The organism is Photobacterium obscurum (assembly GCF_026191635.1).
In the GTDB taxonomy this organism is placed as follows: domain Bacteria; phylum Pseudomonadota; class Gammaproteobacteria; order Enterobacterales; family Vibrionaceae; genus Photobacterium; species Photobacterium obscurum.
Genome location: NZ_JAKRRW010000024.1, coordinates 1 through 57671 on the forward strand (window position 1 = coordinate 1; position 57671 = coordinate 57671).

The following is a 57671-nucleotide window of genomic DNA, read 5'->3' on the forward strand; positions in this document are numbered from 1 at the left end:
AATAAAGGCTCCCAATAGAAGCCTTTATTTGTTTATTGCTATGCTTGAAAGACCTGTTGTTACATTGTTTCAAACAAAAGGGCAGACATTGCTTATTACTGCAGTTTAAACTTACTGACCAGTGAGTTCAGTTGTGCGTTGGCAGCCGACAGGCTTTGAGTACTGTCTACTGTCGCTTGTCCGTTCTGGGTCAACTCGGACACCATCTCGCGGATGTTATTCATATTACGGCTAACTTCTTCGGTTACCGAACTTTGCTCCTCAGAAGCGGTTGCTATTTGAGTGCTGAGATCATTGATTTCGACAATGGAATCAGTCACTGCATCCAGGCTGTTTGATACACGCCCTGCGTTTTCTGCTGTACGTTCGCAACTTGATTTTGTCACTTCCATTGCAGTAACCGCACCGGAGGCATCTTGACGCAATTTAGCTAAGATCTCATTGATTTCAGCTGTGCTGGTCTGGGTACGTGCTGCAAGCGATCTTACTTCATCGGCAACCACGGCAAAGCCTCGGCCTTGCTCTCCCGCTCGTGCTGCTTCAATGGCTGCGTTCAAGGCTAACAGATTGGTCTGATCTGCAATTTCACCAATTACACCAAGCACACTGACAATCTGCTGAGTATTTTCGTTCATTGTATTAATACTTGATGAAGCGGTATCTACTTCATCTACCAGAACCGTCATACTTCCAGATGCCTGAAGCATCTCATCTTTAGCCATTAACGCTTCGTCGTTGGCTTTCTGGGTATTCGCAGCAGTGTCGGTGGCGCTCTGTGCAACCGTATCCGCTGTAGCGCTCATTTCAGTAATCGCTGCTACAACTTGCTCCGTTTCAGAGGCGTGCTTGATCAATGCTTGGTTATTTTGCTCTGATTGCTCATTAAGCTGCTTGATACCGTCAGTGATATGATCGGAAGCTTGTGAAATCTCCAGAATCATGGATTGCAGGTATATGATAAAGTTATTCACCGACTGACCGATATCGCCCAGCTCATCATTCGAGGCAATGTCAATCCGAGAGGTTAAGTCTGCTTCTCCTGTCGATAAGGTATCAATGCGCTCTTTAAGAACGACTAAGCCTTTGATAATTGCGCTAAGTGCCCATACGGCCACCAGCAAAGAGATAACCAGTAATACCGCAACAATAGTCATGCTCGTATATACTTTCTCGGTAAAGATCTCTTCTGTCGCGTTGGTTAAGCCTTCCTGAATGCTCGTGACATCGCTCTCATAGGTACCGGTAGCAATAGTCCAGCCCCATTCAGGGAAAATATTTCGGGCATAGACCAGTTTGTTTTCCGTTTTCTTGGTCGTAGGATTTTCGTAGGCTATTTTGACATAAGCTTCGGACTTCCCTTTTATGCTGTTGGCAATTTTGGATGTTGTTGAAGGAATGACTGTGCCGATAATTTCTGCTTTTGGGTGAGCCAAAATTTTTCCGTTACTGTCCTGGACCCAAAAGTAGCCATTTTGACCGTATTTAGATGAACTGATTGTTTTAAGAGCCGCTTCAATTTCATCTTTCTTAAGTGCGCTGGTGTATTCCCCCGTCGCAATGACTAAGTTCAAAGGTTTGAAGTAAACTGATGCTGTTAATTTTTCTTCGACTTTTTGAGTTACCGGGTTTAAAAAGTGGTAATTGGTAAACCCGATAGTATTGCTCTTGGCGGCATTGACAATATTCCGAGCGTAGTATTTGCCATTGGTGTCTTTCTTGTCATAAGCACTCGTGCCAATAATACTAGCGTTGGCACCATTGGCCTTGTTTATCACCGTATCGGCATCATATGCGAAGATATAACGGCCATTGTCCCAGCGGTACTCGTTGATAAATGCGTATACATTCATTTCCGCATCGACAGTAGAATCATTGTTGTTATAGATGCGCTCTATTGTGTCTCGAAACGTAGCGATATCAGCCGCCAGCTCAGCCTTAATGTTTTCCTGCTTCGTATTCTCATAATAATAGGATATCGAGCGAGTAACAGTATCAACCTGTCCGTTTAAGTTGTCGTTTAATAAGTATGTAACCTTTTGATTAACATTGTCTTTTTCTGTTTCAATTACTGAGTTTTCTGTATTGATAAGACTTGTAATGAAAAAGCCACTCATAATAAGCATTGGTATGCATACCAGTGCCGTTAGCTTAGTTTTAATTGTAAGTTTGATTTTTCTAACCCTCTAATCTACAACGTTATTTTATGTACTTTGTTCTGATTCTCGTGCGGAATCTTGAAGAGGTCATATTATATATGTCTTTGTGATAATATTTTGCTGCAATACATTACATTTTGATACATTGTTGCCCTGTCACATGTTAGGCATTCCATAAACGTCATGAATGTCAATAAGATAGTGAGAAACTATTAACCGCAAAAAAGTTATGGTTAATGTGATTTTTGTGATCTTGATCTTAAGCTCTGTTGTTGCACTATATAGCGGGGAATGGGGCAAAGTATCACTATCAACGATGCCGATTCGATATGAGCATTCACGTATTCATATCTAGCGAACTCCTTCCATCACAGAACACGCCGAAATAGTTGATTCTCTGCTTATGAACAATCTTATTGGTATGGCTTGTGGCACGAAATTCAGTCAACTGCTATTTCTTAGATTGATGTATCAGATTTGCTCTCCTAGAGCTTGATGACCGAGGAGAATCACATTGAAAGTTAAAACACTGAGAGGCCCTGAGGTTGACTTACCATCAGAAGTGCTGGATGGGCTGAAATTGCAGCTAAGTGGGTCAGCTATTTTTGCTAGTGATGCTGAATACGAAGAATCCCGCACAGTATGGAATGGGATGATAAACCACAAGCCTGCGTTCTTAGTTCGGTGTATCGGTGTGAGTGATGTGATTACGTGTGTACAGTTCGCACGCAAACATGATTTGCTGCTTTGTATTAAAGGTGGAGGGCATAATATCGCCGGTTTGGCTACTGCCGACGGAGCCATGATGCTTGATATGTCATTGATGCGTGGTGTGTGGGTAGACCCACAGGAAAAGGTTGCTCATGCCCAGGCAGGCTGTTTACTTGGTGATGTGGATAGTGAAACACAAGTGCATAATTTAGCAGCTGTACTGGGTTTTGTCTCGCGTACCGGTATTGCGGGCCTGACCTTGGGTGGTGGTTTTGGTTATCTGACAAGACGTTGGGGATGGGCATCGGATAACGTGGTGGGAATGGACGTTGTGACTGCCGAGGGAAAATTGGTCCATGCCAGTGAAAAGGAGAACGCCGATCTGTTTTGGGGGCTAAGGGGAGGGGGCGGAAATTTCGGTATCGTGACTCGTTTCGATTATAGACTTTACCCTATGGGATCTGAGATTGTCGGAGGGCCTGTGGCATGGCCTGCCAGCGAGGCTCCCAGGGTGCTGAAGTTATATCGTGAGCTCACGGAAAATGCGCCACCGGAACTGACTCTGGCAATATTAATGCGCCCGGCTCCGCCTGCTCCTTGGCTGTCTAAGGAGCATCATGGCAAGCCTGTTGTGATCATGATTGCCTGCTATAGTGGGGACCCTGAACTGGGGGTGGAGATTGTTGCTCCTATCAAATCACTAGGCAATCCTATTGGCGATGTTATGACCCGTAGGCCTTATACGCAGCTACAGTCTCTGCTCGATGCTACTCAGCCGAAGGGGCGCCGCTACTATTGGAAGAGTGAATACCTACCTGCAGTGGAAGATGGTTTATGTCAGAAAGTTATGAAGCATGCCAGCAACATTCCATCGCCTCATTCGGCTGTTATCTTGTTCCACATAGCGGGAGCTCTCAACGGACTTAAAGATGAGCATTCTCCGGTAGGTAATCGCGATGCACGCTATGTGCTTAACCTAGCGGGTTCTTGGGAGAATGAAGACGAGGATCAGGTGAACATTGATTGGGCACGATGTGCCTGGGGGGACATGAAGTCTTTCTCTACAGGGGGGACCTATATTAATTTTTTGGTTGAAGATGAAGGCCCTGAACGGATAGAAGCAGCTTTAGGCAAAGGGCTAAAACGCCTTTCTGAGATCAAGGCCAAATGGGACCCTGATAATGTCTTTCGCATTAACCGCAATATAAAGGCGGCAAAGTAGCGGGGGTAAATAAAGTGAAGATGGTAGTTTCTTCAGTAAGCCAGCGCTATTACTATCTCGAAATCAGCTTGTCGCTCTTTCTGTGACTAAACTAATAGTTAATACGAGAGAAGAAGGGTTGCATGTGCTATGGGACTACCAACCACCGCAGAGCAAGCGGATTTTGACCAGCGATTTCTGGCCTCTTATGCCGATTATGCCACTACGTTTACCCATCCGGCCCTATCGACCACTGAGCTCAAGCGGATCATTAAAAAGCATCAGCTGTTCCGGAACGGCAAGCCGATTAGTCATAAACAGTTTTCCGCCCTGCTTCTCCGGCACCATTTACTTTCTCGGGAGGCCTGGCGCAACAAGATCACTGAGGCACTGTTTGAATCTATGTCAAATGCCGGAATGAAACCGGCTACAATTACCCGAATGCTGGCGGATGTTCTTCATATCTCGTATACGCATGCTCAAAGAAAGATCCGCAAACTCCGGCTGCTTGCCCGGCACCGCGGGGATACGCGATAGCACGGAATTATGATGAATAACCCGCTTTACGTAGACGATAAGCGAGTCTCATCTCTCTGGCCACTATCGAACATGGTTAATTCCCACTCTCTAGAATCGGTATCATGTCGCAGGATATAAATACCGTCATCTGAACCACGAACTTTGAAATAGCGATGATCAGGTGACAACCAGCGATCAAGAATTTCACTGACATCAATCGGTTTCTCACGCAGATAAAAACGCTGTGGTGACTCTTCACCACGATAACCTGCATAACATTCGACCTTAACAACAATGTTAGCCATGTTTAAGCACTTCTTGTTGCAGCTCCTGCGGGAGGGGAGCATAGTGGTCGAACTCCATGGAGAAGAGGGCTCGTCCTTGGGTGGCTGAACGCAGCTGGGTCGCATATCCGAACATCTCCCGCAACGGCACTTGTCCCCGGATCACTTCGATACCGCCCGCACGGGGTGTCATCCCCTCTATTTCACCGCGTCTGGCGCTCAACTGACCCAATACGTCGCCGGTGAATTCCACTGGTGTGGTCACCTCCAGCTGACATATCGGCTCCAGCAGAATAGGTTCAGCCTGAGATACGGCGGCGATAAAAGCCTTGGCTCCTGCAGCCAAGAAGGCCTGCTCGCTAGAATCGACCTCATGAAAGGAACCGTTCTGGAGGGTTACGCTGACATCTGTGATGGTATACCCACCCAGCACACCGCAGCGGGCTGCTTCTTCGACACCTTTTATGATCGCGGGAATAAATTCACTAGGAATAGCCCCGTCTCTTATCTGGCTTTCAACGGTGATACCGCTGCCCGATTTTCCCGGCTCTATATCCAGCACCACATGACCGTATTGACCGTGACCACCGGTCTGTTTGACATGGCGTGCCTCGAGTTTAAAGACCGATTGACTGATGGTTTCCATATAATTGACTCGGGGGTTGCCGGTCTTGACCTGAATATGCTGCTCCCGCTGGAGACGATCGACGATAACCTGGAGATGCAGTTCCCCCATGCCTGCTAAGATCGTCTGACCGGTATCCTCATCAGTGTACGTCTTGAAAGTAGGATCCTCTTCTGCCAAATGGTGTAGAGCCAGACTGATCTGTTTTTCGTCCTCAGGGGTTCTGGGTTCTAAGGCGATATTAATCACTGGCTCGGGAAACTGGATTGTTTCCAGCAAGATGGGATCATTTTCGTCACAGAGGGTATCGCCTGTATGGGCGGTTTTCATACCTAGCACGGCATCGATATCACCGGCCGAGACCTGATCCATCGCTTCGCGGTGGTCGGCATACATACGGACTAGACGGCCGAGGCGCTCGTTCTTGACTTGTGTGGCGTTGTACACCCGGTCCCCCGTTTTCATTTTTCCCGAGTATACCCGTACGTAGGCCAGGTGGCCGGCGTAGGGATCAGAAACTACCTTGAATACCAGTGCGGCGAGTGGCGCCTCTGGGTTTGGTGTTCGTTCTGCTGGCGCCTGAGTTCGGGGATCAGGCCCGGTGACAGGCCCGATATCCAATGGTGATGGGAGGTAGTCCACGACGGCATCGAGTAACGGCTGGATCCCTTTGTTACGTAATGCGGCGCCGCACAGGACCGGAAAAAGTTGATTGTTAATGGTAGCCTTGCGCAGGGCAGTCGTCAGTGCTTCTAAATCCAGAACCTCACCGTCGAGGTAGCGCTCAAGCAAGGTGTCATCGGTATCTACTACCCGTTCCAGCAGCTGGGCACGCGCTTGCTCAGCCCGTTCTCTCAGGGATGGCGGAACTTCCCCTACGTCGGGGCTAGCCCCCAATTGATCTGGCCAGCGTATTGCCTGCATCCGTAACAGGTCGATCACTCCCTCGAATTCCGCCTCCGCCCCGATAGGCAGTTGCAGGACAACGCTCCGGGCTCCCAGTCGCTGTTCGATCGTTTCTACGGCGAAATCAAAATCTGCTCCCATTCGGTCCATTTTGTTGATAAAACAGATGCGTGGTACATGGTAGCGATCGGCTTGGCGCCACACGGTTTCACTCTGCGGCTCCACGCCATGGACCGCATCAAAGACGACAATCCCGCCATCAAGCACCCTCAGTGCCCGTTGTACCTCGGCAGTGAAATCGATGTGGCCAGGGGTGTCGATCAGGTTGATCTGATGTTCTCGCCAGCTGGCAGTGATGACAGCAGATACGATCGTGATGCCTCGCTCTTTCTCTTGGACCATCCAGTCGGTTACTGTCGTGCCGTCGTCCACCGAGCCGAGCCGATGGGTTCTTCCCGTGTAGTAAAGTACCCGCTCTGTGGTTGTGGTCTTACCGGCATCGATATGGGCTATGATCCCAATATTGCGCAAGACCTCAAGTCCTGGAGCTTTTTTCACCATCGACGTCCCCCCCTCCGAATCCGCTCAATGCAACCGAGCGTAGAGACGTTGCTCTCAGGCCGGTCCTGTACAAAGGATAGTGCAGTTCGTGAACAACTTCGTCCGAAGGGAGTGTGAGGGGAGCTGACTAAGTTAATATAGAGGAAGAGGTGAAAGTTGATGACAGGGGGCACAACCTTAGAGGGGAAGGGCACTCACCCTATAGCAGCGTATAGAGTGAGTGTATTTTGTTAGCCAAATAGATAGGTATATAGGTAACCGGCACCTATCGCCATACCAAGGATAACGGTAAGGAAGGCAGCAATCATCTGGTTCTTGAAGATAGATTTCAGAAGGATCACTTCGGTTAGACTTGCACCCGCGCTACCGATGATCAGTGCCATTACCGAGCCAAGTGCCATTCCTTTCTGTACCAGTGCTGCACTTAGTGGGATCACTGCCTCTGCACGAATGTAGAGAGGAATACCAATAACAGCCGCAACAGGGATTGCATACCAGTTACCGGCTCCAGCATATTTCGCAATCATATCTGTTGGGATAAAGCCGTAGATGAATGAGCCAAGCAAGATACCAGCAAGCAAGTAAGGAAAAACTTGTTTGAAATCCTTCCAGGTAGCACGCCAAACGCGCATCCAACGGCTCTCTTCTTTGACGGTTAGAACGGCTTCGCCATTGGCATTAACATCAACAGATGCCTTTGAGTCACAGCATGATGTCGCTGCAGGCACTGGTTTTGAAGTGCAGCATGATGCGGCGGCTACCGGTGCGGGTTTAGTGTCACCACAAGAACTACCACAGCTAGATCCTGTTTCAGCTGTCTCATAGGCTTCTTTACGTACATATCTCTCGAAACCCAGTTTTTCTAATACGAAGCCAGCTGTTACCGAAACTACCATCGCAACAAGGAAGTAGAACACGGCGACTTTTACGCCGAAGGTCACTACAAACAGGCCAATAATAACCGGGTTAAGCAGGGGACTACCAAACAGGAATACCATCATCGGACCAAAACCGGCGCGAGCTCGAAGCAAGCCCTTCAAGAAAGGGATCGTAGAGCAGGAGCAAAATGGTGTAATGGCACCTAGTAGTGCAGCAATAAAGTACCCCTTGCCTTTACGTGAGCTCAGGATCGACTGGATCTTCTCAGGGGTCAGGAACTCCTGAAGAATACCCACAAGATAGCTAACGACAAGAAAGAGAATGGTTAGTTCTGCAGCTAAGAAAACAAACATATCTGCAGCTTCTTTTATCATATTTACAATTTCAGGACTCATAGTAGATGCCTCGTTGAAGCCTTATATTTCGACATGTTTGGAAATATATGATTGTGGTTAATTTCTGTCAATACGTTATTTCTAGAATAATCGAAATATTTAAAGGGGGTTAAACTAACTATTTGATTAATTGAGTAATAAAGATTTGATCTTGGATGGGGGTTTTAGGGTGGGAGCAATCGAGTTAAGCCGCTGGCGTGAGGTTTAGGGGGCGCGAAGCGCCATACTTTAACTTAATGAAGCCTACTTTTGATGTTTTGATTAGGGCGAGTGATAGATTTAAAGGTTACGTATTGGGTGTCACTTTCAGTTTACGAAGTTATGAGGTAATTTGACTATGTATAAAAGAGTGTCTGATTTAACATTCTTCATCAATACAGCACTCATCTTGTAGGAAGCCTATCACCGATTGTAATTTTTCAAATTCTGCAACACAGAATAATGTGCGGCCTTCGCGGCGCTGGGAAATAAGGCCTGCTGAAACCAAGCTTGAAATATGGTGTGAGAGTGTAGAACCCGGGATCCCCAGCTTTTCTTGTAAGCCGCCTACGGCAATGCCCTGATAGCCAGCACGAACGACGCTTTTATAAATCATCAATCGAGTAGGATGTCCTAGTTCTTTCAATGCTTTAGCAATAATCTCAATGTCCATAGCTCTGCCTTGTTTTAAATCACACTTCGATATTACTGGAAATATGTTAGCCACATCAATGATTATTCTGACATCTCGATGATTCTGGAATAATGGATTTTTCATCACAAATGCGAATTTTCTCTGATACGACGAAATAAAAGCGCTTAAAGGCCTCATTTTTACCTGTGTATATACCGTTACGACTGATGACCATAAATACTCCCGTTAAATCATACAGGTGCAGCCTTATTTTGCCTCCAACATAAGATGTTATGCTACAGTTTTAAATGAGCGTTGATTCACATGTGGTGCACAGTTGGTTCTGCTTTATCAACTATCGCTTTTAACGTAGGCATCGTTCTTTGAAGGCTTATAGCTATGCCTTTTTGTTATGTTGCACTGAACTATGCCTACTTTCAGGGAGTAAATAAGAGAGGGGATTAGCGATGTTAAAAAAGCTTGTTGCCACTATCGGTGTTTTGTTGGTTTTAATTATTGCCAGTTTTGCTTGGTGGCCATCCGACTCTAAGGTGGAAGAAGGCACGAAGGCAATCGGCGTTCCGCTAACGGTTGCCCGTTATTACTGGCCGGGAACGTACTGGGTAGAAATCGCTGATAAAAAAGGCTGGTTTAAAGAGGCAGGGCTTAACATTGAGCTTATCGATTCTAATCCTGACTATTGGAAGTCCTTGCAGGATACCGTTGATGGAAAAATAGATGTCAGCAACTTCACCCTGTTTGATCTAATGCGTTTTAATGCAGGGGGGGCGGATCTTGTGATGGTCATGAATAGTGATAACTCTACAGGCTCCGAAGCTATTGTCGTGGGGCCTGCCATTGCAACACTTGCGGACCTGAAAGGAAAAAGTATCGGAGTTGATACTGGGACCTATTTGGAATACATCCTGGATGTTGTACTACGACGGTATGGGTTAATGCCCAGTGATGTTAGTAAAATCAAGCTCGCCGGTGAGATGGCTGCAGAAGAATTCGAGAAAGGGAAATTGGATGCGATTGTCACTTGGGAGCCTGTTGCATCTGAGGCGATAGAAAAAAGGAATGGTCGGAAGCTGTTTGATACTTCTGCTATTCCAGGCATATCTCCCGGTGGTCATACGTTCCGTCGTAGTTTTATTAAAGAAAGGCCTGCTGATGTCCAAGCCTATATCAACGTGTGGCACAAAACGACGCAATATATCAAGGACAGTCCAGACGAGGCATTTGGCATCATTGCTGAGATTTACAATGTTACCCCAGCCGAGGCAAAGGCGTTTGCACGCTTAGCTCGAATACTGGATACCCGGGAAAACCTTACTTCCTTCTCTTACGGCGCTGGTTTTGAATCGTTGCACGGGACAGCCCGGCAGATAAACAAATTTCTTATAGCGCAGGGCGTGACAAATGAGCAGCTGGATAGCATGGAATTTATTGACGCAACCTTCATCCGGGCTCTCACGCATTCCTTACAGCAGGAAGCACTATGAAATTTGCATCCAAAATTACATTATCGATTGTAATTTTGTCGCTGATTGCTGTGCCAGTGCTGGTTTTTGTTACGTTTCATTCCGCCAGAACGGTGCTTAAAAAAAGTATTGCCCAAAATTATCTGGAAATTGCCCAGCATCAAATGATTAGCATTGACCGGGCCCTCTATGTCGCTTATCGGGATATCCAGATGATTGCTGAGGATGAAGCGTTGCAAGATTTGATGGAGACTCGGAAAAAAAACGAAGGAGGAATCCCACAACGGATCTTCAATGAGTGGGAAGAGCGTGCCTTCCTTACCGGTCCATGGGACCAGTTAACGTTGATTGACAGTGAGGGGTTAATCCTTATGTCAACAGATAACGAGATCGTAGGAAAACAGATAGAGGAATTCCAGACAAGCAGTACCGCTTATTACCATAGCATGAAGGGTCAGATGTATTATTCGGACTTAGTGCAGCCCGTGAAGAGCGGCAGGCCGACAGTGTTGTTTGCCGCACCGATCAGAAGTAAGTGGGGGCAGAGCTATGTTAAAGGTGTGGTTATTGGTCACTTTGCCTGGCCCGTAGTCACACAGATGTTGGATGAAATTGCTCCTCCGGCCATGGCACACCTTTTCAACAGTGAGGGCATGATCATTGCCAGCCCGTCAGCTTACGCCGATAAAACTTTGCGACCCGGTCACATTGGTTATGAACAGGTAAACAAAGTCTCTGAGGCCATGTTATCAGTCTCTTCCTTGCAGAATGGGTTGTTCGGTTATAGAGGGAGCGACTGGAAGCTGTTGCTGGAGGTTCCTCTTGCTAATGCGCTTGCACCGGTCAACCTGCTGGCAAGAAAGGTCGCCGCTTTTGCTGTGCTTGTTATGTTAGTTTTGGTTGCTGTCCTCTACTTTGTCGGCAGGTTGCTCGCCCGACCGGTGGAGAAGTTGACTAAAACAATGGAGAAAGTTTCACTCGGTAATCTGACAGTACAAGCCGATGTGATAACAAAAGATGAACTGGGAGAATTAGCTTCATCATTTAATAAGATGACTGAAACACTGCAGAAAACGACGGTTTCGAGAGATTATGTTGACAATATTCTGAAGACGATGCCTGGTTCTCTCATTGTTATAAACCCTGATGCAGTTATTGTGTCGGTGAATCAGGCCAGCTTAGACCTTTTGGGCTACGAGGAAAAAGAGCTGATTGGTCAGCCGAGCGCGATCGTTTTTGATGAAGAATCCTTTTTTCAGGAAATGGGTATTGATGGCCTAATTCGAAAGGGCTCCATTGCCAACGTTGAGAAAACTTATCTTTGCAAGGATGGTACTAGGATACCTGTGCTGTTCTCCGGTTCGGTGATGAGTGATGGTGAAGGGAAAGTTCAGAATATTATTTGTGTCGCGACAGATATCAGAGAACGCAGGGCGCATGAAGAAAAACTACGTAGAACGAGTCGAGCCCTGAGTGCCATCCATGCCAGTAATATGCATTTAACACAATCTGTGGATGAACAGCAGTTGTTTGAGGGCGTCTGTCGGACCATAGTGGAAAAGGCCGGATATCGATTTGTCTGGGTAGGCTTGATACAACAAGATAAGGGTAAAGGGATAGAGCCAGTTGCCTGGGCCGGTGAGGAGCAAGGTTACATCAGTGCGCTGAAACAATGCTGGCAGGTTGATGGCCAGGCATCTTGCTCGGTGGCTACGGCGCTCGAAACTGGTACCCAATGCTTAGAAATGGATATTAGGAGTGAGTCAGATAGCTTTCTTTGGCGGCAGGAGGCCATCAAACGTGGTTATAGTGCTGTGATCCGGTTTCCTCTTGTACTGGAAGAAGTGACGTTCGGGGTTCTTTCAATATATAGCGCGGAGATAAACGCCTTTGAGCCGGAAGAGATATCGTTGCTGCAGGAACTTGCTGATGATATTGCCTATGGCGTTATGGCATTACGAACACAGCAAAAACATCAAAAGGCCGAGGAAAAAATTATTCACCAAGCTTTTCATGATTCTCTGACAGAGCTGCCAAACCGGACAAAGGCTATGCAGTTGCTGGATCATGCCATCATGCAGATTCGCCAGCAGGGAGGCGCTGCGGCTGTCTTGTTTGTCAATCTGGACAATTTTAAACTGGTCAACGATACACTCGGTCACGCAGCTGGTGATGAATTACTTCGTGAAGTGGCTGCACGCGTGAAGCGTGTTATACGGGCCAATGATGTAGTGGCACGACAAGGAGGAGATGAGTTCGTTGTCTTGCTTACACGATATGCGTCGATGGGGATTGAGACCACATTGAGTCAGGAAGTGGTTATTGTTGCACAAAGGATTCTGGAAGAAATGCAAGCACCCATTTTGGTTATGGGGCAGGAGGCTTATATCTCGGCCAGTATTGGCATCAGTCTATTTCCTGATGATGCAGAACAAGCCGCAGAGGTGATACAAAATGCAAATAGCGCCATGTATCAGGCCAAGGAGCTGGGGCGAGGAAACTACCAATTTTTCTCAAGGGAGATTTCGGAACGCCAGAAAGAAAAAATGTCGTTGGCAACAATGTTGCACAAGGCAATCGATCGGCAGGAGTTTCTACTTCATTATCAGCCTGTCGTTGATTTAGCTACCGGAAAAATGATAGGTGTTGAAGCACTTATTCGCTGGGAGCAAGAAAATGGTAATTTGATACCACCTGCAGATTTCCTACCGGTAGCGGAGGATACCGGCTTGATATTGCCTATAGGTGAATGGGTTATTGAGGAAGCCTGTCACCAGGCAAAAGCGTGGGCAGACAAGGGGATTTCATTGCAAATGGCTATAAATCTTTCGCCTCGGCAGATGTGGCACGGTGATATTGGTTGTGAGGCCCTGAAAATTATCAATAAAACCGGTGTATCAAAGGATTTATTGGAATTTGAAGTCACTGAATCTTCTATGGTTAAGGAAACTGAACGAACTGAGAAAGCTCTGGAGTATTTTAAGGCCAAGGGCATAAAAATCGCGCTAGATGATTTTGGTACAGGTTATTCTTCATTGGATCGACTGAAACACTTGCCTTTTCATAAACTTAAAATCGATAAGTCATTTGTCGATGGTATTCCTAATAATGAAGATGATATGGCCATCGTATCTGCAACTGTCAAGATGGCACAAAGCCTAGGGCTTTCATCTTTGGCTGAGGGAATTGAAACGGCTGAGCAGTGGCGCTTTCTCAAAAAATTAGGGTGTGACTTTGGGCAGGGATATTATTTCTCGAAGCCTGTGCCGGCAGCCGAAATAGAACATTTGTGTCAACAAACACAGCACCGGATGGCAGAAACGGTACTAGATACAGAGTACGGCGATGACTGATGAAACCATAACCACTCAACTACAATCGTTAATTCATCGAATAGGTGGAGACAAGGTAAAAAAACAAAGAGGGTTGCCTTCGATTGTAATTGTGAACTTAAATGAATTTACGGTTTGATCAAACTACCCTTGACGTTGTACTAGATAGCTATTCTCCACTTCTCAGGCGCACAGCCCCAGCTTCCCATTCTATATTCCAACGGATTACCGACGTTTGTGCAATAAAGAAAAAGCGATGATGCTCTCACTAGAATGTCAGTGGGGGACTTGTGAACGATTACCATTGAAACCTTCAAATCAAATATCCCATCGATATTGCTGAACAAAGTCATCACCAGTTGTTTTCGACACAAAACATTTAAATGAATTTAAAATCCACGGATAAATGCATAAATTCTTATAAAACAGTACCTTGTTGATTTTGCTGTGTGTGACTCTCTAGTTTAATTCATTACTGTACGAAACATTTTTTTGACTTGGCGCTGAGATAGTGTAGATTTATTTTTAATTGAACGTTCAATTAAAAAAATTGAGTGATAGTTATGCCAAAGGTAGGGATGTCAGAAATACGTCGGCCGCAACTAGTTGATGCGAGGATAGACGTTATTGATGGGGCTGGATTATCGGGAGAGAGTGTGGCCTTGAACAGCCGAAAGGCTGGCGTATCCCCAAGTATCATTAATCATTATTTTGGTGGCATGAAGCAGCCTTTGCATAAAAAAATGGATAAAAAGGAAAAGTCATGAAGACGAATACAGCCATATGTGTTTTTTATAAGACACATTAGGTTTATATACCCAAGCTACCTCAAGATGCAGAGTTCAGTGAGAATTCATTGGCTTTTAGGCAAGGCAGCCATTTGAGTGAATAGTGGTTCTATTTAGAGAATGGCTAACACAGAATAAAAGCCAATGAAACTCGCCCCTTGGGAGCTCCTCTGGAAAATCACTTCTTCACAAAATGTGTTTGAAAGGGAATGCCATTCCTACACACATTTTATTCGGATTGAGTTTCCAGAGGAAGCTCTGAGTCTCGCATCTTGAGGTAGCTTGGGTATAGGTTTAAGGCCAGCCTAAGCCACTTCGGTTAAATGGCCTGTTATTACCGAGTTCAATTTATCAGGGTTTAAATATCGCATACACGATATTTAGGTCTTGAGGGCTTTTTGTTGCCTTTTAAAAAATGTACTTGGTTATTTTAAAACATAATACAAGGAATCAGAGTATGTTTTATTTCAAGATTAAGCAGGGGGCTCAATAATGACCACTTGGCTTATTATCGGTATTTTATTTACTTTTTTCGCGATTGCTTTCGTGATTTACCGTTGGGGTAATGTGCAATGTATTGGCGTCACCCCTGTACGCACTTTCACCTTTATCGCCATTTTGCTTACCTCCGGGTTGGACGTGGGATTGATTATGTTCCCGCTTACCGAGTTTGCCGGGTACGCAGATCTGGCCTCAAGCCCTGAATACAGCTTTAGTAATCCTTTAGCCATCGAATTTGGCTTTTGGGCATTTCTGATCTGGGCATTTTATTTCTTAACTTGTTTTTATTTTTGTGTCCTAGAGCCGAGGGTGAAGTTTTTTGAGATCCCACTGATTAAGTTCATCAACAATCTCATTATTATCGGTACTTGTGCCTTTACCTCATACTTGTTACTGAGTAATTTACCTTGGTATCTGCCAGAACTAGGTGACGGAGAAACGATCGTTAGTAGTTTTTACTTGATTGTCTTTGTGGTGATTGCCGCTGCAGTTTATTCAAGCACGAGTATTCGTTATGTGCGCATACTAAGTTTAGCCAGTACTTGGCTCTTCTTGGGCTTAATTGCTTTAATGTGGGCAGGCGCATTTTTATCAGAGGAAGCAGAGATAAGTGAGTTTGTGACCACCTTTGCTTTGATTGGTGATTACTTTGGCAATCTGCATCATTTTGTTTTACCAATGAATGATTACCATGAATTTTACTTATTCTGGTGGTTTTCTTGGAGCATAATGATTGGCCAATTTACCTCACGGTTTGTGGGTGGTATGAAAACCTATCAAGTGCTGATTGCAATGATGGTGTTTCCATCAGTCCCCATCGCGGTCTGGTTTACCGTTCTTTATTATTACAGCGTGAACGAAATAGCCACCACTGGCTTTTACAACCTAGCTATGGTGTTGGTCGGTATCACTTTTGTAGTTAATTCATTGGACTCACTGATCCGACTCTATACCGATAATTTAAATTTAACGGTGCAACGTTTCGGTAAGGCTCAATACATCATTGGTAACATAGTGTTAATGAGTGGACTAACCTTGTTGTTCAAACTGGACTTCTTGCAGATACAGTGGGTCGGCGCGTTGGCTATCACTCTAATCTTAGGCTGCTTCGGTTATATTTTAGCGAAACAGTATAAGAAAGTAGCTGTCATTGAATGTTCGCCGAAAGAAAACAAAATAGATTTTAGCAAAATTGAATTAGCGAACTAAATCGGTTTGCCGCTAGAGTGATAGCGGCAATTCGTTCGATCGAAACAGCACCTAATTGATCTCTACATTCGAAAATGCAGGTAAGCCTTAGCCTTTATACATAGGGCTTAGGATTACCTGCAGGTTACCGAATAGGGTTACTTTGTATCTGCCATCCAGTGGTGAGAATAATTAAGGTACACACCCTAGCAAGACTCATTCTGAAAATTGACAGACCCCAAGGAATTATAAAAAAATGGGAAACACATTTAGTTGTCAAAAAGAGTTACCGATAATGCCGGTGCCAAACTTAAATAAAACATGTCGTAAACTCATAGAATGGGCTGAGCCGTTATTAACTGAAGAAGAGCGAACCAGAACCGGAAAGGTGATAGAGCAGTTTCTGCAACCTGGCGGAGAGGGAGAAGTATTACAAAATGAGCTGATTGAATGGGCTAACCGGCACGGTCACGCTAACTGGTCCGCGCCCGTCTGGCAAGCTCTTTATCTGGAATCCCGTGCTCCTCTGGTGATTAACAGCAACGTGTTTTATTACCTGAAAAGCAAGCTTGATGAAAATGCCTGTTCACAGGCAAATATCGCCGCTGCGCTTATTGTCAGCGTTTATAATTTTATTTCTTTGATTGATAAAAAAGAGCTCACGGTTGACCTGCAAAAAGGTATGCCGCTTTGCATGAATCAGTACAGCAACCTTTTTTCTTCTACAAGAATAGCGCAGCAGGGGACGGATGAGTTCAAAGTTTCATCGTCTAGAAAGCATATTGTGGTAATGCATAATATGCGTATATACAAGATTAATATTCTTGATGAAAAAGGATGTATCAGATCGCCATCAGAGATTGAGTCCGATCTTGGTTGCATTCTTTCTATTTCAGGAAAAGGGCAAAACGTAGGCGTGCTAACCACAATGCCGCGAGATACCTGGGCAGAAAACAGGGCTGCTTTGCTGCAACTATCGGCGAATAATAGAGAAGCGATGACAGCAATCGAAGAAGCAGCTTTTGCCTTGTGCCTGGATGAAAATAGCCCGGAAGAGATAACCGAGGTATCAAAACAGTTACTTTATGGGGATGGCAAGGATCGCTTTTTCGATAAGTCGCTGCAATTTATCGTCTTCAAAAATGGTAAGACCGGGGTCAACTTCGAGCATACAGGGGTGGACGGCTCAGTTATGCTGCGCCTGATTGGATATATCTATGACACGGTTGATAAGGTTTCTTTTGGTGAGAGGGCTGTTTCTGCAGAGATAAATAGATCACAGGCCTCAAGAGCTGAAGAAATTGAGTTTGACCTAGATGGTGCGCTGACGCAGACGATTTGTGCAGCAGCGGATGCGTTTTGTCAACACACGGCCAATACCCAAACCAGGGTCTTGAATTTTACTCTGTTTGGTAAAGATCAGATCAAGCAATTTGGCGTGAGTCCCGATGCGTTCGTTCAGGTGGCGTTACAATTGGCTGAACATCAGCTTTATGGAAAGTGCTACAGTGCCTATGAAGCTGTGATGACCAGAACGTTTCTCGACGGGCGTATCGACGTTTTGTATACAGTTTCGCCCGAGTCGATGGCGTTTATTCAAAATATACGCGACCCCGATTGCAGCGAGCAGGCTAAGATCGATTCACTCATTCAGGCAACACGAAAGCATGTCGAAAGGGCAAAAGAGTGCAGGCTTGGTCATGGGGTTTATACCCATTTACTCGCGCTTAAATACCGCTATAAAGCGGTTGGCCGTGAGAACGGTATTGATACGCTTCCAGAAATATTTACCGATAAAGGATACCAGACCCTGACTCATAGTGTGGTTTGTACCAGCACCACGTCAGAATACGGTGTTGAGCTGGCGGGTTATGGTCCGATTGTCGATGACGGTTATGGAATCCGGTACTTCACGCGAAATGATTCCATCTGCTTTAATATGACAAGTCGAACCGACATGCAGGATAAACTCGAGCAGATGCGAATCTATATCGAGCAATCACTGGTTGAAATGGCAGATTTGATGCGAAGTTGATATAGCCAAACCACCTCAAGATACGAGATGTGTGTAGGAATGGTCACCTCCCTTCTATCATCGCATAAAAGACTACAGTCCTCATAGCCTAGCTATTGACACATAAAGATCTGCATAAATGGTCAAAGTGAGCAACGGATCACACCTTCCCAGATATTCGCTAACTACGTTTAATGAATCGTTAGTTTTCGTATTCAATTCTTGTAAGGACAAGACAATGGCTTATCTAATTGTATGCTGTGATGGTACCTGGAATGACCCCGGCAATAATGATGATGGTGCTCCTGCCCCTACCAATGTGCGACAGTTGTTTAACTTTCTTAAATCAATTCCACGCGTTCAGGAGACAAGATACCAGTCCGGTGTTGGCACTGGTGGGGTTATAGACAAAGTAGTTGGTGGTATTTTGGGTTTTGGCCTTAGTGAGGATATTCGAGATTGTTATCAATGGCTGGCAGATAAATACCAAGCCGGTGACGAGATCCTACTGTTTGGCTTTAGCCGTGGTGCCTATACCGCCAGAAGCCTTGCCGGAATGATCACCCGATTAGGTATCGTTGATTTTAACCGTGTTGCAGCGTCAGACAGAGAAAAGGTTGTTAAACACGTCTACAAAGAGGGATATAGGGAAAAAGAATCGAAAGCATTCCTTGAAACGCACTTTGATATCAGCTTTCATGACAATTCAGATAATGTCCTATTTTTAGGTGTTTGGGATACCGTGGGAGCACTGGGTATTCCCAACGACAAGGCGCTCTTGGATCTGTTTGATAACCCCAAGAACTATGAATTTCATGACGTTACACTCAATCATAATGTTAAGCATGCCCGTCATGCAGTGGCGATTGACGAAGAACGTGGCAGTTTCTCGCCTACCTTGTGGGAGGATGAACCAGATCACCCTCATTCTGATCTGAAGCAACTCTGGTTCGCCGGTGTTCATAGTGATATCGGTGGGGGGTATAAAGAGAATGGCTTATCTGATTGCGCGTTGGAATGGATGAAAGATGAGATCAACAGCGTTACAGAATTACAGTGGGAGCAGTCGCTGGTTGATCAAGTGGAACCGAACCCAAAGGATGAACTGCATGAGTCTCACCTTGGTCTGATGAAAGTACTGGTTACAGCCCCCCGCGCTATTCCTGATCTTGATACGAATGAAGATGCGTTCCATCAGTCTGTTATAGATCGCCGGAATGACCCCCCCCCGTGCTCAAGGCCCTTATCGGCCAACAAGGAAAATTTCGCAGGAACAATCGATAACCGTTGATATCTATGCCAAGCATCAGTGGTATTGGACGGGCATCTATCTTGAAGCGAACAAGAAATACCAATTTAACGCCGAAGGAGCATGGGTTGATAAAGGGATACCCTGTGGGCCTGAAGGTACTCGCGATGGCCAGTTTTACGCGGGCGAACTCTTGCATGTCGCGGGCTCGTTAGCCGGAAAAGTCGAAACAATCTATAAGAAACTGTTCGATAAGCAAGATGCCAACTTCTTTGGCACTAAGCGCGTCGAAACTTCTCCTTGGTTCTGCTTGATGGGCGCCGTTGCCAACGGTGATAATCCCACAGCGGATGGCACACATGGCATGTTGAGGGTATTTGAGATCGGTGAGGGCGCAACTTTCACACTCAAGAAATCTGGCTATCTATACTGCTTCCCTAATGACGCATGGGGCTTCTATGGGAATAACCGTGGATATGTGACGCTAACTGTGAAGCAAATCAGTTGAGGCCTGGCGCTTTACTAGTGCAACATGATTGAGGGGGCGCACCTTAGGCATAGCTCAGGTTTTCAAATTTCTTGCTCGTTCTGGTGGGTAATGCCAGTCAGCCAAACTGACTGGCATTGTTCAAGTACAGCTGGGCTTGCCCTACAGCTAATGATTGAGAGTTGCGCGGTTGGGAATAGTCAGAGAGAAACAGGTGTAACCATTTTCAGAGCTGACAAAAATATCACCGTGATGACATTTGGCGATCGAACGAGAAATTGCAAGCCCCAGCCCGGCACCTGCGCATGCCCGATGGCTGCGGGCCTTGTCGGCACGGTAAAAGCGTTCAAACAAATGGGGCAAGTCGCTTTCAGGTATCGTGTCTCCTTTGTTAATAACAGAAACGGTTGTTGAGCTTTCATTGTTGAGAATCTGGATTTTGATTTTTTCATTTTCGTCACTGTGACGGACGGCATTGGAAATCAGGTTACCGATAGCACGTTTGAGCATATCTTTATCACCATGGACTACAGCTTTACCAGTCAGCTCTAGTAATAGTCCCTTTTCATCTCCCGCCAGTTCGTAATATTCGACAACGCTTTCCAGTAAGTCGTCTAGCTGAAAATCGACGTTCGAAATTTGTAGAAGGTTATGCTCTGATTTGGCCAGATAAAGCATATCCGTAATGGTTTTTGTTAATCGGTTCAGCTCCTCAGTCGTAGAGATCAAACTATCCTGATACTCTGCTACTGAGCGTGGGTGAGCAAGCATGACTTGGGTCTGAGTCATCATGTTGCTGATCGGGGTGCGAAGCTCATGGGCTATATCGGATGAAAACTCCGACAGACGTTCGAACTCATTCTCTAAACGAGATAGCATTTCATTGAAAACAACCACCAATTGCTGTAATTCGGTAGGGAAGTGGGTTGGTTCTAACCGTAAATTCAACCTTTCGGTGGAAGTCTGCCGCATGTGTTGCTTTAGCTTTTGCAGGGGGAGCAGGCCTTTTTTTACGATTAGCCAACCAAGAAAACCACTGATCATACTGGCAAGTAAAGTGGTCAAGATAAGCACATTACTGAAGCTTTTTAAAAAGCTGAGGTGGTGATTAATATTGATTCCAAGCACTAAATCAAGTTTAGGTTCGTCGTTAACCTGATAGCGAAAAGCTCGGTAATGGTTTTCGTTGTTCTGCCAAACAACGTTTTTCATCTCGGGGTTTTGTATGAAATCGTCAGGTAACTCTATCGGTTTGGTTTGATAGGTGACGGTATCATTCTTCACCAGCCATAAATTGGTTTCGCCCAGCTCGAAGATTGTACCGTATTTAGATATAAAGTCGTCCTGAAGCTTAAGGGTATTGATAGTCTGGAATTTTTGGTCAAGGTTGTATTTGTCTTGCTGGAAGAAATGATGCTTCAACGAATACAAAGTGACGGTGCTAAGGGCACAAAGAACAAGAATGGAAGCCGTAACAAACGAAATAATCAATCTTGATGAAAGGGATTTGAGCATTGTGCCTCCGGTTAGATTTGCTCATCAAGCATGTACCCCATCCCGCGGATGGTGTGAATGAGTTTTGGTTCATAGCCTTTATCGATTTTGCCCCTAAGGCGCTTAATAGCTACGTCAATCACATTGGTATCACTGTCGAAATTCATATCCCAGACAATGGACGCAATTTCAGAGCGAGACAACACTTCTCCTTGCCTGCGCATCAGTAGCTCCAGCAGGGAGAATTCTTTGGCTGTCAGTGTGATGGTGTTACCGTCACGCGTTACTCGGCGCTTGAGTAAGTTCAGGTGAAGATCTGCTACCTCCAGTGCCAGTTCCTGTGTTGGTGTTGTTTTGTTTCTGCGGAAAGTATTTCTGATCCGCGCCACCAGTTCGACGAAAGCAAAAGGTTTCACAATATAGTCATCGGCACCCAGCTCTAGCCCTTTGACTCTATCTTCCACTTGATCCCTTGCGGTTAGCATAATGACCGGGGTCTCTATTTGACTGGCTCGCAGAGTTGTGAGTACCTGCCAGCCGTTAAGTTGAGGGAGCATTACATCTAAAATGATTAGGTCATAATGAGTACTGGTTGCCTGATACAAGCCATCGACACCATCACAAGAAAGATCGACGACATAACCAGCTTCCGTTAACCCTTTACGCAGGTACTCACCCGTTTTAGGTTCATCTTCAATCAGTAATAACTTCATTGCTACCTTTACACTATGTTTTGCGGATTTGACTAGGGGATGTCCCTTAACTATTTGTATCATCAGTTATAACTGAGGGGCACCCCCTAGCTTAGATCCAACTCAGGGAACAATAAATGCTCCCTGTCATGATAAAAAGCTTTTTAAAGCGCTGACTTAGTTATTATCGTAACGTAAGTGTTCGTATTGAACATTAACGAGACCGTGATATTCAATTTCACCAGCAGTATTCATACTCTCCTGAACCGTTACATAGCTATTATCTTTAATTTGTAGACTTGCTCGCTCTTTAGGCTGGAAAGCAATGACTTTTAGAATGTTACCAAGCTCTGCGGGATTACTCTGCTGTAGCTCGTTTAGCATCTGCTGACCTTCTGCATAGGCGTTTTCTTTGCTGTCGTTTGCTGGCGTTACCAAAGTTCGTTGGTTGGTTTCAACACTGTATTTGCTGCCGGGAACTAAAGAAGTAGCCATAGATGGCACGCTGAAGAGAACCAAAGAAGTTACAACGAGTAGTGATTTTAATGATTTCATGGGGTATTCCTCACATTGTCTGACTTTATGTGAGTAATATTACCGGACCGCTCGTGACGTAAACCGGACCCGAAAATGACATTTTTGTCATATTAGCTTTTTTGGGTGTATTTTATTTTCCTAGTGGACTTAAACATATAGCTATTAATGCATTGCCCTAATACATTGGTCCTTTGGTCGGCTTCAAAATAATAATGGGTTGTGGCTGCGGTGTCATTTCTATTGTCCGGTACAGTTCCATGTGCTGGTTCCTAAGTTGTGCATGAGGATCTTGTGCATCAGCTTCAGAATACGAGCGAAAGGCCGAGGACGAAGAACAGCCAACCAGTGGCATATTTATCAGACTTAAACCAAGCAGTGAGGTGAGCAGCAATTTACGCATAATAAGTACCTGTTTGCATGGCACTATCAGTCAAGAATATCTAGGGGTTCATCCTGGAACGGCGAAGAGGGGTACACCCTAGGGTGACGTAGGCCACTGATACTTATTAAGTGTAACTCACTATCTCGACTTTGCGACGGTATCGAGATAGTGAGACAGGTTAGATCTTAGGGGCTAGCGATCTGGCTAAGCTTGAGTAATGGCAGAGCAGGTGATCATTTTCGTTTTTTCTCCGCCTTTGCTACTTGTTGGCATCCTTGGGCGACCGAGTCAGGATTCAGTGAAATAGAATCAATTCCGCAGTTGACCAGAAACTCTGCAAACTCAGGGTGATCAGAGGGAGCCTGGCCACAAATACCCACTTTACAGCCATATTGATGGGCGACTTTGATGACTTGGGCAATCATGTCTTTTACCGCATCATCACGGGCATCAAATAAAGGCTTTAATTCCGCCGAATCCCTGTCAATCCCGAGAACCAGTTGGGTTAGGTCATTACTGCCAATCGAGAAGCCATCAAAGCGCTGGGCAAACCGGTCTGCCAGAATGACATTCGATGGAATTTCGCACATCACGTAGACCTGCAACCCGTTATCACCACGCTGAAGACCCGCCTCAGCCATCACTTCCAGTACTTTATCAGCTTCGCCCGTGGTACGACAAAACGGGATCATCACAATAATGTTGCTAAATCCCATTGTTTGCCGGGCTTTGAGAATAGCCTGGCACTCCAATTTGAAGGCCTCGCGGTAAAGGGGATGGTAGTAGCGTGAAGCACCACGCAAGCCCAGCATCGGGTTTTCTTCGTTTAGCTCAAAAAACTCACCGCCGAGCAGACCTCGGTATTCGTTCGACTTGAAGTCCGACATTCGTACAATCACTGGCTTGGGATACTGCGAGGCGGCAATCTTGCCAATGCCTAGCGCGAGGCTATCAATGAAATAATCCGGTTGGCGAGTGTAGCCTTGTGTGAGTTGAGCAATTTGGTTACTGATCGCTGTATCAGACACTTTATCAGGATGGAGCAGTGCCATTGGGTGGACTCTGATCTGGCTGGATATAATAAATTCGATGCGGGTTAAGCCAATACCGGCTACCGGTAATTGCCACCAGCGGAAGATCCCGTCAGGCATCGCGGCATTGATCATGATGTTGGTTTTGGTATGGGGGATCTCATCCAAATTAACTTGCTGGGTTTCAAACGCTAGGATGCCGTCATACACTTTGCCAACGGTTCCTCCGGCACAGCTCAATGTGATCGGTTGGCCATCTTTTAGCTGCTGGGTGGCGTTTTCAGTACCGACAATGGCTGGCACTTTCAGCTCGCGGCTGACAATGGCTGCATGGCTGGTAGGGCCGCCGGTATCGGTAATGATCCCCGATGCCTTGCGCATCAAGGGGACCCAGTCGGGGTCGGTACGTTCGGTGACGAGGATGGCGCCATCAGGGAACTTGTCGATATCGCCCGGGTGCTGGATCTTATACACCGATCCGGTGGCAATTGCACTGCCGACACTGGCTCCTTCCAGCAGTACAGCGGACTTCCCTTTTAAGGTGTAATTGACCAGCACTGCGGTGTCTTTGAGTGATTCCACCGTTTCAGGACGGGCCTGCACTAGGTACATCAGCTGACTATGGCTGTCTTTGGCCCACTCCATATCCATTGGGCAGCCATAGTGGTGCTCCACAATGACCGCCCAGCGTGCCAGGGTTAGTACTTCATCATCAGATAACACCAGTGAGGAACGCTCTGATTCATCGGTGTCTATTTCTTTGGTAGGCTCATTCTCATCCGAGGAAGGGGGCGAGAACACCATCTTTTGTAGTTTGCTTCCGAGTTGTTTTTCGATAATCGGACACAACTCGGCATTGTCCAGCAGCGGTTTGTAAACCATGAACCGATCTGGAGTGACACTGCCTTTTACGATGGTTTCGCCCAGTCCCCATGCGCCATTGATCATGACTACATCAGGAAAGCCATTTTCAGTATCTAAGCTGAACATGACCCCGGCAGCTTCAGATTCAATCATCTGCTGGATCCCGACGGATAGCGCGACCTGCTGGTGGGCAAAGCCCTGCTCCTGACGGTAGATAATTGCCCGGTCAGTATAGAGTGAAGCGAAACACTGGCGGCAGGCTTCCAGTACTTCCTCTATCCCGCAGATATTCAGGTAGCTTTCCTGCTGTCCGGCAAAGCTGGCTTCGGGGAGGTCTTCTGCTGTGGCAGAGCTTCTGACGGCGACGCTGAGATTTTCAACATCCACTTGATGGCATAGCTGGTGGTATGCTTGGCTTATTGCTTCTGTTTGAGCCAGGCTGAAGGTGCCTTGCGAAATGAGCTGCCTAATTGCAGCCCCTGTTTCTGCGAGTGTTTCGGCACCGTTGGCGAGGGCGTCTAAATGGTTGGCAATGGGGGTGTCGAGATTGTTCTGGGTGAGGAAGTCGCGATAAAACTGGGCACTGGTGGCAAAGCCTGTTGGTACTCGGATCCCTTCGGTTTCCATCTGGCTGATCATTTCCCCGAGGCTGGCATTTTTTCCTCCGACTCGTGCAACGTCACTTAGTCTGATTTCATGATACCAATAGATGATTTGGTCGTTTTTATGATGCTGCGAGGTGGTACTGAGCTGAGTCGTCATATCACAATTCCTTATGTTAAATTGACAGACGGTTTACGCTAATCGGTCATTCAGGTAATCGAGCATGTTGTTTAATGTTCTTACGTGAGGATAGTCGGTTTCAGGAATACTTATCCCACAGGACTTCTTTAACGCAGTGAGAAGGTTAAGGAAATCCATGGAGTCCAGATCGCACTCGTCGCGGATATCTTCATCAGGCTCGATTTCACCTTCTTCAATTTCAGGGGCGAGTCCTTGAATCGCACTAATAACCACTGTTTTGATCTCGTCTCTAGTCATAATGATTCCGGCTTTTGTAATTGATTGGATAATGCGTTGAGAAACTTAGCGCCCAGGGCGCCATCGCTAACACGGTGATCAGCACTGAGAGATACATTAATCATGTCGCAAATTTCTATTTTGCTGTTTTTTACCTGCAGGGATTGGCGCGGTCGTCCAAAGCCAATGATCGCGACCTGGGGCGGGTAGATCACCCCGAGGACACTGTCCGAACCGCGGTCGCCAATACTGGTAACGGTAATTGTGGCATCGGTTAACTCGGAACTGCGCAGGTGTCCGGTTCGACTCCTGGTTGTGACATCACGTAGTGCTTGCATCGTGGCATTGAGCGATAGCCTGTCGACATGATGGATGGCCGGAACCACAAGGCCGCCTTCACGCAAGCTGATGGCATTACCGATATGGATTGCGGGGTTGGGCTCGAAACGATCTTCTTGATAGTAGCCATTGAGTGCAGAGAACTTAGGCAATGTGCTGCCAACGGCTTTGAGCAAAATGGCCAATAATAACAGGCGGTCTTCCGGTTCACGGTTGGCATTTTCACTGGCTAGCCACTGCTGGGCACGGGTGATATCAATGTCGAGTGTTAGGTAGTAATGCGGGATTTCTTGTTTTGATTTTGCCATGGCTGCGGCAATAGCGGTACGTATAGCCTGAAGGTTGTGTTCTTCCGTTCTTGCGGGGCTGGTAGTGTCAGAGGCGGTTGGTTTTCCTTTGTGCAGCCCCTCCTTGTATAACCCCTTAATGTCTTTTAATAAAATTGCACCATCAGGGCCGGATCCTTTTACAGAGGTTAGATCTAGCTGCTCTTGCTTTGCAATTTGCCTGACCACCGGTGAGGCGAGTGTTTTACCTGTGGTTACAGTGTCACCTTGTCGGTCGATGCGATCGGGTTGAGCCTTGGTGGGTGGCTGCAGTGGCTGTGGTGATTGTAGTGGAGGCTGTGATGGTAGCGGCTTCTGGGCTTCGGGCTGCACAATATCAGCGTCAGTATCTGTATCAATGTCAGCTACATCGAGTTTTGCCAATATAGCTCCGACGGGCAGGGTGGTTCCTGGCTGCACCAGTATCTGTGCAAGGGAGCCTGTGTGATAGCTTTCCATATCAATCGCCCCCTTATTCGTGTCGATAACGGCAATGATATCGCCTTTATTTATCTGAGCTCCCTCGTTAACCTGCCACTCGGTGAGGGTTCCTTCGTTCATATCGGCACCAAATGACGGCATGGTGATATCTATCGTTGTTTTGCTCATCAGCTACCTTCCATTACAGTCTTGGCTGTACTGACGATTTGTTCGACTTGCGGCAGGGCCGCTTGCTCAAGGTGCTGGGGGTAGGGGATAGGCACTTCCGCGGTACATACGCGTTTGACGGGGGAATCAAGGCTCCAGAAAGCTTCTTCCATAATAATTGCACTGATCTCACCGGCCAAGCTGCCGGTATACCAGCCCTCATCGATGATCACGGCCCGATGGGTTTTCCTTATACTGGCGAGCAGGGTAGGTTTGTCTAGCGGGCGCAGACAGCGCAGATCGACAACTTCAACTGAAACCCCCTCGGACTCTAATTGTTCCGCGGCTTTTAACGCCTTGTTCAGGTTACCGCCGTAGGTAATTAGGCTGATATCGGTGCCGGATCGCCTGGCTATGGCTTTATCCATCGGTGCTTCGGCTTGTTCTAGTACTTTCCCGATATCATTGAGCAACATGACATGCTCAAAAATAAGCACGGGATCAGGATCGAGCATCGCCTGGCCTAGCATGTACCTGGCATCGGTATGGGTGGCGGGACTCAGGACTTTTAGGCCAGGTATATGAGCATAGAAATTTTCCCAGCTATGGGAGTGCTGGGCGGCGAGTTGTCGTCCGGCGCCGCAGGCCATGCGGATCACCAGCGGTACGTTAAACTGCCCGCCGGACATATGCCGGAGTGTTGCGGCGGTATTGACGATCTGATCCATGGCCAGCAGGCTGAAGTTTACCGTCATGACCTCGATGATAGGACGCATACCACCCAGTGCCGCGCCGATCCCCACGCCGACAAAACCAGACTCACACAGTGGGGTATCGATAATACGGTCTGGACCAAACTGTTCGAGCAAGCCTTTGCTGACGGCATAACAGCCACCATAGCGACCGACATCTTCGCCGATTAGAAAAGTCCGGGGATCTTGCTTGAGTGCATCTTCCAGTCCCGCGCGCAGTGCTTCTCGATAGCTCAGAGTATTCGATCCCATAGTATTTTTTTCCTATTGGTTTTGCCTCTCGTTTGAATTTCTACTTGGCGCTATAAACGTCTCGATATAAATCGTCTACGGACTCCCACTCTCCCTCTTCTGCAAAATGCATAGCCGCGATAATTTCCTGTTCGATTTCTTTTTCAATGGTATCCAGTTCACTGTCCTGAAAATGGCTGTTGTTCCTTAGCCACTGGATTAACTGTCGAACCGGTCCTTTCTCCTCCCACTGTTCGATTTCTTCCTTGCTACGGTAGAGTTGGCTGTCAAAGCTGGAATGTCCGCGAAATCGATATGTCTGACATTCCAAAAAGTATGGTCTCTGCTCTTTGTGAATATATGCCGCAGCCTCGAGTGCCGCAGCTTCGACATCCACTACATTCATTCCATCCACTTGTGTGGCGGTAATGCCATAGCTTTCGGCCTTTTTGGCGATATTGGTTTCTGACTCAGACAGTGTCAGGGCGGTGCCCATTGCATAGCGGTTGTTTTCGCAAATAAATAACACAGGTAATTGCCACAGGGCGGCAAGGTTCAGACTTTCATGAAATTCGCCTTCGGCAACAGCGCCTTCGCCAAAGAAGCAGGCGGTGATCGCTGAGCGCTGCATTTTTTTGTTGGCCATAGCCAGCCCGGCCGCCAGCGGTAATCCACCGCCGACAATGGCATTGCCGCCGTAGAACTGCAGGGCTTTATCAAAGAGATGCATCGAGCCGCCACGACCGCGGCTACAACCGGTTGTTCGGCCATACATCTCGGCCAGGACGCTACCCATGGTGAGTCCGCGGGCGAGGGCATGTCCGTGCTCGCGGTAGGTCGCGACAACCTGGTCTTCACCGGTCAGGGCGCTCATTACTCCTACAGCGACGGCTTCCTCGCCAATGTATAGGTGCAAGAAGCCGCGAATTTTTTCCTGGGTGTAGAGCTCGGCACACTTTTCTTCGAAACGGCGGATCCGAAGCATCAGCCTGAGTTGATGTATCAGGTGATTGCGGTTGATATGCAGTCTGCTGGTCATTGTTCATCGCTCTCCAATGTCGAGATGTCCCCTTCGGGCAGCCCAAGCTCGCGTGCCTTTAGCAGCCGGCGCATAATTTTACCGCTACGGGTTTTCGGTAAGTTGTTGCGAAACACAATCTCTTTGGGGGCTACGGCTGCTCCCAGGCGCTTGCGGGCAAAGCCTTGCAAGGATCTTAGGAGTTCATCGCTGGGTTCGAAATTTGGCTTAAGGGCGATAAAGGCTTTCACGATTTCACCGACAACCGGATCGGGCTTACCGATCACGCCAACTTCCGCCACGGCTTCATGCTCCATGAGGGCGCTCTCGACTTCGAAGGGACCTATCAAGTGGCCGGATGATTTGATCAGGTCGTCTTTTCGTCCAATAAACCAGTAGTAGCCATCTTCATCGCACATTGCCAGATCGCCGCTTAAGTACCAGCCACCATCAAAGCAGTGCTGGTATTTTTCATCTTGGTGCAGATAGTTACGAAACATTGATGGCCAACCGGGCTTGATTGCCAGTTCGCCAATTTGCATCGGGCTGGTGAGCTTGTCTAATTGCCCGCATTCATTGCGGCCAACGATAGCGGCCTGAATACCGGGTAAGGGCTGCCCCATTGAACCGGGTTTAATGGTTTGGCTGGCAAAGTTGGCGATCATAATGCCGCCGGTTTCGGTTTGCCACCAGTTGTCATGGAAGGGGATACCGAAGGTGCTATAGCCCCAGCTTACCGCTTCGGGGTTTAACGGTTCGCCAACACTGGCAATAAACCGTAGGGCGGATAAATCGTATTGTTCCCGGATCGCTGCGCCAGCCTTCATTAACATTCGGATTGCGGTCGGGGCGGTATACCAGACCGTGACTTGCTGTTGTTGCAGCAGGCGATACCAGCGCTCTACCTCAAATTCGGCTTCGTCGATGATCATGGTGACACCGAGGCAGAGCGGGGCAATAATGCCGTAGGAGGTGCCCGTGACCCAGCCCGGATCGGCAGTACACCAGTAAATATCTGACTCGTTGAGGTCTAATGCGTAGTAGCCTGATAATTTGTGATACTGAACAGCTTGGTGGACATGGACGACGCCTTTGGGCTTTCCTGTTGTTCCGCTGGTGAAGTGCAGCAGGGCCATATCTTCTGGACGGGTTGCCACGCAGGGATATTGCGGATCGGCAGCTTGCATTAATTGGGGGAGATCATGGCATCCGGGCTCATCATCTGTGCTACCGTCGATGAGTAATACGGCCTGAAGATGAGGCAACTCATGCCACCACGATTTTATTTTCTTGCGGTATAGGTTACGGGTGGTCAGTAGGATATTGGCTTCGCCGATTTCCATCCGTGAACGGATCGGCTCGGGACCAAAGGCTGAAAACAGTGGAGTGAACACACAACCGGCCTTAAGGGTTCCCAAGGCGGCGACATATAGCTCGGGGCGACGTCCTGCGAGGCTGAAAACACGTGCACCAGCTTCTAGACCTAGATCCTTGAGTACACTGGCAAAACGGCTAGTTTGTTCGCACAGGTCTCGATAACTGTAGTCAACAACTTGATCTTGCTTGCTGATCCATCGGATAGCGAGCTTGTCGGCTATCGGGGTGTCCAAGTGGCTATCTAGGGCTTCGAAGCAGATATTCACCCCACCACCAGGGAGTCCGCTAAGCGATGGACCTGAAGGGTGAGACCAGTCAAATCCGGTATAACATTTCTGATAGTCGGCCAGGTTGGCAGGCATACCATTGTTTGGTTTTTTTATAATTGACTCTGCCATGAATACCTCCTAACACCAATGTCTTGCTGCTATGAAATCCTTGTCTGATATTGAGTTTGGTATAAAGGAAGTAGCCCTGCAAAAGTATTACTGAGAGTGTGAATCAAATACCTCGCTGATCTTATCTCGGATCCATTTATGAACTTGATCGTTCTGGTGCCTTTCGTGCCAGATCCCGCGGATTGTTACAGTAGGCAAAGGAAACGGGCATTTCCTCATTTCTAATCCATAAAACTGCTGTCCTTGTTTGGCGACTGACTCTGGGAGGAAAGCAATGAGCTTCGAATGCGATAGCAGCGCCAGTTGCAGGTTGAGTGTTTCGGCATAGAGGCCAATTTGTCGTTTCGGCAGACCTTCGTTTTTTCCGTAGACGGTAACGGGGTCATCTTTATCATTTATCAAACTGGATTTAATGTGCGGATAGCGAAAAATAGCATTGCTGTTCCAACTTTTGAGTACCGGATTTTGCTTATCAAGCAGGCAAACTAACTCTTCATCAACAAAGCGTTTTTGCATAAACCGCGGATTGGCCTGAAGTCCAGCGCCAATGATCATATCAAGCTCACCGTTTTCCAGTTTTTGGTAGCCGCTGTTATCCAAAATCTTTACATCAATGATGATGTTCGGCGCTTCACTATTGATACGTCTGATTGCATCCGCCAGATAAGCGGCGACGAGAAAATCGTGTGTCTGCACCCTGAAATGACATTTAGTGGTTGCAAGATCCAACGTTTTTGGCGTTAGCAAAGTATCTATTTCATCGAGAATAAACCTGAGCTTCCCAGACAGTTCGAGTGCATGGGAAGTTGGCTCAAGCCCTTTGGCATTGCGAATAAAGAGTGGGTCGTCAAAGACACTTCTCAGCCGAGTTAACGTGTGGCTCATTGCCGATTGGGTGACATTCATTTTGGCGGCAGCTCGTCCGACGTGCCTTTCTTCAAGCAATGCGCGTAATGATTTCAGTAAGTTAAGATCGACTTTAGTAATATGATTTTCATTCATAATATTTATCTTTTGTAATCACTACCATTAATAATGGTGAGATCTTAAGCTCTTTTCAACCCCAGACAATTAATGAAGAGCACAATGAATATTTTAATTACAGGTGGTAGTAGCGGCTTCGGAAGAGAAATGGCAATAGTACTTGCCCAATCTGGCCATAATGTTTTTGCAGCAATGCGTTGTATGAGTGGTAAGAACAGAGCAAGCGCCGAAACCTTGCTTGAATTATCAGCAAACCTGGAAGGCCAGATCATTCCAATAGATATGGATGTAACCTCAGATGCATCTGTAGATGAGGGCGTGAGTTTAGTGTTGAGCCAGTTAGTCGGCTCCCTTGATGTGGTCATAAATAACGCCGGTACCTATATTGGCGGGTTGAACGAATCTATTGATAGTTCGCAAGTTGCGCAGACTTTCGATGTGAATGTTCTGGGCGTTGTTCGGGTGATGCGTGCTGTGTTACCGACACTTCGCCAGCAAAAAAATGGCACCATCATTAATGTGACCAGTAGCGTATCTAAGCTGGTGCTACCTTTAAGTGGTGTTTACACCGCGAGTAAGGCCGCTTTAGAGACGCTGACTGAAAGTTATGCCTATGAGCTTGCTCCGCTTGGGATAGAGACGTTGATCCTTCAGCCGGGTTCGTTCAATACCGGCATTATGAATAAATCCCCGGGGCCTGATGACATAGAAAGAAGCATGGGTTACAGCCAGACACTGAACCAGACTGATCAGATGGTTCAGCGCTATATGAATTTGGTTAAGAACAGCTACTTTAACAATACGCCGAAGTTGGTAGCAGATTCAGTTGCGAACCTACTTGAACAGCCTTACGGAAAACGGCCATTTCGAACTTTGGTTGATCCTTCCGAATTGGGTGAGCAAGTTTCAGGACTTAATAGCAAGATTGAACAATCACAACTGCAATTTCTTCAATCCGTTGACTGTGAAAATTTGATGACCATTGAAAGGGCTTAACAATGAATATGTTTATTACCGTAATAATTGGATTGCTTTCGGCTTTTTTCCTCTTTGCTAGCTCAATCAAGCTATTAGGTTGGCAGAAAATGATTTTTGACAAGCAGTTGGAATTTTTCCATTCATATGGCCTCAACCGTCAAATAATGGCTTTGGTCGGAGCGGCTGAATTGTTTGGTGCAATTGCTATTTGGTTTCAGAGCAGTTTGCTGGGAACGCTAGGTGCACTGGCACTGCTGGGAACATCACTTGGGGCTATTTTTTTCCACTTGCGGTTTGATACCTGGAAAGATGGTATTCCGGCCATGGTTACCATGACGCTTTCAGGTTACGTGATTTATAGCTCTTCGATCCTTTCACAATGGCTATAAGGTTAAGCGGATCACACTGTTTTCTATTTTGTTAATTAAGGGAACTTTTTTACCATTTTAGGGCATCTTCCAACCTTCAATAATATATACCGCCCGATAAGATTTATTTATCGGCGGATATATTTATTGGTATTTAGATGCTAAGTCAGAAATGGTTAGAGTTGTTGCAGCATTTACAAGACGGGACTCATGAGTTTGTCGAACAGGGAGAAGCTGTCGAACGACTGAGCACCAAGTATAGTTTTTTGAAAAGTCAGTTTTGTAATATTTCCAAATCGGAAGACCCTGCCCAAATAGACTGGCTGGAACATGAAACTTTTACCTCAGTAATGGGAGAAATTACCAAGGAGTGTTCCTTTACAGCAGACGAGATGGATTTCATATTTAACTGCCTGCTCTCGGCAAAGTTGGCGCAACTGGCTTTAACCATGATCAACAATCATGAAAAGGTCCTGACCGAAGCAGACTTTAGCTTTAAGCGAGCTCTGGTCCTGCAGCGCCTGGGTGAATCTGAATTGGCCAGAAAGGCGCTGGAAAAGACACTTGAGTTGGAGCCGGGTCACCATCTTGCTATTTGTCACCTGGGATTTATTGCTCTTTATTCCGGCAACCTTGAACAGGCCATTGATTATTTTTCTGCGTGTGTTGAAAAGGCGCCGGATTTTATTGGCGGTTATCAGAACCTGGCCGGATGTCATTACCAAAACAGTGACTTTGAGGCTGCGGCAACCTATTGCGAGGACGTATACCGGCTGGATCAAACCATTGAGCAAAGCTATGTCACTGCAATTAGCTGCTTTCTCGCCCTGGACGATCTCGATAGCTGCCTGAACTGGCTCGAGCGCGCTTCTGCCCACAACATTAACTCTATCGAGTTGTTCCGTCTGAGGGGTATGGTGGCTTTTCTTGCCAAGGACTACCCACAGGCGATAGATCACCTCTCCACCTACCTGACGTTCTACCAGGATAACCTGGATGTGCTGGAGGTCAGGGCAAAAGCCCTGGCGGCAACTGAGGACTGGGAAAACTTGAAGCCTGATCTCTTGACCCTGCTGGAGGTTGATCCTTTTGATAGCTGGGGGCTTGAGCAGCTTTTCCTCTGTTATTTCCATACAAGTGAATGGACAAAGGCCGAAGAGGTGATGGTGCAGTTGACAAAAATATCGGGACACTACCGGATTTCCTATAACAGCCAGATCAACCGTATCCGCCAAGAACAACAAATTCCGCTAACTGAAACAAAATAGTGAAAGGTAAGCATTGTGAAAGATGAGAAACATCGCGAAGCCGCTGATCCATCACGGCGTAATTTCCTCAAGTTTGGTGGTGTGGCCGCCGCGACGGCTACTGTCGGGGCAGCGGCAGGCGCCGGGTTTGTATTGGGCCGGGATCCTGATGCCAATGTTGGCTGGGGACGTACCGAAGCCGGTAAGGATATGTATTTCAACCGCGAATCCTTCCGGGTCGATATGTCACCGACGATGCAAATTGTCGGCAAGCCGGAGCGTCCGGAGTGGGGGGATCAGCTGTTTAACCGGATGGGGAGCTTAGCTAAATCAATTAAAGCTGGCTGGAACCCGGAAGAAGGCTGGGAGAACATTCCTGATGAGCGGGTGAGGGCCTATTATGCCAAGTACCCTGAGCGCTGGCAGGAGATGTTGCTGTCGTTCAGTGCACGGATCCAGCACCATGAAAATATTGAAAAATACCGTGACCGCTTTGCGCTGGCCTGGGCTCATACTGGGGCCTATAACCGCGGGTTGAATGGTAATTTTCCGCCAAAACCGGAAGGTCATCCTGATGTGGATGATTTTAAGTGGATCAAGAGTGATCCTGTTGAGTTCAAGTCGCCGGCCCATGCCTCTGAGTTAATCAAAAAGATGGCCTTCAAGTTCGGCATGAGCCTGGTCGGGATCACCAAGCTGGATCCAAATTTTGTGTTTAAGAACATGATGCGGGGAATGCCTGAGTGGGGCGATGAGATCCCGGCGCACTGGAAGAACGTGATCGTCTTTGGGGTACCGATGAACTGGGATCCGATGTATGCCGCGGTCGGTTATTCGACATCGAAGGATGCGTATTTCCGAGCCAAGACGGCGGCGGGTCTGCTTTCTGCCTATCTGGGTGAGCTGGGCTATGCCGCAAGGCCGCAGTGGCCGGGTAATGACTACGAGATTATTGTTCCTCCTCTGGCAATGCAGGCGGGGCTGGGTGAATGTACCCGTAACGGTATCTTGATGACCCCGGAAGTGGGGCCGAATATCCGTCTGGCTGCGGTGATCACCAACCTGGATTTGGAACCGGACAAGCCAGTCGACCTCAAAATGAAGCACTTCTGTGAAGACTGTAAAATTTGTGCAGATGCTTGCCCTAGCGGCTCGATCAGCAAGGCCGACAAACCGGACGCAGTGGTTCGTGGCTTCCGGAAATATGAGTTCAACCAGGACGGTTGCTGGCGTTTCTGGAGTCAGGGGCCGACCAAGGATGCGATGGGCTGTCGGGTATGTATTGCGGTCTGTCCATATACCCGTAAGAACAACTGGATCCATGCGTTGGTTAAGGAAACCGATCCGCGGGATCCAACTGGCCTGACTCGTAACGCCTTGTTGGCTATGCAGCATAACTTCTTTTACTACCCGGAACCGGAGGCCTTCCATGGGGAATGGACAGGCGGTCACTTTGCCGGTTATCACCAGCCGCCTGAATGGCTGAGAAGTGAGAAGTACCTGAATGTAGAAAAAACTTGGGAATACGACGGCAACTGGGAGGGCTTCTGATGTTTCCACAATCAACGATATTGGATCCGCTGTTCTGGATGGTGTTGGGTGCCCTGCAGGTGCTGACTTTTGTCGGCATGCGTGATTGGGCCAAACAGTTTCAGCTGGGTATGAACTGGTGGAAATGGTTGCTTGCCGGCGGCTGGTGGTTTTCATTCGTTCTGACAATTGCCGGTGCGTTTACCTTGCTGGGCGAGAATGAGGGGAATGCTGGTTGGTATCTGCTCGGTTTTGCGGGTACAGGTTTGGTGATCGGCGGTGCAGTGCTGCTGAAAGTGTTCCTTATGCTAAAGCCCCGCACAACGGACTAATTGATGAGGAGAAGCCATACCTCGGTATGGCTTCCGAGTAAGCCTAGGGATATACGTTAGGCTTACTCGCCGAAACGAGCATCTTGAAGTCGTTTGGGAATATATAAAATGTGAGAAAATTATGGCTATGATCAGTAATTCGAAATTAAGTTCGGCTTGAAGGCATGGTACCTATGAAAGATATAGTGAGTATAGAACTCGATAACCATCGTTCAGATATAGCGGTGACCATGTACTCGATGCAGGATTTCTATGAAAGGTACAGGGTAGAATCAGTTCAGCCCCATCGTCTCGGTTTTAATGCCATTATTTATGTTACCAAAGGGCGGGGCGAGCACTATATCGACTATAAGCTTTATAAGCTTAAGCCCGGCGCGATCTTGTTTGTCTCCAGGTACCAGGTGCATCATTTTGTTTATACGCCCGAACTTGATGGATATATCGTGCCATATAAAGCCGATATTCTTTATTTCGGCAAGGAAGACCCGCTTCGGGACAAAATTGATGCGGCCCTGGGTAGTGTTAATTATATGAGTGAGACCGATAGTGAGCTGAAGTTTTATTTTCAGCAGCTGTGGGGAGAATGTCAGCACAGGGAACATCTCTTTAATGCCGAAGTGATCCGGCTTTTGATCCGAGGCATTATTCTCAAGACGATTGTCGCCTCCCATCACCATCTCATAAAAAACAAAGAAGTTGTTATTAAGCGCCAGTGTTTTGATCAGCTAAGCCAGTTAATCGAAAGTCGCTATTGCCAAACTCGGACTGTCGCCGATTATGCGGCGATAATGGGGAAAAGTGTTAAACAGTTGAATAGAGTTGCCAAGGAAAACACCGGTAAATCAGTTAAGGAGTTGATTGATGATAGGTTGATTCTCGAGTGCAAACGCCTACTGGCATTTAGTCATCATTCGATTTGTGATATTTCGGCTATTTTGGGTTTTGATGAAGCCACTAATATGACCAAGTTCTTCAAGCGGCATACCAATATTACCCCGAAACAATTTAGGGAGTTAGCCTCATAAAATATGATTGTCACTCTTCATTTGCGTTAAAAGCAAAACAACATTGCGTCTAGACGCATGGTCAGTAAGCCAAACAGCGAATACGATAAATATTATTACGTACTTGGTATATCGCCGTTTTTTCAATAGGAATAATAATGAAAACCAATGAAATTAAAACCGCTACAGTCGCGGCATGCTTTTCTGTAACAGCTCAAGAAATTATTAAGCAGCTGATTGAATCAGGGGCTAAGGTTGTTGGCTATGGCCGTAAAGGGGATGAGCAACGAGCCAAGGCGTTAGAAGAGCAATACAACGGTAAGTTGACAGTGTTGTTAGGTGACTTAACTGTTGAGGAGGATTGCCAGGCACTCGTGGCTCAGTCTTTGGAAATTCTCGATGGAGCAGTTGATGTCCACTATCATTGCTCTGGTGTTTTTTCATGGAATAGTTGGGAAGACGTACCGGCGAAAGAGGTTGAGCGATTGTTTAGTGCTAACTTTACAACGGCATGGACACTTGGTCGTGAGATATTCTCGGCCATGAAACAAACAGGTACAGGTTCAATCATGTTTGTGTCGGCGCGTGACACAATCAGAAACGTTTCTTACGGATTTGGACCCTATATGGCATCTAAACTGGCGCTTAACGGTTTGGTTGAAAGTCTTGCGGCGGAAGGTGTCCAGTACGGAGTTAAGGTGAATGCGGTACTACCGACAATTATGGATACAGAAGTCAACCGCGCGGCGATGCCTGATATTGACCATAACGATTGGGTCAATCCAGCTCAGTTTGCCGAGATCATGATTGATCTGACCCAACCTTCGAAGACGAATATCTCGGGCGCACTGATTCCTGTTCAGGGAAGAATGGTTTAATTAATGCTCAGCCCGTAAAATTATCGCTATAACACGTGTTATAGCGATAATAGTTGCTACGAGTTGTCTTGCACGTCAGAGGGCGCTTAAGCTTTAGTTAGCGCCTGATTCAGCCATTGATCGAACTGACTCTTAGGCAGAGCACCATTGATGGTATCGACCATTTGGCCGTTCTTGAACACCATAATCGTTGGTATGCTGCGAATACGGTATTGAGCTGCTAGCGTTTGCTGTGCTTCGGTATCAATTTTAATGAAGCGAACATCGCCATTGCGATCAGCGGCAACATCTTCAAAAACAGGGGCGAAACCGACACATGGGTTACACCATGGGGCCCAGAAATCTACCACGACAGACTTATCGCCTTGGATCAGAGAAAGAAAGTTTTCAGTTGTACCCTCGACAGGCTTTCCGTCTAATAATCTTTCATTACACGCGCCACAAGAAGCTATTTCTTCGACACGGGCAGTCGGAATACGGTTAAGAGCCTTGCAGTGCGGGCAGCGGGTAGTCATTGTGGTCATCATTGCGTTCCATTCAGATTATTTAGGCAATAATTTAACGACTACCCCGTGATTATAAAAGCCGGAATAATAGATTGGTGCGATAGATTCCTTCTATCAAGCTAAAGCGCCGAATGTCGTGACGCTTTAGCAGCTATTCTTTACATACATTATTGGTTAGTGAATTAGCCCCAGTTCTTTTGCTTCCGCGATGGTTAGGCCGCTATCGCGAATATCGCGAAGCATCTCAATACGGCGTCTTGCCTCTGCTTGCTGTCGTTTGCATTGTGCTACGTTTGAAGCGGTTTCATCTTTGTAATCCCACTTCGAAGCAACATCTGCAATCTCTGTGTGGTCGATAGAATTGATAGACACAATTACCTCCTAAAGAAACCCTGCGTCAAAATCAACTTATCTTTACCAAACGATTTTGTAAGAGTTAAGACCATAAAATTCACTTTGTGACACATCGCATAATTGTGCAAATTGTATGAAATCATGCTTTGAAACAGATGTGTTTGGGGGTACCTTTGAAGGTTCCAGCTCAAAAGAAAACACGGTGGCAGATCAAAGTTTTTGCTTACACGTGTACCGCTTTTTATTCACGAGCTAAATAAGACATATCGAACTGTTTTTGTTATCTGCTCCTTCTCATAAATTGCTTGTTTATTAACACTTTGGGTGCTGGTTTGTTCGTTGTGTCTAAATCGTGAGCGCTTGGGTGGTTTGGGGGTTTACAAGTGAAATTAATCCCCGTAGTATTCACCGCACTTACGGAGAGATGGCTGAGTGGTTGAAAGCACCGGTCTTGAAAACCGGCATACGTTTGTAGCGTATCTAGGGTTCAAATCCCTATCTCTCCGCCATATTCTAGAGGTTTGATTTAGTATCGAGCTTCACCAAGAATTGGAGCGGTAGTTCAGTTGGTTAGAATACCGGCCTGTCACGCCGGGGGTCGCGGGTTCGAGTCCCGTCCGCTCCGCCACTACACTGAAGGCTCAGTCGAAAGACTGGGCCTTTTTTGTATGCATTGAATTTGGCGTCAGTCCTGCGGACTGATGAGTCCCGCTGGAACGCCAGCCCGGACTCGGCGTCCCCGCCGTTCCGCCACTACACTGAAACCTCAGCATAAATGCTGGGGCTTTTTTGTACGTGTTGAATTTGGTGTTCGTTCTTCGGTCAAATGAGTTCTCGAAGAATCCCGGCCGCGTGTGACCCCAGCCGCTCGCTATCGGCCTAAATTTGCTAATCACTATACTTTCATCAATTTGGGGTGTTATCAAACGTCTGCCATCTCTCTGATTGGATCAGGTAATTGTTCAGTTTGGTATTAATTTCGACGCGCATATTGGGTGAAAACTTAATGCGAGTTTATGCTGCGAATTGGAAATAAAAACATACCGTTGTAATTACTAAACCACCGTCATTGGCGGTGGTTCTTGTTTTGGCACCAACTGGTAATGATGTACTCCTGGTTTGACGTACTATATCTGCTAAGGTTATGTGAGAGATTCAGTTATGTCACTGAAAATTATGTCTTTTCTTATTGCGCATGCAACGTTAACAGATGTAAATATATGGGAGTATCCATCGCCGGTTGTTCAGGCGAGTTCTGAACTGGAAACGGGTAGATATTGCCCGATTGCACATCAGTTCATTCGTAGTGGTGAGCAACTGGCTCAGGTTCCGCTAACGACAGATCGTAAGATGGGAACTATGATGATCGTGGAAAAAGGGGGCAAGCAGTACATTATCTCCCTCAGAGGAGTGCCAACTTATACGGCGACCCAGGTTGAAAAAGCGAATGAGATCTTCCTAGAAGACTGATAGCAGATTTCAGTTAATAGAACCTGAGTTAATAACAATTGCTGTGAAAAGATGAGTCTTAGCAAGGTACCGCTTAAATTCATCGGTTGCTTGCTTTGCAGATAACCATACAATTGACGGGTGCCAGTTGGTTTGAAGGTAATCTCTAATTAACTCGATAAGCATGGTTAATGTATAGGCTTCCATGGTGTCATTGGCCAATGGCACCATAAAATTATGATTTCGGCGTATAAAAATACCGTCTTTTTCACTTTCTAAGTCGAAGAAATTAAAGAGTGAAAGATGTTGGTTGGTGTAATAACAAAAATCAGTCAGAAAATGATAAAGCGTTGGACTTGCCATGAGGTGAGACATCGTCGGGATGATAATAGACTTGCCGCAATTAAGAGCTGCCTCTTGGCCAAAATTGGGGTGGCCATGCTTTACCGCATAATCCATTAACACTCTAACCGGAAAGCCCGGCAGGGTTTTTGTGTGATTGTTAGATACTAGCTGATAATAGTCACCGACACTATGTAGCTCTAACAGTTGTTCTGCTGGAAGTCTCACGGAACGGGCATGTTTCAGAATAGGCTTAGCAAAAAGTGGGCTGATTGTGGTGATGTCTTTGGTGCAACTCTTGGGCGTTAGGTTACTCTTCTCATATATATTGAATCGCCATATTTGATCCTTGCCTGTAAATTACTTACTAGTATACGCAATAAGGTATTACTTAGTTTAAGGTACATATAAGTTTATGAGCTAATTCAGCTGTAGGGCAGTAACTTTTGTAAAAGGACGGCAATTCGCTTGTTAGTGAAACTACCTATTTAAGAAAGGAAAAATATAGGGGGATTGCGATTGGTAGCAAGGAAAAGCTCCACTCTCAGTTGGAGTGGAGCTTTTTCTGATATTTATTTGTATTTTCTGGCGATATATACGGTGCCTAAACCATATGTTGTGATGAGTCCTAGTAAGATTAAATTACCCACGTTTGGTGATACCAGTGCAAACACTTTAACCATAAGAGAAACTAATAAGTCACTGCCCACCCATAGCAGCATGAATGTTAATGCTAAAGAGCTAGGGTTAACGGATTCACGAATATAAGCAAGGCTAATAAAAGCCGGTAAACTACAAAATAAGAAAAAGCCCAATGCCATCGCCGCAATCTGCGAGCCCATTAAGATAAAAGGAATTGCACACAGTGAAGCTAACACGGTGGTTGTAACTGCTAGCTTCCGGATATCAAATTTACCGACTAAAAAAATACCGGCAAAGTTACCGACAATACCTGCATACAACAAATTCATGATGTTTGCCGGTTCAATAAAAGTAAATGATAAGGTATAAAAAACAATGGCACCAGAGAATACAAAACAGAACACCCAGTTGAAATTTTCTTTTAGGCCAGAGCTAAATGATGCTACTTCACCTGTTTCAGATACCTGTACTTTTTTGAATGAGAAAAATATTAAAGCTGCTAGTGTAATGGAAACTGCAATAAGAATAGAGGTAACTAACTCCATTGCCTCCGTTGGTAGTGCTAGGATAGTAGCAGATAAAGTAATCGCAGCAGTAATACCGACGTTATAGGCAGAAGCGTTAACGCCATTCATGATATTCAGCTCTTTACCTGAAAAGACAGATGCAGTTACCGGAGATTGGCAGAATAAGACTAAACCGCCGCCTAGGCCGACTACAGCGCGCCCAACCATGACCATCATTTCAGTGTCGGCTTTTAGCATAATCGCCAAACCAGAGCCAGCCAAGAGCAGCCCCATGGAGAAGCCATTACCGACTGTGGCAAAGTAATGTTTGGCTGCAACTCGTGCGACTAAAATGCCTACAATGAAGTTTGTTGTTAACTTGGCGATATTCAACCAAGCGGTAGAGTCTGCAAGTTGTGAGTTAGAAAATCCTAATGAAGATTGCACATAAAAATCACCTACTTTCCAGGCTACAGCAAATAATGCGTAACCAAGAAATAAGCTGATACCGATACTGAACCGTTGTAACCCTGATATAGTATTCATTTTTTACCTGTTAGGTGTGATATTGATTTCGCCATATATGAAAACTGTTTTCTAAATGTAACGTTATTGGTTACCATCTGCATTGATTCCAGTTTATTTAGAAAATACTGAAGATATATAGGTAAATTACAGTAGTAAGAAATGGCAAAATTACCTCAGGGTGCCAATTATTTTGATGGTGTAAAATAGCGTGATATATATCAAGTAATAAATATTAACAAGTGGCATATTGGTCTTTTTTCTTAAGTAAATAATAAGTTGTTCAGGAACGATTAAGGTGATCGTCTGCACGTTTATGGTTCAGCATGAATGTTGTGGCATGCTAAGGTAATTTTGTTTTTTTTATTTTGGAAGGATTAGGTTTGTTCACAGTACATTATTAGGATTATATAAAACAATGAACAAATTTATTAAAAAGACAGGTCTGTTATCTCTTGCTATTATCCTATCACCGACTGCCTTGGCGGATGGTAACGTTCGTGCCCATTATAGCCTTGAAAATGAATCAAATGAGGTTGGTGCTGAGTATAATATTACACCAGTTTCAAAGGTTGGAATAATTGGTGAGAGTTTAGCTGGAACCACGGATATAAAATATACGCATACTTTTATACCGGTAAAGAATTTATACGTATCACCAATCGTGGGATATTTTGCATATAGTAGTGATAATGCGTTATCGCCAGGTTTTGAAGATATTGTTTATGGTCGCTTGAATGTAACTTATGCGCCAATCAAGCAAGTTGCTCTGTATGCGGAGTACACGGACAGTATAGCCGTTAAGGATGTAGACCTAGGTGAGGTAGAGCAGCTTCGGGCTGGTGTCATTATCAAACCTGTTGATAACTTAAGTTTTGTTTACCGTTATGCTGAACAAGAATTTGTTAACTTTTTTGGCATTGAAACTCAGAAAAATGAATACTGGCTGAGTTATAAATTCACAAGCGGGCTTGAACCATATCTGTATGCGATTGATCAAAAAGGGGCAGACTTAAATGTTAACTTGGGCTTACAGTATAACTTTTAAATCATGAATATCCGGTAATGAAGATAAGGCAGTCATGGGAATGGCTGCTTTTTAGTCATAAATAACCTTGGCTATGGCCTTGGTTTTATCTTATGTCATAAATATGTTTATGGATAACCCCTTTATTTATAGTTTGATTCTAAAGAATATTGTTACTCTAAGTGTTTAATTAATAAGGGTACTTGTTTATGAATTGTTTTCTGTATGCATTGGGTGTCATTTTAGTCATACGTTTGAATGCCCTTGAAAAGTGAGCCGGAGTAATATAACCAAGCATGTAGGAAATTTGAGTGATAGAGTACACCTTCTGCTGTAATAAACGTTTGGCTTCATCTTCAATTGTGCAATCAAGCAATTGAGAAAAAGTCATATTCATTTCACTAAGCCTTCTTTGTAAAGTTCGCTTGGTCATCTTAGTGATTGTAGTGGCTTTGCTTAGGCTGATTCGCCCTTCGCAAAGATACGGAGTCAGTGCCTTTTTCAGCGACTGGTCAAAGCTTGTTTGGCTTGTGGTGTCATTCTTGGACGGTTTTGGTATATCTGTTTGATTCCATTGTGACCTTTTTAGGTAGAGCTGGTCTCTGGCAATGTGGATGCCGGTTCCTTCCTGACAGGAGTATACGGGAAGTCCCTGATAAGGCTGGGGTAAGGCTTCAAGGTATATGGTGTTGGACTGGATACGGATCATCGATGTAGCCCATTGTTTGTCAATTAGCTGACGGATGATCTCAATGAGTACGCAGACTACATAGGTTTCTGAAAACTGGAACCACGGCTCGTTGATATGGCGCCTGCGACAAACCAGCCACTGCTTGTTCATATACGACTTAAACTCAAAGGTCGTATCGGTCGAAATGCCATGGGCATTATTAACAAATATGGAGATGGCATCAAAGAGTGTTTCAGCCGCTTTCAGATTGAAGATCTGGACGATATATCGTGCATTACGGAGAGCTGTTTGCCTGATCACCTGATACTTAATGTGGTCGGGTAGGGTTGAATCTATTGTGGTAAAAAAATTCGTGACCACTTCTTTGGTGATAAAGCTCGATTTCAGTATCTCAATATTTTCCGGCAGGAGTGTTTTGTTTTGAAGCTGGTAATGGTCTTCTCCTATTTCTTTTATTACATCAATAAATGTAACTACCTGCTCAGATAAGACTAATGGTAAAAATGTCTGTTTCATTGATGTCGCCTTGTTCTGTTGTAGTGCTTATATCTAATAATATTTTGGGAGCTAATAAAAAAGCCCTCCCTGAGAGGGTAGGGCTTGATTGAATTATGTAATCAGTCGTTTATACGCCGAGTTCTTTCTTCAAAGAACATGCGGTTGGGCACCCGGCACAGCCTCCGCGACCGGTACATAGCAAGCCGCTATCGAACTTTCCGGCGACTTCGGTCGCTACATCCAGGACTTCGTGGAATGGCAGCGGTGTCAGGTGACCCACCAGAGCAAGCTGGGCGTAGGTGAATGGCAGTGTCACGACAGCCATACCACGAGTGGTACATGGATCGCCGTTTGCCCCTGCAATAGGGTCACAAGGCCAGCCTACTGCCAGCTGCATGGCCATAGAGGCGGCAGACTCTACTTGCTCCGGGGTACCGCCAAGAATATAGGTCAAGGCTGAAGATGCGAATACACCACTCAGGCCCATCTCACCGGCGCAGCCAATGGTTTCGCCTGTTGGGTCAGTTCTGGTGTAGGCAATAGCACCGTAAGCAGCAGCGACTAGCAAGCCTTCGACCATCTTCTCGTCAGAGAAGCCGTATTTGATTTGCGCAGCGCGCAGGCAAGACATCACCACACCACCTCCAGCACCGTGAGGGAAACCGACGTTTGGTGTATTTGGTGCCATGGACAGTACGGAGAAGTAATGCTTCACTGCGTTGTACTGTACTTCGCCCAGGATCTTCTCACCTGAGACTATACGCTTATAGTTACCGGTATCGAAACCGTAGCAGTGCATGTAGTCGAGGTCGATATCATCTGCCATGACTTCAACCTGGCGAACCATCAATACGCGCAGTTCATCGACTTTGCTGATGATTTCTTCTCGCGTCATGCCGGTAGCAGCAATCTGATAATCAATCGCAACTTCGTGCATTGGTTTTTTCTGTGAAAGCTCAACGAATTTCGTCGAGTTATCAAACAGCTGTGGTTTGCGATTTGGCAGGGTCGGGGTTGGCAGAATACATTCTAGGAAGTACACCTCACATTCTGGTACCTGCTCTTTCAGTTCTTGCAGATTAGGCTTGTCGGTAGTTGTAAAGAAATACGCCGCACCGTTATCGTTGCGGTCGATACTGCAGTCCATCAAGCCCGTTATCTTTGACTTAAGGCCGTCAAGCATCGTTGGGGTGCCGTCACGTTTGATCACCAAAACCAGGTTGATATCCCCTTTGTAGATATAGTCAAACCCCATGATTTTCTTGGTTTGGATCATACCACCGCCAATAGAGTCACCGACCAGGCTGACGATTTTGTCCGATCTCGTGGTGATCTCAAACTTCATCCCGTTCAAGTGGTCTGTTTCTTTCATTGACGCTTTGGTGAAGACGACGTCGATACCACACTCTTTAGCGATCTCGTGGCACTCATTACGTTCCGGAGAATCAACGGGTAAGCCTATAGCACCAGAGCACATGCCGATATCTTCAGACATCAGACCAAAAGTGCCGGCAAACGATCCCTTTTCATCCATGATCACTTCTACTTTCTTAATAGCCTCCCCGGAGGTTAAGAAGTGCGTCAGCAGTCCCAGGCGCTGTGGTGCGGCAAGATGGCTTGACGAGCCAGCCAGCATGACAGGGGCCATGACATCATTGAAAAAGCTAGGGTAAAGCTCTACAGACATATTGTTCACCTTGAATTTTGTCAGTGTTTGTTTGCCATAGGTTAAACAATCACATCGATTGAAGATGACCATTTGGGGCCAAAAAAGGTAATATCCGGGAAAGGCCGAATGGATGACCAACAATGAAAAAAAAATTTATAGCGGTTGTAGACTCGGAGCATGTGCTGACGATGCTGGGTGTCTTGAAAAGGATGGATTTGGATGTCTATCAGATTTTAGAACAAGCTATCATGCCTGCCGATATAGAATTATATCCCCGTAACAGCTATATCGTTACGGAAAGATTGCAGGCATTGTATAACCTGATTATGGCCAATTTATCTGATGATGAATTGGTTGATTTTGTTGAGCAATCCACGAAGGAGAATGCCGCTAAGTTTCTTAAATCACTTGATATGAGTGATTGTTTTACTGTCAAAGAAGCGGTTGAAACTATATGCGCGAATATTTTTAAAACATCTTTGGACTCAAATTTCGGTATCGAGCAGCAGTTTGGTCGAACCTGGTTTTACCGAAAACGTGAGTATTGTGAAGAGCCGTGGTTCTTATTGTCAGAGCTATATATGGTTTCAGTATTTGGTGAACTTATCCGGCAGCTTGTTGCTAGACTCTGGGTGCCGGCTGAAATCTGCCTTATGACAGATGCCTGCCATCTCTGTCAGCGGCTATATCCGGAACATAATATCCAGTTTTACACCAGCCGAGAGTATAGCGCTCTGGAGATAGCGGATTCATTACTGGAATCCCCAGTCGATGAAAAATGGCAAGTAAACTTTGCGGGGGCAGGGAGCCAGATAAAAAAAACAGTTTCTAATACTTTGCGTCACGCACTGCCTCTTTATTTTGGAGAAGGGCGTCCGACGCTGGAAAAGGCAGCAGAAATAACCGGTTTAACCCAAAGAACACTAAAGCGCAGGCTAAATGAGGAGGGGACTAGCTATACCAAGCTGCTGGAGACAATGATTATTGATATTGCAAAGCATCAGCTTGTTTACGGTGATAAGCCGATTTCTGAAATTGCTTTTGCTTTGGGCTATACCTTAAGCAACCATTTCTCGAGAGCCTTTAAACGTGCTGAAGGGATAACGCCGAAACAGTATCGTGATATTCACCAGTCATGACTACTGTTACCTTGCTTGACGACGGCTAGTCATTAGTATTCATAGAGTTAAACAATGAAATCAAGTGGCCCCAAATGGTAGGTTTGTGGCGGTATTTGTCGTTAGCATAGCAGCCATACCGATAACCATTACAAAGGCCACTGATATGAAATTATCAATGATAGCTATTGCTACCTCTGCTGCTTTATCTGTTTCTGTTTTCGCAGCTGATGCGAAAATTCAGCCTATCCATGAAGGATATAGTGATACCGCGCCATATTATGAAGTGGACGGAAAAGTCATCTCGAATACAGATATTCATGCCAACCTGTGGAACCCTCGTGGCAAAACAAAAGATCAAATTATCGAGCGTGCGATTTTTCTGGCCGAAAAATACGACTTGAAAAGAACTGAAGCGCAAGTAAATCGTGCTCAAAAGGCGCAGCAGGATTACACGGGCAGTATTGTTATTAACTCTGTTATGCCTTCTGCGGTAGGTATTATAGGTAATACCGAACAACATTACGCGAAGGGGTTGAAGCGTAATCGTGATGCAGGAATGGATTTGACCTCAACGACTGTCTTTGCGTTTAAAGGTGACGGTGATATGCCGATCCTAGATCGTATTGATAAATCGACTAAAGTGATAAATGACCTCGGAATGGAGTTGGTAAAAAATACTGACACGATTCGGCAGGCGAAAGCTGACGGAAAAATGGCCGTGATGTTTAATTCTCAGGGGGCAGATTACGCTATTGATGATCTTGAAATGATTAAGAAAGTAAAGCTTAAAGGCTTGCATGCCGCAAACTTTACTTATAACCGCAACAATGCACTGGCCGGTGGTGGCACTAAACAGGATATGGGGGTGACAGATCTGGGTAAAAAGTTCATTGAACACGCCAATGCCAATGGTGTGATTGTAGATGTTTCCCACTCGTCCAACCAAACAGCAATTGATGCCGCCAAGTATTCAAAGAAACCGGTTCTTGCTTCACATTCCAATGCGGCGGCTGTTCATAACGTTAGCCGTAATATGAGTGATGAGGCGATCAAAGCGGTTGGGGCAACCGGCGGTGCGGTATGTACTACAGGTGTTGGTTTGTTCCTGAATCCAGAGGGAGATGCATCACCAGAAAGGTTTGCAGAGCATGTTGAATACACTGCTAACCTGATTGGCCGTGATAAAACCTGTTTCTCTACAGATTATGTTCATAACATTCAGGATTACTACGCTAACTTTATCGGAAATGTGGATGTTTACCCGCCGGAGAAAGGTTTCGGTGCGCCTATCGCGAATATTGCACCGGAAAATATCTGGGATGTGGTCGCTGTGCTTGAAGATAAATATGGTTGGAGCAAAGAAGATGTTCGCGGCTTTCTAGGTGAAAACTTGATGCGTGTTTATGCTGCGAATTGGAGCTAAGCACTAACTTAATACCGGGGGAAATTTCTCTCTATTGTTAAATAAACTTGCACTAACTGATAAGTGTCTAAGCAAGGGTGCAAGTTATGTTTAAAACCAAGTTTACTCATTCAACAAACATTTATCTGGAATTTTATAATGATTGAAACCATTAGCCCTATGGGACGTTATTGCAAAGCGAAAATCGTTAATAATGCAGCTTATTTGTGTGGTCAGTTTTCATCAGACCTGACATTAGATATTAAAGGACAAGCAGAAAATACATTTACACAAGTGGATGAGTTGCTAGCCGAGTGTGGTACTGACAAGTCAAAAGTTGTGAGTATTCTGGTGCACCTTAATGATATAGAAAAAGACTATGTGCCATTTAATGACGCCTACGATGCATGGATTGCAGGAGATGAAGCACCGGTTCGTACTTGTGTTGAGTCAAAAATGTTTTCAGATGATTGTTTAGTCGAGTTAACGATTGTCGCTGTAGTGTGATTTATAATCTCTTTCTCTTGAATGAAATTAAAGAAAACTAATTACCGATAAAACGATTAATATTAATAATGAGCTCTGGCCTTCGGTTAGGGCTCATTATGTGTCTATATATCTGCAGTTAAATAATAATGAATAATCAAAGCCAAAATATAAATATTCTGATTTTAATCATATCACTTTTACTTACGATTAGTGCTCAAGCTGCCAATGAGTCCCAGTTATCAGATGAAATTGCTTCTGACTCGAATCAAGAGATCCCAAGTTTTGGTGGAAATACTTCTCCTCAAGGGCAGTTGTATGAAGAAAAACAAGTTGAGCCTTATGTTCGCGCTCCCCAATTAGACGACTGGTTCTCTCCGTGGAGAGAATATAAAACGAGCCTGTATCAGGAGCATGCATTCTCTATAACAGGTCATTATTCGACCATTTATCAATCCTACAGCGATGTTGACGAAGGCGATGACGACTATGGTTTTTCCGGTGATTTCCGTATCGCGGCAAACTGGGTCGTTCGAGGGGCTGGAACCGGTAACTATAGCGCAATTTCAATGATAGTGAATAACCGCCATGCCTTCTCGGATACTGCTGCTGGTGCTTTTGGCGGGTTTGGATACTACGGAATTGCAGCTGCGCATTTCGGTGATTTTGATGGGAAGTTTAAAGTACTGACTTTGACCTGGAATCAGAGCCTTAATGACGGTAATTCCGGGTTTATCGTAGGTAGCTTCGATCCCAATGACTATATGAACATCCTAGGTTACGCAAACCCGCAGACGACGTTTTCAAACCTGAATATATTGCTTGAGCCTTCAGTTGCTTTTCCGGATGTCAGCTGGGGGATAGGGGGGGGGCATTGGTTTGATAACTCAGCGTATATTGCGGCCGGGATCAATGATGCCAATGGTTTTGCCGGAGATGACTTGGCCTTTTTTGATGGTGGTGCCGAATTTTTCAAGTGGATCCATTTGGGGTGGACGCCATCTAAAGATCAACGCTACTACAAGAATATTCATCTTATGGCCTGGCATACCGATGAGCGAGAGAACTATGTTGGCGGTGCCGGGCAAGTCGGGCAGGAAGCTGTGTACGGCGTAGCTATCGGGGCTAACTGGACGTTCAGAGAAAGCTACATGCCTTTTTTCCGATTAGGTTTTTCACAGGGGAATCATGATTTTTATAATCGCTCGGCGACGGCTGGTATGCTCTACAAGTTTAAAGCCAGCGGGGACTTACTCGGGCTGGCAGTGAACTGGGGGAAGTTTGATGAGCAGGCAATCCGTAGCCGCGATTCGCAAACCACGGCTGAGCTTTTCTATCGATTTCAGGTATCAAATAATTTAGCTATCACACCTAGCGTTCAGTATCTGGTTAATCCAGCATATTCGTCCAGCGTGGATAGTATGTGGGTTACAGGGGTACGAGCACGTATCAGTTTTTAAGGCGCAATTTATTTACCACATCACTTTTACGTTTGAAGGGGGAGCGAGTTCGAATCCGGCCGTTCCGCCACTACACGAAAGCCTCGTCAGAAACAACGGGGCTTTTTGTATCTGTCATTTGACGTAAGTAATTGATTAAATAATTAATTTAAACGTCTTCACTAACTAAATCATTTTCACTCAGTCACTATTCTGCAGTCTGTTCGTTACTATCTTTCCTAAAACCTGAGTGAGTAAAAAGCAAACTAAACTAGACAATTGGCTGGAAATCTGCTCGAAGGGGTAAGGGCCACATTAACTGGAAGCAATCTGGCAGTATTGAAAGCAAAATATTGCTGAGTCTTGCTTTTTAGGCATAATGTGCACAGATATATAGGCATTGCCGTTAATGATTATTCGCTGGCGGTATAAAATATCGGCATTAGCAAACGGATCACTCTTGCCTTTATCTAGCTAAAATCATTGTTCATATATCCAATCTCGATGTTTAGGTTACATTAAGCCTTCTAACCATCGAGTATGTGAATTGAACGCTTGATTTTGGAGCAAGACCCTTCTTTTCAACACTCTCGTTTTATCGTCATTGGAACGCTGAACGAAGCTTAGCATCTCGAAACAATCGAAATGCTTTGGGCATTTCACTATACGATATAGTTAGGAAAACAATTATGATACGAAAAACCAATCTTATAACGCTTGCTATGATGGGGCTTATGGCAACAACCACGGCTTGGGCGACAGAAATTGATGAGCCCGCAGGTTCTGCCATTAATATGCTTAGTACTCTGCAAGATGTAAGCTCGGTGAACTATATTAATGCTGAATTCTTGCTTGATAACGATGTTATGCCACCCGCATTAACAGAGGTAAAGACGCAAGTTTTGAATGAAGGTAAGCGCTACTTTATAGACTTTAGCAATATTACCAGTGAGGCGGATAAGAATCGCGCTAAAAAGAAATTACGCCATAGTATAGGGGTAGCCTTGGCTGGTGATATGATTATCATCAGTGAATACAAAGGTGAATTGATGTTCTCTCAGCTAGACGGAGAAGATGATCCGAACATTACGCTGTTAGAAGCTGAACCCAAACGAGTATCACGTAAAAAACGCAGTACTTCTCTGCTCGCTAATCCAGATAATTCCATCCCAAATGTGGCTTTTTATCTCAATGCTAACCGCCGTATCTCTGATAACGAATGTAATCTGACGTGGAACACTTATCAGGGCCCGGTAAAAAGCCGGGATATGTGTAATGATGCTCATATTTCTCTGATTTACAAGGTTAACCTTCAGCGTTCGCTGCCATACGGTACGATGGGATCTGCAACGCCAGATGCTAAAATAGTTCGAATTGGTATCGATGATTCAAGCACGGGAGCAGGTATTCATCTCAATAGTGCAGTTGAAAAACGACTCTTGGCTATGCGTGGTATTCCGTGGCCAGAAGGTGGGGATGAAGCAGAGCTGGTCACAACAGCTATAGCGAGAAACTACGACTTTAACTTCAATGCTTCTAATGACAAAGCCAATATTTTAAGAACAGTGCCTGCATCAAACCTCAATGCGAATTACAGCCATAAAGAAGTATCGACATTTAATTTCGGTATCAGCGGTGGTGTTGAGGTTAACAAAGATGGCCCTAAAGCCAAGTTAGATGCCAATGCGAGTTGGAGTGAATCAAAGTGGTTGTCATTCGATACACGTGACTATCGGGTTGAACGAAGTACTAATAGTCCTAAGCATGTCGAGTTTAAATGGGCAAGAGAGCAATACCCGACTGCAGAATCCATTAAAAAGACAACGATTCACGGTTATACCGCTGGTTTGGTATTACCGGCGTATACAAGTCGGGTTAACCCAATTAGCTACGCAAGCTTTACACCTAAAATGGAGGTGATTTATCAAGCAGCACCAACGGCAACTGGGACAACAACGTTAACCATCGATTCAGCGGTAGATATTACAGGCTTTAGATACTATACAAATGTCACAGGCTTCTTTGGTGTTCGTACTTATTACTCCAAAGACAGTGATAATCAGGTTAAACGAGTAAACAAGAACGTGAGCTTTGTGGTTGACTGGGATCACCCGGTATTTACTGGTGGTCGTCCTGTAAACTTACAGTTGGCAAGCTTCAATAACAAATGTATCTCTGCTGATTACCAACAAAATCTAACAGCTCAAGAATGTAATGAAGATGACTTCCAGCAAGCTTTCATTTACAACAGCATGGGACAATATGTTAGCGCACAAAACACTGAATTATGTTTAGATGGGGAACAGCTAGATCAACTTCAAACATGTGGTTCAAACCTAACTCAACGTTGGCAGTGGAAGGAAGGAACCAATAAGCTACAGAATCTGTTTACAGATGAATACTTAGGGCATAATAAAACCACAGGTGAGTTGAGTTTGATTTCTGCTCAAAGCAGCGATATCAATATAGATACGTACTCTTCTTACGTTAATGTATTTAAACAATCATCAGTACAAAAAAATTAACGTCTAAAGTTAATGTAGCCTATTAAAGCCAGTGGTTTAGCTGGCTTTTTTTATGAATACTGATTGAAAAAGAGATGGCTGCTCGCAATGAGGGACAAGACCTGCCCCTCGTTTATTGATAACCTCTGTTGGGCGCAAGCAATATTCGGTACAAACTGCAGCGAATAACTTGTCATAATAAGAAAATATTCAATTTATGTTTGAGTATTTTGAGGTGTGTTAGTTGTCGAGTCAGTTTGCTTTCCCGCCTCTAAAAACAAGATGAAAATGATTGTGAAGATTGGCATATGACCGACAAGTTCCTCTATTCCCGATAGCAAAAAAGTAGTCGTGAATATGGCCAGCAACAGCCCGTAAATTATTCGGTTTGCAAGGTTAGCTATTAGTAGTAGCCCGATTATCGTTTCACTGATCCCGACAAATAATACGAAATGCAAGTTGCTGACCTGGGGAAGGTTCAGTAGCGGGAAGAAATTGTAATACTCATTCTGGTTGATAAATGCCAAAGCCATGCCGGGAAGCATAAGCTTGTTGTGAACACCCAATTCTAATAACTGAAGTCCTAATCCAATTCTAATGAGGTTAACGGCTATTTTTCGCCACTGATTTTTATCTTGTCCCCATGATTTACAGAGTTGGTAGTCATTTCTGTTCAGGCTCGGACCAATAAAGAACAATGATAGCCCGACGAACAAGAATTCAAACAGGTAATCAAGTGCAATAAAAATGGGAAAGAAAAGTAGTAACGCTAACGAGGTGAGCACAATGGCGATGCCTGTCAGACTGACAGAGACAGCCATAACGACAATCGCCGCAGCTTGAATGATAACGCCGTATAACGCGAACTGTGGAGATAGGTAAAGGTTCGGGGCAAGAAACTCGCCTTGCAGCAGGTTCACTGCTAGGTAGCAATTTATGATGAGTACCAGAAAATACCACATCCATGGATGGGATGTTATTACAGTCTGAGTTAATCCCACTTTTAGTGGACGAGGCAGGATTGGGACACGGGAGAAAAGTGTCGCAAAAACAAATAGGCTGAGTGTTGTTATTGTAAGTACTAATGCGATGGTATCGAAAGGAAGCCTGACATCTGGGTTAGTGCCATCGGGAATAAACCATCTTACGTGGGCATAGCTGGAGTGACTAAACCCTAGAAGCCCTATGCAAGCAATACGACTTAGCCAGGACGAATGTATTAACCATGAGGTATGTCTGAGCCATAATGAGTAGAGAAATAAGTGTGTTCTGTTCATTATTTTGCTCTCCAGAAAGAAAAACTTCATGATTTATCTGATTTATTCATCGGTGCTATTTTCGGTGAGCGCCAAGAGAAATGCTTCGAGCTGTTTAATTTGATAGGGTAATAACTTCAAAGCGTTTAAATCGTTATGACGTCCAAAAGGTGTGGCAGCACGGTTGTAATAGTTGAGTACTTCGTTCAGCGTACTGAATTGACCCGCATGCATGTATGGGGCTGTCGCCGCAATGTTCCTCAGGCTAGGTACTTTAGTGGCCCCTTCTAGTTCACCTACGCCCCTTTTGCTATAGAGCAGTTCTTTGCACTGAGTTGGTTCGCTGTCGCTATATAGGCTGAGACAGTTGAATGGATCCGCAAGTGCTGACTCGATACCGGCCAGTCGTCCTTGCTGAGCGGCAGAATGAGGCTCGGGAACGACTGTTACATGGAAGTCGCCATTCGTGAGCAGTGGGCCGTTATGGCAACGAAGGCACTGTGCTTTTTCGCTGATAAATAGCTTAAGCCCAGCAATTTCATTTGCATTTAATATGGCTTTTTCCGCAGCACCTGATGGTGCCGATATTTGATCGATATAACGATCGAAACGGGCCTCTTGGGGCCATAGAGTTGCTTGATAAGCGGCAAGAGACTTCCCGATATTTGCATAGACACGATTAATTTCTGTTTGTGTTCGAGTGCCTAGTTTTTGCCAGCTTTGTTGTTCACCAGCGGATTGGCTGATCGGTGAAGCTTGAGCCGGTAAATCACTACTCGTTAACTGGGTTGGAAAATAGCCAAAAATCGCCTGATAAAGCTGGGGATACCTGTTTAGCACGTACTGGACATACTGGGTACGAGTTCCTCCGTGCTCAAGATGGTTTTCTAAAGGTTTCAGTGCTTGCGCCCAGAGGCTATCAGCACTGCCATCTAGCATGTACCAGTTGAAACTAGCGCCCCCTAACAGTGAGGGAACTTGTTTATCTAACGTGATTTCACTGTCAGGTGCCAAGGTAAAATAGTAGTCAGGCTGGTGGCAGCTCGAACAGGCAATCTGTTTAGATCGACTTAGCTGGGTATCGAGAAAGAGGAGTTCCCCTAGTTTGGCCGCTTCGGGGTTATGAAGATACGTATTCGAAGGATCACTTATTTCCCATTGACGAGGAAGACGTAAACTTTGAATTAGCGCTAATTCCTGATTAGTCCAGGTAGTTGCTCTCTCAGAGGGGGAATAAGCTGTTGAACCAATAAATAGTATTATTGCGCTTGTCATGATAAACAGTATTGTCTTATTTTGTGTTTTCATGATCGAGATCAAATTTAATAATAGGGTGGAATTGAGGGCTAGATTTTTCATTAATTAATTCAATTTGCCTATCATGTTAAACTTGAAGCCATCAATAATATATTCACCGTGTTTAGGTTCATTAATTAGTTTTGGTTGCGTTGGCAAGCCATGCTGGTGAGCCGGCATACCACCTGTGACTTGAAATGTCATCCCTTTTACTGGCTGTCCAGACGGGGTGGTAATATGAATAACCCATGCATGGATTTTGTTAAGAGGTAATGGTAATTCAATGGGTTGTGCGGTTATTGTGTAATGGTTTGTATGTAGAGTAATAGGGAAGCTTGATGAAGACCAAGACGGGGTATTCATCAATACAAGTAATATAACTACCACAAATTTATATAACACAGTAACCTAGCTTTTTATTTTTTAATTATTGTTTGAAGTATTGTACTCAAATCTAATTTGGTCAAGAAATAGGAGGAATAGCTTTCAGGTGTTTATTTTGTAAAGCTGTTAATTGGTTTTTGGTCTTTCATGGCCTCGCACAAAGTTTTTTTAAATTATTACTTTTATTGTTATTTATGATTGAGTGTTAGCTTGAATTATGCCGGTAGCGGCTGTGTTTCCCCTATTAAAATAATTATCAAATAGTAATTTGAATGATATTTGATTCAGCCTATTTTTCTTATGACCACCAAGGTTATGGTTATGCCATGTGTGGATTAGATTGTTGCCTATGGGGACTGTGACGTTTATCCCCACATGCCTGACTTGGCTGGGTGTACAGTGCTTCCCTGATAAATGAGCCCGTCAGCCCGATCACCGGCAAGCAGCAGCGGGCCGTCAATATCTACCCAGCGTGCTTGCTGTGCCAATAGCAGGGCTGGAGCCATGGCGAGAGAGGTGCCAATCATGCAGCCGACCATAATGTCAAAACCTTGGCTTTTAGCCTCTTTCATCAGCTCAAGCGCTTCTGTCATCCCGCCGGTCTTGTCTAGCTTGATGTTGACGATCTGATAGCGCCCTTTAAGTTGGGGCAGGGAACGGCGATCAATACAGGATTCATCGGCGGCAATGGGGATAATTGGGTCAATAAGTTCTAAAAGGTGATCCTGTTCAGGCGGCAATGGCTGCTCTACCATCTCGACCCCAAGCTTTGCCAGCTCTGGCAGGTACTCTTGTAGCTGCGCTAGACTCCAGCCGGTATTGGCATCGATGACCAGCCGTGCATCAGGTGCGGCGGTACGGACGGCCGCTACTCGCTCGATATCACCCTCGCGCCCAAGTTTAAGTTTTAATAGCGGGCGGTTTTTATTTTCGGCGGCCATAGCAGCCATATTTTCAGGGCTATCTAATGACAGGGTAAATACTGTGGTAACAGGCTGAGGAGGGTGCTGTAATCCAGCGAGCTGCCAGCCTGTTGTTTCCTGCTGCTTGGCTTCGAGATCAAACAGGGCGCAGTCCACGGCATTACGTGCACAGCCGGCGGGCATTACTGTCAAAAGCTCATGGCGAGTTGCGCCGTGCTCGATCGCCTTACGGGCTTTCTCGATTGCTTGGGTTACCGAGGGGTAACCCGGCTCAAACACATCGCTGCGTTCGCACTCGCCGCGGCCGATAATACCGTCCTGTTCAATTTCGACCACAACGACTTCACCATGTAGCATTGGTGCCATCCGGGAAATGACGAAGGGCTGC

General features: G+C 45.6%; 48 protein-coding genes and 2 tRNA genes (1 of these 50 running past the window's edge). 24 read left to right on the forward strand and 26 right to left on the reverse strand.

The window, feature by feature from the left end; all coding sequences use genetic code 11:
- Nucleotides 1–95: 95 nt before the first annotated feature.
- Entirely contained in the window at nt 96–2123 is a 2028-nt protein-coding gene (locus MD588_RS21535; protein WP_265699787.1) for a methyl-accepting chemotaxis protein, read from the reverse strand.
- Between the two features lie 547 nt (nt 2124–2670).
- Between MD588_RS21535 and MD588_RS21540 the strand changes: the two genes are divergently transcribed.
- Both MD588_RS21540 and MD588_RS21545 read left to right on the forward strand, forming a co-directional pair.
- Nucleotides 2671–4089 (forward strand): FAD-binding oxidoreductase, encoded by a 1419-nt coding sequence (locus MD588_RS21540; protein WP_265699788.1) that lies wholly within the window; start codon nt 2671–2673, stop codon nt 4087–4089.
- A 129-nt stretch (nt 4090–4218) separates the two neighbouring features.
- Nucleotides 4219–4605, forward strand: coding sequence for a hypothetical protein (locus MD588_RS21545; RefSeq protein WP_265699789.1), 387 nt, complete (start codon nt 4219–4221; stop codon nt 4603–4605).
- A 26-nt stretch (nt 4606–4631) separates the two neighbouring features.
- On the opposite strand, the gene MD588_RS21550 is transcribed toward MD588_RS21545, so the two are convergent.
- The 4 genes from MD588_RS21550 to MD588_RS21565 form a co-directional block, all read right to left on the reverse strand.
- Entirely contained in the window at nt 4632–4892 is a 261-nt protein-coding gene (locus MD588_RS21550) for a hypothetical protein (protein ID WP_265699790.1), read from the reverse strand.
- Nucleotides 4885–6963: an elongation factor G gene (fusA, locus tag MD588_RS21555; RefSeq protein WP_265699791.1), complete on the reverse strand. Its 2079-nt coding sequence runs from the start codon at nt 6961–6963 to the stop codon at nt 4885–4887. Before fusA ends, MD588_RS21550 begins: the two co-directional genes overlap by 8 nt.
- 230 nt (nt 6964–7193) lie before the next feature.
- Nucleotides 7194–8237, reverse strand: a complete 1044-nt coding sequence (locus MD588_RS21560; RefSeq protein ID WP_265699793.1) for a permease — start codon at nt 8235–8237, stop codon at nt 7194–7196.
- A gap of 358 nt (nt 8238–8595) precedes the next feature.
- Nucleotides 8596–8889: an ArsR/SmtB family transcription factor gene (locus MD588_RS21565; RefSeq protein ID WP_265699794.1), complete on the reverse strand. Its 294-nt coding sequence runs from the start codon at nt 8887–8889 to the stop codon at nt 8596–8598.
- Nucleotides 8890–9317: 428 nt separating this feature from the next.
- Here MD588_RS21565 and MD588_RS21570 point away from each other — a divergent pair, with 428 nt between their 5' ends.
- The 6 genes from MD588_RS21570 (at nt 9318) to MD588_RS21600 (ending at nt 19914) form a co-directional block, all read left to right on the forward strand.
- Complete coding sequence (locus tag MD588_RS21570; protein WP_265699795.1) at nt 9318–10355, forward strand: ABC transporter substrate-binding protein; 1038 nt, start codon at nt 9318–9320, stop codon at nt 10353–10355.
- Complete coding sequence (locus tag MD588_RS21575) at nt 10352–13687, forward strand: EAL domain-containing protein (RefSeq protein ID WP_265699796.1); 3336 nt, start codon at nt 10352–10354, stop codon at nt 13685–13687. Before MD588_RS21570 ends, MD588_RS21575 begins: the two co-directional genes overlap by 4 nt.
- Nucleotides 13688–14946: 1259 nt before the next feature.
- Nucleotides 14947–16164, forward strand: coding sequence for a hypothetical protein (locus MD588_RS21585; protein ID WP_265699797.1), 1218 nt, complete (start codon nt 14947–14949; stop codon nt 16162–16164).
- Nucleotides 16165–16399: 235 nt separating this feature from the next.
- On the forward strand, nt 16400–18178 hold the full coding sequence (locus tag MD588_RS21590; protein WP_265699799.1) for a choline/carnitine O-acyltransferase: 1779 nt from the start codon (nt 16400–16402) through the stop codon (nt 18176–18178).
- Nucleotides 18179–18395: 217 nt separating this feature from the next.
- Nucleotides 18396–19448, forward strand: a complete 1053-nt coding sequence (locus tag MD588_RS21595) for a DUF2235 domain-containing protein (RefSeq protein ID WP_265699801.1) — start codon at nt 18396–18398, stop codon at nt 19446–19448.
- Complete coding sequence (locus tag MD588_RS21600) at nt 19375–19914, forward strand: hypothetical protein (protein ID WP_265699804.1); 540 nt, start codon at nt 19375–19377, stop codon at nt 19912–19914. The genes MD588_RS21595 and MD588_RS21600 overlap by 74 nt, the downstream gene beginning before the upstream one ends.
- Nucleotides 19915–20061: 147 nt before the next feature.
- On the opposite strand, the gene MD588_RS21605 is transcribed toward MD588_RS21600, so the two are convergent.
- The 11 genes from MD588_RS21605 to MD588_RS21655 form a co-directional block, all read right to left on the reverse strand.
- Complete coding sequence (locus MD588_RS21605; RefSeq protein ID WP_265699806.1) at nt 20062–21408, reverse strand: heavy metal sensor histidine kinase; 1347 nt, start codon at nt 21406–21408, stop codon at nt 20062–20064.
- An 11-nt stretch (nt 21409–21419) separates the two neighbouring features.
- The gene (locus MD588_RS21610; RefSeq protein WP_265699808.1) at nt 21420–22100 is read right to left on the reverse strand and encodes a heavy metal response regulator transcription factor; all 681 of its coding nucleotides are present in this window, start codon (nt 22098–22100) and stop codon (nt 21420–21422) included.
- Between the two features lie 156 nt (nt 22101–22256).
- Nucleotides 22257–22634: a DUF3316 domain-containing protein gene (locus MD588_RS21615; RefSeq protein WP_265699809.1), complete on the reverse strand. Its 378-nt coding sequence runs from the start codon at nt 22632–22634 to the stop codon at nt 22257–22259.
- Between the two features lie 157 nt (nt 22635–22791).
- Nucleotides 22792–23016, reverse strand: coding sequence for a hypothetical protein (locus MD588_RS21620; RefSeq protein ID WP_265699810.1), 225 nt, complete (start codon nt 23014–23016; stop codon nt 22792–22794).
- Nucleotides 23017–23231: 215 nt separating this feature from the next.
- Nucleotides 23232–25655 carry a phosphoenolpyruvate synthase gene (gene ppsA, locus MD588_RS21625; protein WP_265699811.1) on the reverse strand — a complete coding sequence of 808 codons (2424 nt, stop codon included), beginning with the start codon at nt 25653–25655 and terminating at the stop codon, nt 23232–23234.
- 33 nt (nt 25656–25688) lie between these two features.
- Nucleotides 25689–25934, reverse strand: a complete 246-nt coding sequence (locus tag MD588_RS21630) for an acyl carrier protein (protein ID WP_265699812.1) — start codon at nt 25932–25934, stop codon at nt 25689–25691.
- The gene (locus tag MD588_RS21635; RefSeq protein WP_265699814.1) at nt 25931–27187 is read right to left on the reverse strand and encodes a dihydrolipoamide acetyltransferase family protein; all 1257 of its coding nucleotides are present in this window, start codon (nt 27185–27187) and stop codon (nt 25931–25933) included. Before MD588_RS21635 ends, MD588_RS21630 begins: the two co-directional genes overlap by 4 nt.
- Complete coding sequence (locus tag MD588_RS21640) at nt 27187–28170, reverse strand: alpha-ketoacid dehydrogenase subunit beta (RefSeq protein ID WP_265699815.1); 984 nt, start codon at nt 28168–28170, stop codon at nt 27187–27189. Before MD588_RS21640 ends, MD588_RS21635 begins: the two co-directional genes overlap by 1 nt.
- 40 nt (nt 28171–28210) lie before the next feature.
- Entirely contained in the window at nt 28211–29188 is a 978-nt protein-coding gene (pdhA, locus tag MD588_RS21645; protein WP_265699816.1) for a pyruvate dehydrogenase (acetyl-transferring) E1 component subunit alpha, read from the reverse strand.
- A complete protein-coding gene (gene acsA / locus MD588_RS21650; protein ID WP_265699817.1) occupies nt 29185–30942 on the reverse strand; it encodes an acetate--CoA ligase in 1758 nt (585 codons plus the stop codon). Before acsA ends, pdhA begins: the two co-directional genes overlap by 4 nt.
- Before the next feature lie 87 nt (nt 30943–31029).
- The gene (locus MD588_RS21655; RefSeq protein WP_265699818.1) at nt 31030–31944 is read right to left on the reverse strand and encodes a LysR family transcriptional regulator; all 915 of its coding nucleotides are present in this window, start codon (nt 31942–31944) and stop codon (nt 31030–31032) included.
- A gap of 84 nt (nt 31945–32028) precedes the next feature.
- Here MD588_RS21655 and MD588_RS21660 point away from each other — a divergent pair, with 84 nt between their 5' ends.
- The 7 genes from MD588_RS21660 (at nt 32029) to MD588_RS21690 (ending at nt 38263) form a co-directional block, all read left to right on the forward strand.
- Nucleotides 32029–32922 carry an SDR family oxidoreductase gene (locus MD588_RS21660; RefSeq protein ID WP_265699819.1) on the forward strand — a complete coding sequence of 298 codons (894 nt, stop codon included), beginning with the start codon at nt 32029–32031 and terminating at the stop codon, nt 32920–32922.
- Nucleotides 32923–32924: 2 nt separating this feature from the next.
- Nucleotides 32925–33293 (forward strand): DoxX family protein, encoded by a 369-nt coding sequence (locus MD588_RS21665; protein ID WP_265699820.1) that lies wholly within the window; start codon nt 32925–32927, stop codon nt 33291–33293.
- 137 nt (nt 33294–33430) lie between these two features.
- Nucleotides 33431–34540: a tetratricopeptide repeat protein gene (locus MD588_RS21670; RefSeq protein ID WP_265699821.1), complete on the forward strand. Its 1110-nt coding sequence runs from the start codon at nt 33431–33433 to the stop codon at nt 34538–34540.
- 15 nt (nt 34541–34555) lie between these two features.
- Nucleotides 34556–36070: a 4Fe-4S dicluster domain-containing protein gene (locus tag MD588_RS21675; protein ID WP_265699822.1), complete on the forward strand. Its 1515-nt coding sequence runs from the start codon at nt 34556–34558 to the stop codon at nt 36068–36070.
- The gene (locus MD588_RS21680; RefSeq protein ID WP_265699824.1) at nt 36070–36381 is read left to right on the forward strand and encodes a hypothetical protein; all 312 of its coding nucleotides are present in this window, start codon (nt 36070–36072) and stop codon (nt 36379–36381) included. The genes MD588_RS21675 and MD588_RS21680 overlap by 1 nt, the downstream gene beginning before the upstream one ends.
- Before the next feature lie 173 nt (nt 36382–36554).
- Nucleotides 36555–37406: an AraC family transcriptional regulator gene (locus tag MD588_RS21685; protein ID WP_265699826.1), complete on the forward strand. Its 852-nt coding sequence runs from the start codon at nt 36555–36557 to the stop codon at nt 37404–37406.
- A gap of 137 nt (nt 37407–37543) precedes the next feature.
- Nucleotides 37544–38263: an SDR family NAD(P)-dependent oxidoreductase gene (locus MD588_RS21690; protein WP_265699827.1), complete on the forward strand. Its 720-nt coding sequence runs from the start codon at nt 37544–37546 to the stop codon at nt 38261–38263.
- Between the two features lie 86 nt (nt 38264–38349).
- On the opposite strand, the gene trxC is transcribed toward MD588_RS21690, so the two are convergent.
- Together trxC and MD588_RS21700 are read right to left on the reverse strand one after the other, a co-directional pair.
- On the reverse strand, nt 38350–38787 hold the full coding sequence (gene trxC, locus MD588_RS21695; protein WP_265699828.1) for a thioredoxin TrxC: 438 nt from the start codon (nt 38785–38787) through the stop codon (nt 38350–38352).
- A 156-nt stretch (nt 38788–38943) separates the two neighbouring features.
- Nucleotides 38944–39141, reverse strand: coding sequence for a hypothetical protein (locus tag MD588_RS21700; RefSeq protein ID WP_265699829.1), 198 nt, complete (start codon nt 39139–39141; stop codon nt 38944–38946).
- Nucleotides 39142–39541: 400 nt separating this feature from the next.
- On the opposite strand from MD588_RS21700, the gene MD588_RS21705 reads away from it, so the two are divergent.
- The 3 genes from MD588_RS21705 to MD588_RS21715 all read left to right on the forward strand — a co-directional run bounded on the left by MD588_RS21705 (nt 39542) and on the right by MD588_RS21715 (nt 40593).
- A tRNA-Ser gene (locus MD588_RS21705) sits at nt 39542–39632 on the forward strand.
- A gap of 42 nt (nt 39633–39674) precedes the next feature.
- Nucleotides 39675–39751, forward strand: a tRNA-Asp gene (locus tag MD588_RS21710).
- A 533-nt stretch (nt 39752–40284) separates the two neighbouring features.
- The gene (locus MD588_RS21715) at nt 40285–40593 is read left to right on the forward strand and encodes a hypothetical protein (RefSeq protein ID WP_265699830.1); all 309 of its coding nucleotides are present in this window, start codon (nt 40285–40287) and stop codon (nt 40591–40593) included.
- A gap of 9 nt (nt 40594–40602) precedes the next feature.
- Here MD588_RS21715 and MD588_RS21720 read toward each other — a convergent pair whose 3' ends face one another.
- Both MD588_RS21720 and MD588_RS21725 read right to left on the reverse strand, forming a co-directional pair.
- Nucleotides 40603–41031: a hypothetical protein gene (locus MD588_RS21720; RefSeq protein WP_265699831.1), complete on the reverse strand. Its 429-nt coding sequence runs from the start codon at nt 41029–41031 to the stop codon at nt 40603–40605.
- Between the two features lie 455 nt (nt 41032–41486).
- Complete coding sequence (locus tag MD588_RS21725; RefSeq protein WP_265699832.1) at nt 41487–42608, reverse strand: MFS transporter; 1122 nt, start codon at nt 42606–42608, stop codon at nt 41487–41489.
- A gap of 397 nt (nt 42609–43005) precedes the next feature.
- On the opposite strand from MD588_RS21725, the gene MD588_RS21730 reads away from it, so the two are divergent.
- Nucleotides 43006–43635, forward strand: coding sequence for a hypothetical protein (locus tag MD588_RS21730; RefSeq protein ID WP_265699833.1), 630 nt, complete (start codon nt 43006–43008; stop codon nt 43633–43635).
- A 169-nt stretch (nt 43636–43804) separates the two neighbouring features.
- On the opposite strand, the gene MD588_RS21735 is transcribed toward MD588_RS21730, so the two are convergent.
- A complete protein-coding gene (locus MD588_RS21735; RefSeq protein ID WP_265699835.1) occupies nt 43805–44821 on the reverse strand; it encodes a helix-turn-helix domain-containing protein in 1017 nt (338 codons plus the stop codon).
- 109 nt (nt 44822–44930) lie between these two features.
- Nucleotides 44931–46490 carry an L-serine ammonia-lyase, iron-sulfur-dependent, subunit alpha gene (locus MD588_RS21740; protein WP_265699836.1) on the reverse strand — a complete coding sequence of 520 codons (1560 nt, stop codon included), beginning with the start codon at nt 46488–46490 and terminating at the stop codon, nt 44931–44933.
- Between the two features lie 122 nt (nt 46491–46612).
- On the opposite strand from MD588_RS21740, the gene MD588_RS21745 reads away from it, so the two are divergent.
- The 5 genes from MD588_RS21745 to MD588_RS21765 all read left to right on the forward strand — a co-directional run bounded on the left by MD588_RS21745 (nt 46613) and on the right by MD588_RS21765 (nt 53445).
- Nucleotides 46613–47611 carry a helix-turn-helix domain-containing protein gene (locus MD588_RS21745; protein ID WP_265699837.1) on the forward strand — a complete coding sequence of 333 codons (999 nt, stop codon included), beginning with the start codon at nt 46613–46615 and terminating at the stop codon, nt 47609–47611.
- A gap of 85 nt (nt 47612–47696) precedes the next feature.
- Nucleotides 47697–49016 (forward strand): dipeptidase, encoded by a 1320-nt coding sequence (locus MD588_RS21750; protein ID WP_265699838.1) that lies wholly within the window; start codon nt 47697–47699, stop codon nt 49014–49016.
- Between the two features lie 138 nt (nt 49017–49154).
- Complete coding sequence (locus MD588_RS21755) at nt 49155–49502, forward strand: RidA family protein (RefSeq protein ID WP_265699839.1); 348 nt, start codon at nt 49155–49157, stop codon at nt 49500–49502.
- A gap of 128 nt (nt 49503–49630) precedes the next feature.
- Nucleotides 49631–50941: a carbohydrate porin gene (locus tag MD588_RS21760; RefSeq protein ID WP_265699840.1), complete on the forward strand. Its 1311-nt coding sequence runs from the start codon at nt 49631–49633 to the stop codon at nt 50939–50941.
- Between the two features lie 668 nt (nt 50942–51609).
- Nucleotides 51610–53445 carry a leukocidin family pore-forming toxin gene (locus MD588_RS21765; RefSeq protein ID WP_265699841.1) on the forward strand — a complete coding sequence of 612 codons (1836 nt, stop codon included), beginning with the start codon at nt 51610–51612 and terminating at the stop codon, nt 53443–53445.
- 194 nt (nt 53446–53639) lie between these two features.
- Here the strand turns inward: MD588_RS21765 and MD588_RS21770 are convergent, their stop codons facing one another.
- The 4 genes from MD588_RS21770 to dgcA all read right to left on the reverse strand — a co-directional run.
- Nucleotides 53640–54701 (reverse strand): hypothetical protein, encoded by a 1062-nt coding sequence (locus tag MD588_RS21770; RefSeq protein WP_265699843.1) that lies wholly within the window; start codon nt 54699–54701, stop codon nt 53640–53642.
- 42 nt (nt 54702–54743) lie between these two features.
- Nucleotides 54744–56039: a cytochrome-c peroxidase gene (locus MD588_RS21775; protein ID WP_265699844.1), complete on the reverse strand. Its 1296-nt coding sequence runs from the start codon at nt 56037–56039 to the stop codon at nt 54744–54746.
- 3 nt (nt 56040–56042) lie between these two features.
- The gene (locus MD588_RS21780) at nt 56043–56339 is read right to left on the reverse strand and encodes a FixH family protein (RefSeq protein ID WP_265699877.1); all 297 of its coding nucleotides are present in this window, start codon (nt 56337–56339) and stop codon (nt 56043–56045) included.
- A gap of 386 nt (nt 56340–56725) precedes the next feature.
- On the reverse strand, nt 56726–57671 hold the 3' portion of the coding sequence (dgcA, locus tag MD588_RS21785) for an N-acetyl-D-Glu racemase DgcA (protein WP_265699845.1). 41 nt of this gene lie beyond the right edge of the window; the window shows 946 of its 987 coding nt (coding positions 42–987); its start codon lies beyond the right edge, outside the window — the gene reads right to left on this strand; it ends in the stop codon at nt 56726–56728.

Excerpts from the sequence above, each read along its gene's own strand:
- MD588_RS21535 (WP_265699787.1), bottom strand. The coding sequence starts at position 2,123 with ATGCTTATTATGAGTGGCTTTTTCATTACAAGTCTTATCAATACAGAA.
- MD588_RS21545 (WP_265699789.1), top strand. The coding sequence starts at position 4,219 with ATGGGACTACCAACCACCGCAGAGCAAGCGGATTTTGACCAGCGATTT.
- MD588_RS21550 (WP_265699790.1), bottom strand. The coding sequence starts at position 4,892 with ATGGCTAACATTGTTGTTAAGGTCGAATGTTATGCAGGTTATCGTGGT.
- fusA (WP_265699791.1), bottom strand. The coding sequence starts at position 6,963 with ATGGTGAAAAAAGCTCCAGGACTTGAGGTCTTGCGCAATATTGGGATC.
- MD588_RS21560 (WP_265699793.1), bottom strand. The coding sequence starts at position 8,237 with ATGAGTCCTGAAATTGTAAATATGATAAAAGAAGCTGCAGATATGTTT.
- MD588_RS21565 (WP_265699794.1), bottom strand. The coding sequence starts at position 8,889 with ATGGACATTGAGATTATTGCTAAAGCATTGAAAGAACTAGGACATCCT.
- MD588_RS21570 (WP_265699795.1), top strand. The coding sequence starts at position 9,318 with ATGTTAAAAAAGCTTGTTGCCACTATCGGTGTTTTGTTGGTTTTAATT.
- MD588_RS21575 (WP_265699796.1), top strand. The coding sequence starts at position 10,352 with ATGAAATTTGCATCCAAAATTACATTATCGATTGTAATTTTGTCGCTG.
- MD588_RS21585 (WP_265699797.1), top strand. The coding sequence starts at position 14,947 with ATGACCACTTGGCTTATTATCGGTATTTTATTTACTTTTTTCGCGATT.
- MD588_RS21590 (WP_265699799.1), top strand. The coding sequence starts at position 16,400 with ATGGGAAACACATTTAGTTGTCAAAAAGAGTTACCGATAATGCCGGTG.
- MD588_RS21595 (WP_265699801.1), top strand. The coding sequence starts at position 18,396 with ATGGCTTATCTAATTGTATGCTGTGATGGTACCTGGAATGACCCCGGC.
- MD588_RS21600 (WP_265699804.1), top strand. The coding sequence starts at position 19,375 with ATGACCCCCCCCCGTGCTCAAGGCCCTTATCGGCCAACAAGGAAAATT.
- MD588_RS21605 (WP_265699806.1), bottom strand. The coding sequence starts at position 21,408 with ATGCTCAAATCCCTTTCATCAAGATTGATTATTTCGTTTGTTACGGCT.
- MD588_RS21610 (WP_265699808.1), bottom strand. The coding sequence starts at position 22,100 with ATGAAGTTATTACTGATTGAAGATGAACCTAAAACGGGTGAGTACCTG.
- MD588_RS21615 (WP_265699809.1), bottom strand. The coding sequence starts at position 22,634 with ATGAAATCATTAAAATCACTACTCGTTGTAACTTCTTTGGTTCTCTTC.
- MD588_RS21620 (WP_265699810.1), bottom strand. The coding sequence starts at position 23,016 with ATGCGTAAATTGCTGCTCACCTCACTGCTTGGTTTAAGTCTGATAAAT.
- ppsA (WP_265699811.1), bottom strand. The coding sequence starts at position 25,655 with ATGACGACTCAGCTCAGTACCACCTCGCAGCATCATAAAAACGACCAA.
- MD588_RS21630 (WP_265699812.1), bottom strand. The coding sequence starts at position 25,934 with ATGACTAGAGACGAGATCAAAACAGTGGTTATTAGTGCGATTCAAGGA.
- MD588_RS21635 (WP_265699814.1), bottom strand. The coding sequence starts at position 27,187 with ATGAGCAAAACAACGATAGATATCACCATGCCGTCATTTGGTGCCGAT.
- MD588_RS21640 (WP_265699815.1), bottom strand. The coding sequence starts at position 28,170 with ATGGGATCGAATACTCTGAGCTATCGAGAAGCACTGCGCGCGGGACTG.
- pdhA (WP_265699816.1), bottom strand. The coding sequence starts at position 29,188 with ATGACCAGCAGACTGCATATCAACCGCAATCACCTGATACATCAACTC.
- acsA (WP_265699817.1), bottom strand. The coding sequence starts at position 30,942 with ATGGCAGAGTCAATTATAAAAAAACCAAACAATGGTATGCCTGCCAAC.
- MD588_RS21655 (WP_265699818.1), bottom strand. The coding sequence starts at position 31,944 with ATGAATGAAAATCATATTACTAAAGTCGATCTTAACTTACTGAAATCA.
- MD588_RS21660 (WP_265699819.1), top strand. The coding sequence starts at position 32,029 with ATGAATATTTTAATTACAGGTGGTAGTAGCGGCTTCGGAAGAGAAATG.
- MD588_RS21665 (WP_265699820.1), top strand. The coding sequence starts at position 32,925 with ATGAATATGTTTATTACCGTAATAATTGGATTGCTTTCGGCTTTTTTC.
- MD588_RS21670 (WP_265699821.1), top strand. The coding sequence starts at position 33,431 with ATGCTAAGTCAGAAATGGTTAGAGTTGTTGCAGCATTTACAAGACGGG.
- MD588_RS21680 (WP_265699824.1), top strand. The coding sequence starts at position 36,070 with ATGTTTCCACAATCAACGATATTGGATCCGCTGTTCTGGATGGTGTTG.
- MD588_RS21685 (WP_265699826.1), top strand. The coding sequence starts at position 36,555 with ATGAAAGATATAGTGAGTATAGAACTCGATAACCATCGTTCAGATATA.
- MD588_RS21690 (WP_265699827.1), top strand. The coding sequence starts at position 37,544 with ATGAAAACCAATGAAATTAAAACCGCTACAGTCGCGGCATGCTTTTCT.
- trxC (WP_265699828.1), bottom strand. The coding sequence starts at position 38,787 with ATGACCACAATGACTACCCGCTGCCCGCACTGCAAGGCTCTTAACCGT.
- MD588_RS21715 (WP_265699830.1), top strand. The coding sequence starts at position 40,285 with ATGTCACTGAAAATTATGTCTTTTCTTATTGCGCATGCAACGTTAACA.
- MD588_RS21720 (WP_265699831.1), bottom strand. The coding sequence starts at position 41,031 with ATGGATTATGCGGTAAAGCATGGCCACCCCAATTTTGGCCAAGAGGCA.
- MD588_RS21725 (WP_265699832.1), bottom strand. The coding sequence starts at position 42,608 with ATGAATACTATATCAGGGTTACAACGGTTCAGTATCGGTATCAGCTTA.
- MD588_RS21730 (WP_265699833.1), top strand. The coding sequence starts at position 43,006 with ATGAACAAATTTATTAAAAAGACAGGTCTGTTATCTCTTGCTATTATC.
- MD588_RS21735 (WP_265699835.1), bottom strand. The coding sequence starts at position 44,821 with ATGAAACAGACATTTTTACCATTAGTCTTATCTGAGCAGGTAGTTACA.
- MD588_RS21740 (WP_265699836.1), bottom strand. The coding sequence starts at position 46,490 with ATGTCTGTAGAGCTTTACCCTAGCTTTTTCAATGATGTCATGGCCCCT.
- MD588_RS21745 (WP_265699837.1), top strand. The coding sequence starts at position 46,613 with ATGAAAAAAAAATTTATAGCGGTTGTAGACTCGGAGCATGTGCTGACG.
- MD588_RS21755 (WP_265699839.1), top strand. The coding sequence starts at position 49,155 with ATGATTGAAACCATTAGCCCTATGGGACGTTATTGCAAAGCGAAAATC.
- MD588_RS21760 (WP_265699840.1), top strand. The coding sequence starts at position 49,631 with ATGAATAATCAAAGCCAAAATATAAATATTCTGATTTTAATCATATCA.
- MD588_RS21765 (WP_265699841.1), top strand. The coding sequence starts at position 51,610 with ATGATACGAAAAACCAATCTTATAACGCTTGCTATGATGGGGCTTATG.
- MD588_RS21770 (WP_265699843.1), bottom strand. The coding sequence starts at position 54,701 with ATGAACAGAACACACTTATTTCTCTACTCATTATGGCTCAGACATACC.
- MD588_RS21775 (WP_265699844.1), bottom strand. The coding sequence starts at position 56,039 with ATGAAAAATCTAGCCCTCAATTCCACCCTATTATTAAATTTGATCTCG.
- MD588_RS21780 (WP_265699877.1), bottom strand. The coding sequence starts at position 56,339 with ATGAATACCCCGTCTTGGTCTTCATCAAGCTTCCCTATTACTCTACAT.